This window comes from Leuconostoc mesenteroides subsp. mesenteroides, assembly GCA_009676745.1.
GTDB lineage: Bacteria > Bacillota > Bacilli > Lactobacillales > Lactobacillaceae > Leuconostoc > Leuconostoc koreense.
In genome coordinates, this window is the sequence record CP046062.1 from 1,473,478 (window position 1) to 1,530,667 (window position 57,190).

69 protein-coding genes and 1 pseudogene (2 of these 70 running past the window's edge) are annotated in these 57,190 nt (G+C 36.4%); 57 read left to right on the forward strand and 13 right to left on the reverse strand.

Going from position 1 to position 57,190, the window contains the following annotated elements:
- The 49 genes and pseudogenes from GJV51_07300 to GJV51_07540 all read left to right on the forward strand — a co-directional run.
- On the forward strand, positions 1-334 hold the final stretch of the coding sequence (locus GJV51_07300; GenBank protein ID QGM25787.1) for an aggregation substance precursor. 1,811 nt of this gene lie to the left of the window's left edge; the window shows 334 of its 2,145 coding nt (coding positions 1,812-2,145); the start codon falls outside the window, past its left edge; its stop codon occupies positions 332-334.
- Between the two features lie 88 nt (positions 335-422).
- Positions 423-1,379 (forward strand): serine-rich aggregation substance UasX, encoded by a 957-nt coding sequence (gene uasX / locus GJV51_07305; GenBank protein QGM25788.1) that lies wholly within the window; start codon positions 423-425, stop codon positions 1,377-1,379.
- A gap of 30 nt (positions 1,380-1,409) precedes the next feature.
- Positions 1,410-2,357 carry a conjugal transfer protein gene (locus GJV51_07310; GenBank protein QGM25789.1) on the forward strand — a complete coding sequence of 316 codons (948 nt, stop codon included), beginning with the start codon at positions 1,410-1,412 and terminating at the stop codon, positions 2,355-2,357.
- Between the two features lie 11 nt (positions 2,358-2,368).
- Positions 2,369-2,596 carry a hypothetical protein gene (locus GJV51_07315; GenBank protein ID QGM25790.1) on the forward strand — a complete coding sequence of 76 codons (228 nt, stop codon included), beginning with the start codon at positions 2,369-2,371 and terminating at the stop codon, positions 2,594-2,596.
- A gap of 5 nt (positions 2,597-2,601) precedes the next feature.
- Positions 2,602-2,976 carry an MFS transporter permease gene (locus GJV51_07320; protein ID QGM25791.1) on the forward strand — a complete coding sequence of 125 codons (375 nt, stop codon included), beginning with the start codon at positions 2,602-2,604 and terminating at the stop codon, positions 2,974-2,976.
- A 127-nt stretch (positions 2,977-3,103) separates the two neighbouring features.
- Positions 3,104-3,673: an alanyl-tRNA synthetase gene (locus tag GJV51_07325; GenBank protein QGM25792.1), complete on the forward strand. Its 570-nt coding sequence runs from the start codon at positions 3,104-3,106 to the stop codon at positions 3,671-3,673.
- A gap of 54 nt (positions 3,674-3,727) precedes the next feature.
- Positions 3,728-5,770: a hypothetical protein gene (locus tag GJV51_07330; GenBank protein ID QGM25793.1), complete on the forward strand. Its 2,043-nt coding sequence runs from the start codon at positions 3,728-3,730 to the stop codon at positions 5,768-5,770.
- The gene (locus GJV51_07335) at positions 5,767-6,909 is read left to right on the forward strand and encodes a CHAP domain-containing protein (protein QGM25794.1); all 1,143 of its coding nucleotides are present in this window, start codon (positions 5,767-5,769) and stop codon (positions 6,907-6,909) included. The genes GJV51_07330 and GJV51_07335 overlap by 4 nt, the downstream gene beginning before the upstream one ends.
- 15 nt (positions 6,910-6,924) lie before the next feature.
- Entirely contained in the window at positions 6,925-7,449 is a 525-nt protein-coding gene (locus GJV51_07340; protein QGM25795.1) for a hypothetical protein, read from the forward strand.
- Entirely contained in the window at positions 7,439-8,005 is a 567-nt protein-coding gene (locus GJV51_07345) for a hypothetical protein (protein ID QGM25796.1), read from the forward strand. Before GJV51_07340 ends, GJV51_07345 begins: the two co-directional genes overlap by 11 nt.
- Before the next feature lie 12 nt (positions 8,006-8,017).
- Entirely contained in the window at positions 8,018-8,476 is a 459-nt protein-coding gene (locus tag GJV51_07350) for a thiol-disulfide isomerase (protein QGM26118.1), read from the forward strand.
- Between the two features lie 31 nt (positions 8,477-8,507).
- On the forward strand, positions 8,508-11,012 hold the full coding sequence (locus GJV51_07355; GenBank protein ID QGM25797.1) for a DUF87 domain-containing protein: 2,505 nt from the start codon (positions 8,508-8,510) through the stop codon (positions 11,010-11,012).
- A 14-nt stretch (positions 11,013-11,026) separates the two neighbouring features.
- The gene (locus GJV51_07360) at positions 11,027-11,356 is read left to right on the forward strand and encodes a hypothetical protein (GenBank protein ID QGM25798.1); all 330 of its coding nucleotides are present in this window, start codon (positions 11,027-11,029) and stop codon (positions 11,354-11,356) included.
- A complete protein-coding gene (locus GJV51_07365; GenBank protein QGM25799.1) occupies positions 11,349-11,711 on the forward strand; it encodes a hypothetical protein in 363 nt (120 codons plus the stop codon). Before GJV51_07360 ends, GJV51_07365 begins: the two co-directional genes overlap by 8 nt.
- Complete coding sequence (locus GJV51_07370; GenBank protein ID QGM25800.1) at positions 11,711-11,968, forward strand: hypothetical protein; 258 nt, start codon at positions 11,711-11,713, stop codon at positions 11,966-11,968. Before GJV51_07365 ends, GJV51_07370 begins: the two co-directional genes overlap by 1 nt.
- Complete coding sequence (locus GJV51_07375) at positions 11,968-12,279, forward strand: hypothetical protein (GenBank protein ID QGM25801.1); 312 nt, start codon at positions 11,968-11,970, stop codon at positions 12,277-12,279. The genes GJV51_07370 and GJV51_07375 overlap by 1 nt, the downstream gene beginning before the upstream one ends.
- 208 nt (positions 12,280-12,487) lie before the next feature.
- Positions 12,488-13,864 carry a cell division protein FtsK gene (locus GJV51_07380; protein QGM25802.1) on the forward strand — a complete coding sequence of 459 codons (1,377 nt, stop codon included), beginning with the start codon at positions 12,488-12,490 and terminating at the stop codon, positions 13,862-13,864.
- Positions 13,864-14,175 carry a hypothetical protein gene (locus GJV51_07385; GenBank protein QGM25803.1) on the forward strand — a complete coding sequence of 104 codons (312 nt, stop codon included), beginning with the start codon at positions 13,864-13,866 and terminating at the stop codon, positions 14,173-14,175. The genes GJV51_07380 and GJV51_07385 overlap by 1 nt, the downstream gene beginning before the upstream one ends.
- A gap of 279 nt (positions 14,176-14,454) precedes the next feature.
- Positions 14,455-14,751, forward strand: coding sequence for a hypothetical protein (locus GJV51_07390; GenBank protein ID QGM25804.1), 297 nt, complete (start codon positions 14,455-14,457; stop codon positions 14,749-14,751).
- Between the two features lie 386 nt (positions 14,752-15,137).
- A complete protein-coding gene (locus GJV51_07395) occupies positions 15,138-16,766 on the forward strand; it encodes a helix-turn-helix domain-containing protein (protein ID QGM25805.1) in 1,629 nt (542 codons plus the stop codon).
- Between the two features lie 2 nt (positions 16,767-16,768).
- On the forward strand, positions 16,769-16,954 hold the full coding sequence (locus GJV51_07400) for a hypothetical protein (GenBank protein QGM26119.1): 186 nt from the start codon (positions 16,769-16,771) through the stop codon (positions 16,952-16,954).
- A gap of 87 nt (positions 16,955-17,041) precedes the next feature.
- Entirely contained in the window at positions 17,042-17,302 is a 261-nt protein-coding gene (locus GJV51_07405) for a hypothetical protein (protein QGM25806.1), read from the forward strand.
- 72 nt (positions 17,303-17,374) lie between these two features.
- Complete coding sequence (locus tag GJV51_07410; GenBank protein QGM25807.1) at positions 17,375-17,785, forward strand: hypothetical protein; 411 nt, start codon at positions 17,375-17,377, stop codon at positions 17,783-17,785.
- On the forward strand, positions 17,785-18,156 hold the full coding sequence (locus tag GJV51_07415) for a hypothetical protein (GenBank protein QGM25808.1): 372 nt from the start codon (positions 17,785-17,787) through the stop codon (positions 18,154-18,156). The genes GJV51_07410 and GJV51_07415 overlap by 1 nt, the downstream gene beginning before the upstream one ends.
- Before the next feature lie 135 nt (positions 18,157-18,291).
- Entirely contained in the window at positions 18,292-19,470 is a 1,179-nt protein-coding gene (locus GJV51_07420) for an IS30 family transposase (protein QGM25809.1), read from the forward strand.
- A 146-nt stretch (positions 19,471-19,616) separates the two neighbouring features.
- A complete protein-coding gene (locus tag GJV51_07425) occupies positions 19,617-19,925 on the forward strand; it encodes a hypothetical protein (GenBank protein ID QGM25810.1) in 309 nt (102 codons plus the stop codon).
- A 44-nt stretch (positions 19,926-19,969) separates the two neighbouring features.
- Entirely contained in the window at positions 19,970-20,533 is a 564-nt protein-coding gene (locus GJV51_07430) for a TIGR00730 family Rossman fold protein (protein QGM25811.1), read from the forward strand.
- A gap of 668 nt (positions 20,534-21,201) precedes the next feature.
- Complete coding sequence (locus GJV51_07435) at positions 21,202-21,435, forward strand: helix-turn-helix domain-containing protein (GenBank protein QGM25812.1); 234 nt, start codon at positions 21,202-21,204, stop codon at positions 21,433-21,435.
- On the forward strand, positions 21,425-22,396 hold the full coding sequence (locus GJV51_07440) for a Replication initiator protein A (GenBank protein QGM25813.1): 972 nt from the start codon (positions 21,425-21,427) through the stop codon (positions 22,394-22,396). Before GJV51_07435 ends, GJV51_07440 begins: the two co-directional genes overlap by 11 nt.
- Before the next feature lie 26 nt (positions 22,397-22,422).
- Positions 22,423-22,698 carry a hypothetical protein gene (locus GJV51_07445; GenBank protein QGM25814.1) on the forward strand — a complete coding sequence of 92 codons (276 nt, stop codon included), beginning with the start codon at positions 22,423-22,425 and terminating at the stop codon, positions 22,696-22,698.
- Entirely contained in the window at positions 22,667-23,023 is a 357-nt protein-coding gene (locus tag GJV51_07450) for a hypothetical protein (GenBank protein ID QGM25815.1), read from the forward strand. The genes GJV51_07445 and GJV51_07450 overlap by 32 nt, the downstream gene beginning before the upstream one ends.
- Positions 23,013-23,447, forward strand: a complete 435-nt coding sequence (locus tag GJV51_07455) for a single-stranded DNA-binding protein (protein QGM25816.1) — start codon at positions 23,013-23,015, stop codon at positions 23,445-23,447. The genes GJV51_07450 and GJV51_07455 overlap by 11 nt, the downstream gene beginning before the upstream one ends.
- A gap of 4 nt (positions 23,448-23,451) precedes the next feature.
- A complete protein-coding gene (locus tag GJV51_07460; protein QGM25817.1) occupies positions 23,452-24,420 on the forward strand; it encodes a hypothetical protein in 969 nt (322 codons plus the stop codon).
- A gap of 206 nt (positions 24,421-24,626) precedes the next feature.
- Positions 24,627-25,004 carry a hypothetical protein gene (locus tag GJV51_07465; GenBank protein QGM25818.1) on the forward strand — a complete coding sequence of 126 codons (378 nt, stop codon included), beginning with the start codon at positions 24,627-24,629 and terminating at the stop codon, positions 25,002-25,004.
- A gap of 15 nt (positions 25,005-25,019) precedes the next feature.
- Positions 25,020-25,805, forward strand: a complete 786-nt coding sequence (locus GJV51_07470) for a DNA-entry nuclease (protein QGM25819.1) — start codon at positions 25,020-25,022, stop codon at positions 25,803-25,805.
- On the forward strand, positions 25,806-26,519 hold the full coding sequence (locus GJV51_07475) for a hypothetical protein (GenBank protein QGM25820.1): 714 nt from the start codon (positions 25,806-25,808) through the stop codon (positions 26,517-26,519).
- A complete protein-coding gene (locus GJV51_07480) occupies positions 26,509-26,823 on the forward strand; it encodes a hypothetical protein (GenBank protein QGM25821.1) in 315 nt (104 codons plus the stop codon). Before GJV51_07475 ends, GJV51_07480 begins: the two co-directional genes overlap by 11 nt.
- The gene (locus GJV51_07485) at positions 26,807-28,288 is read left to right on the forward strand and encodes an IS110 family transposase (GenBank protein QGM25822.1); all 1,482 of its coding nucleotides are present in this window, start codon (positions 26,807-26,809) and stop codon (positions 28,286-28,288) included. The genes GJV51_07480 and GJV51_07485 overlap by 17 nt, the downstream gene beginning before the upstream one ends.
- 517 nt (positions 28,289-28,805) lie before the next feature.
- Complete coding sequence (locus tag GJV51_07490) at positions 28,806-29,660, forward strand: hypothetical protein (protein ID QGM25823.1); 855 nt, start codon at positions 28,806-28,808, stop codon at positions 29,658-29,660.
- Between the two features lie 586 nt (positions 29,661-30,246).
- Entirely contained in the window at positions 30,247-31,560 is a 1,314-nt protein-coding gene (locus GJV51_07495; protein QGM25824.1) for a hypothetical protein, read from the forward strand.
- 139 nt (positions 31,561-31,699) lie between these two features.
- The gene (locus GJV51_07500; GenBank protein ID QGM25825.1) at positions 31,700-32,962 is read left to right on the forward strand and encodes an SIR2 family protein; all 1,263 of its coding nucleotides are present in this window, start codon (positions 31,700-31,702) and stop codon (positions 32,960-32,962) included.
- The gene (locus GJV51_07505; GenBank protein QGM25826.1) at positions 32,952-34,616 is read left to right on the forward strand and encodes a DUF853 family protein; all 1,665 of its coding nucleotides are present in this window, start codon (positions 32,952-32,954) and stop codon (positions 34,614-34,616) included. Before GJV51_07500 ends, GJV51_07505 begins: the two co-directional genes overlap by 11 nt.
- 435 nt (positions 34,617-35,051) lie before the next feature.
- The gene (locus GJV51_07510) at positions 35,052-36,836 is read left to right on the forward strand and encodes a DUF4365 domain-containing protein (GenBank protein ID QGM25827.1); all 1,785 of its coding nucleotides are present in this window, start codon (positions 35,052-35,054) and stop codon (positions 36,834-36,836) included.
- 58 nt (positions 36,837-36,894) lie between these two features.
- Complete coding sequence (locus GJV51_07515; GenBank protein ID QGM25828.1) at positions 36,895-37,167, forward strand: hypothetical protein; 273 nt, start codon at positions 36,895-36,897, stop codon at positions 37,165-37,167.
- A gap of 233 nt (positions 37,168-37,400) precedes the next feature.
- Positions 37,401-38,489, forward strand: a complete 1,089-nt coding sequence (locus GJV51_07520) for an FRG domain-containing protein (protein QGM25829.1) — start codon at positions 37,401-37,403, stop codon at positions 38,487-38,489.
- A 428-nt stretch (positions 38,490-38,917) separates the two neighbouring features.
- Positions 38,918-39,099, forward strand: a pseudogene (locus GJV51_07525) (putative holin-like toxin).
- Positions 39,100-39,317: 218 nt separating this feature from the next.
- Positions 39,318-40,640, forward strand: a complete 1,323-nt coding sequence (locus GJV51_07530; GenBank protein QGM25830.1) for an excinuclease ABC subunit A — start codon at positions 39,318-39,320, stop codon at positions 40,638-40,640.
- Positions 40,633-41,001 carry a hypothetical protein gene (locus GJV51_07535; GenBank protein QGM25831.1) on the forward strand — a complete coding sequence of 123 codons (369 nt, stop codon included), beginning with the start codon at positions 40,633-40,635 and terminating at the stop codon, positions 40,999-41,001. The genes GJV51_07530 and GJV51_07535 overlap by 8 nt, the downstream gene beginning before the upstream one ends.
- 255 nt (positions 41,002-41,256) lie before the next feature.
- Positions 41,257-41,688, forward strand: coding sequence for a GNAT family N-acetyltransferase (locus tag GJV51_07540; protein ID QGM25832.1), 432 nt, complete (start codon positions 41,257-41,259; stop codon positions 41,686-41,688).
- A gap of 33 nt (positions 41,689-41,721) precedes the next feature.
- Here the strand turns inward: GJV51_07540 and GJV51_07545 are convergent, their stop codons facing one another.
- The 3 genes from GJV51_07545 to GJV51_07555 are packed head-to-tail and all read right to left on the reverse strand — an operon-like array spanning position 41,722 to position 42,514.
- Positions 41,722-41,967: a hypothetical protein gene (locus GJV51_07545; protein ID QGM25833.1), complete on the reverse strand. Its 246-nt coding sequence runs from the start codon at positions 41,965-41,967 to the stop codon at positions 41,722-41,724.
- A 12-nt stretch (positions 41,968-41,979) separates the two neighbouring features.
- The gene (locus GJV51_07550) at positions 41,980-42,303 is read right to left on the reverse strand and encodes a hypothetical protein (protein QGM25834.1); all 324 of its coding nucleotides are present in this window, start codon (positions 42,301-42,303) and stop codon (positions 41,980-41,982) included.
- Positions 42,284-42,514: a hypothetical protein gene (locus GJV51_07555; GenBank protein ID QGM25835.1), complete on the reverse strand. Its 231-nt coding sequence runs from the start codon at positions 42,512-42,514 to the stop codon at positions 42,284-42,286. The genes GJV51_07550 and GJV51_07555 overlap by 20 nt, the downstream gene beginning before the upstream one ends.
- Before the next feature lie 17 nt (positions 42,515-42,531).
- On the opposite strand from GJV51_07555, the gene GJV51_07560 reads away from it, so the two are divergent.
- Positions 42,532-42,741, forward strand: a complete 210-nt coding sequence (locus tag GJV51_07560; GenBank protein ID QGM25836.1) for a hypothetical protein — start codon at positions 42,532-42,534, stop codon at positions 42,739-42,741.
- 220 nt (positions 42,742-42,961) lie between these two features.
- Here GJV51_07560 and GJV51_07565 read toward each other — a convergent pair whose 3' ends face one another.
- The 8 genes from GJV51_07565 to GJV51_07600 form a co-directional block, all read right to left on the reverse strand.
- The gene (locus tag GJV51_07565) at positions 42,962-43,180 is read right to left on the reverse strand and encodes a hypothetical protein (protein QGM25837.1); all 219 of its coding nucleotides are present in this window, start codon (positions 43,178-43,180) and stop codon (positions 42,962-42,964) included.
- A gap of 10 nt (positions 43,181-43,190) precedes the next feature.
- Positions 43,191-43,403 (reverse strand): hypothetical protein, encoded by a 213-nt coding sequence (locus GJV51_07570; protein QGM26120.1) that lies wholly within the window; start codon positions 43,401-43,403, stop codon positions 43,191-43,193.
- A complete protein-coding gene (locus GJV51_07575) occupies positions 43,396-43,839 on the reverse strand; it encodes a hypothetical protein (GenBank protein QGM25838.1) in 444 nt (147 codons plus the stop codon). The genes GJV51_07570 and GJV51_07575 overlap by 8 nt, the downstream gene beginning before the upstream one ends.
- The gene (locus GJV51_07580) at positions 43,839-44,060 is read right to left on the reverse strand and encodes a hypothetical protein (protein QGM26121.1); all 222 of its coding nucleotides are present in this window, start codon (positions 44,058-44,060) and stop codon (positions 43,839-43,841) included. The genes GJV51_07575 and GJV51_07580 overlap by 1 nt, the downstream gene beginning before the upstream one ends.
- 355 nt (positions 44,061-44,415) lie before the next feature.
- Positions 44,416-44,628, reverse strand: coding sequence for a hypothetical protein (locus GJV51_07585; protein QGM25839.1), 213 nt, complete (start codon positions 44,626-44,628; stop codon positions 44,416-44,418).
- Positions 44,615-44,986 carry a hypothetical protein gene (locus GJV51_07590; GenBank protein ID QGM25840.1) on the reverse strand — a complete coding sequence of 124 codons (372 nt, stop codon included), beginning with the start codon at positions 44,984-44,986 and terminating at the stop codon, positions 44,615-44,617. Before GJV51_07590 ends, GJV51_07585 begins: the two co-directional genes overlap by 14 nt.
- 10 nt (positions 44,987-44,996) lie before the next feature.
- Positions 44,997-45,341 carry a hypothetical protein gene (locus GJV51_07595; GenBank protein ID QGM25841.1) on the reverse strand — a complete coding sequence of 115 codons (345 nt, stop codon included), beginning with the start codon at positions 45,339-45,341 and terminating at the stop codon, positions 44,997-44,999.
- Positions 45,342-45,358: 17 nt separating this feature from the next.
- Entirely contained in the window at positions 45,359-45,790 is a 432-nt protein-coding gene (locus GJV51_07600) for a hypothetical protein (GenBank protein ID QGM25842.1), read from the reverse strand.
- Positions 45,791-46,243: 453 nt separating this feature from the next.
- Between GJV51_07600 and GJV51_07605 the strand changes: the two genes are divergently transcribed.
- The 7 genes from GJV51_07605 to GJV51_07635 all read left to right on the forward strand — a co-directional run bounded on the left by GJV51_07605 (position 46,244) and on the right by GJV51_07635 (position 56,833).
- Positions 46,244-46,510: a hypothetical protein gene (locus GJV51_07605; protein ID QGM25843.1), complete on the forward strand. Its 267-nt coding sequence runs from the start codon at positions 46,244-46,246 to the stop codon at positions 46,508-46,510.
- Positions 46,497-48,758, forward strand: a complete 2,262-nt coding sequence (locus GJV51_07610) for a toprim domain-containing protein (GenBank protein QGM25844.1) — start codon at positions 46,497-46,499, stop codon at positions 48,756-48,758. The genes GJV51_07605 and GJV51_07610 overlap by 14 nt, the downstream gene beginning before the upstream one ends.
- A gap of 13 nt (positions 48,759-48,771) precedes the next feature.
- Positions 48,772-49,254, forward strand: coding sequence for a hypothetical protein (locus tag GJV51_07615; protein ID QGM25845.1), 483 nt, complete (start codon positions 48,772-48,774; stop codon positions 49,252-49,254).
- Positions 49,251-51,149 carry an AAA domain-containing protein gene (locus GJV51_07620; GenBank protein QGM25846.1) on the forward strand — a complete coding sequence of 633 codons (1,899 nt, stop codon included), beginning with the start codon at positions 49,251-49,253 and terminating at the stop codon, positions 51,147-51,149. The genes GJV51_07615 and GJV51_07620 overlap by 4 nt, the downstream gene beginning before the upstream one ends.
- On the forward strand, positions 51,136-54,156 hold the full coding sequence (locus GJV51_07625) for a TraM recognition domain-containing protein (protein QGM25847.1): 3,021 nt from the start codon (positions 51,136-51,138) through the stop codon (positions 54,154-54,156). The genes GJV51_07620 and GJV51_07625 overlap by 14 nt, the downstream gene beginning before the upstream one ends.
- A complete protein-coding gene (locus tag GJV51_07630; GenBank protein ID QGM25848.1) occupies positions 54,153-56,255 on the forward strand; it encodes a hypothetical protein in 2,103 nt (700 codons plus the stop codon). Before GJV51_07625 ends, GJV51_07630 begins: the two co-directional genes overlap by 4 nt.
- Before the next feature lie 62 nt (positions 56,256-56,317).
- Entirely contained in the window at positions 56,318-56,833 is a 516-nt protein-coding gene (locus GJV51_07635) for a hypothetical protein (protein QGM25849.1), read from the forward strand.
- 47 nt (positions 56,834-56,880) lie between these two features.
- Here the strand turns inward: GJV51_07635 and GJV51_07640 are convergent, their stop codons facing one another.
- Both GJV51_07640 and GJV51_07645 read right to left on the reverse strand, forming a co-directional pair.
- Positions 56,881-57,162 (reverse strand): hypothetical protein, encoded by a 282-nt coding sequence (locus GJV51_07640; protein QGM25850.1) that lies wholly within the window; start codon positions 57,160-57,162, stop codon positions 56,881-56,883.
- Positions 57,162-57,190: the 3' portion of an AAA family ATPase gene (locus GJV51_07645; GenBank protein ID QGM25851.1), read on the reverse strand. It continues 751 nt past the right edge of the window; 29 of the gene's 780 nt are visible here — the last part of the coding sequence; the start codon falls outside the window, past its right edge; it ends in the stop codon at positions 57,162-57,164. Before GJV51_07645 ends, GJV51_07640 begins: the two co-directional genes overlap by 1 nt.

Genomic DNA, 57,190 nt, shown 5'->3' on the forward strand with positions numbered 1-57,190 from the left:
AACAGTACATCATGTACAAGTTGTCGCACCTGCTAAAGGTCAAGAGCTTGCTGTACCAGTTGCTAGTGTTAAAAAGGTAACGGTTGCGGATATGCCAAATGCTGATAAGCCACAACCACAAAAGGTTGCAGTGCATTATTACAACATTAAGAAAACACCAAAGGTTGAAAAGACAGCCACACCCGAAACGCCAAAGGCAGTTGAAACGGCAAGTATTTTGCCAACAACGCATGCTAATGAAAATCAGGGTGGCGTTTTGTTAAGTGCATTGGCAGGGTTAGCTAGTCTTGGTTTGGCTTTTGGTATCTCAAAAAAAGGTAAAAAGCAAAACTAATTTAAAAATTGATCTCGTGACGTTATCACAGAATATAACCAAATGGGGTGTGAAGCCCAATCAATAAAATTGTTAGGAGACAATAAACATGTTGCAAAAACAACTTTTAATCGCTGGGTCTGTTTTAGGGGCTTTAGCATTAGGTCATCAAGCAGTTAGTGCTGATACTGTACCAACAACTGATACTAGTACAGCACAATCAGTACAAGCAACTGCTAAGGTGTTGCCACAAGTTAAGGCGGTTGTCTTAAGTGCTACAACTGATGTTGTGAGTGATGCCAATTCTAACGTAGATGACGGTACGACAGTGGGTGATGGTGGTACATCAACAGATGACGGTACCAGTGTTGATAACGGTGGTTCTGGTTCTTCAACTGATGACGGCGGTGGTTCTTCATCTACTGATAACGGTTCCGATGTTGATAATGGTGGTTCCGGTTCTTCAACTGATGACGGTAGTGGTTCTTCATCTACTGATGATGGTACCAGTGTTGATAATGGTGGTTCTGGTTCCTCAACAGAAGACGGTAATAGTTCGTCAACTGATAATGGTGGTTCAAGTTCATCAGAGGACAATGATAGTTCAAGTTCTTCATCAGATAACAATGGTTCTTCATCAAATGGTGGCGGTACGGATAGTTCAACGACTGGTGACAATGGGGCATCAAGCGAAGATAATACCGTGCCACTGACACCAACTACACCTGATACAAACAATCAAGGCGAAGTCAATCATGTCAAGCCAGTTGAAGTAACACCTGATAATTCTGGTAATGTTGTTGATGTGCCAACACAAGTTGCTAGTGTACCTAGCGTTGCTCGTGCAGTTGAAGCCTATAATCAAGCGCTAACTGCTAATGACAAAGATGCGACAAAGGCACCAGTTGTTGAAGCTAAGCAAAAACTTGATGATGCCGTAGCTAAGGCATTGCCATTAACACATGCCACAGAAAAGTCATCTATGGGTGGTAATGGCATCTTAGCATTGGCAGTGTCTGGTTTAGTTGCTTTGGGTGGTTTGATTTACAAGCGTAAGCATCTATAATGGTTTAAAAATAGCGAAAGGGGGTGTGAAATGCGTGGTCTCCCAAAACTCAAAGTGAATTTTGAGTATGAAAAAAAGCAAAAGGAAAAAGCAGTAAAAATACCTAAAGCTCACACAATGAATTTAGGTAAGGTACGTAAGATAGTTCTATTATTTCTAATAGGGCTTTTTATTTACTTTAGTTATGTATTGGTACTTGCTAATGCGATCGCTCAAAAGAATAAAACGTTGCGTGCAACGGTCACAACTTTAAGCAAAAAATTGGATAAAGCAAGTGCTGGTACAACCAGTTACAACCCTGTTGTCGGACAATATCTTGCCAACTTTTTGACACTTTATTATGCTTCATCAGATAGTAACGCTGATAGTCGTTCGCAACAATTAAGTAAATATTTGGCGAGTAATATCACACTACCTAACAACGTTGGCAATTCCAAAATGAAGTTAGATAGTGCTAAATTAAATGGCATCTTCACTGTGGATAGTGTCAAAACAGCACAGTATAGCTTGGTGGTTGAAGCGGACGGCAAACAAAGTGATATGACGGTTAATGTACCGTATGCGCAGGAAAATGAAAAACTAACCGTGATTGGTTTGCCTTATGTTGCCAACACAATTGATAGTGTCGGACACATAGGGACTGCAAGATTTGATAAAACTGGTAAGACAATCAACGATAGTGAAGTCACGGCAAAAGTCGTTAAGTTTACCAAACAATTTGCACAAAAATATGTATCATCTTCAACTAAAGATATGTCAATGTTAATGTCCGACCCTGTGGGGTTAAATGGTGCTGTTGACCTTGTGACGTTAGATGATAGTAGTATCAAAGTAACAGGCACAAGTGAAAAGCCAGTTGTGACAGCGACAATGACGGTTCAAGTTCATGGTACAAACATTATGCAAGTACAGACAATTAGGTTAGATTTGAAGAAACAATCATCAACCTATTTTGTCACTAAATTTGTACAAGCATAGAAAGGAGTATTATGGATATTTATAACGCTTTGAAACCTGTGTTGCTTTTTGGTGTTGTTGTTATCGCTGGTGGCCGTTCAATCGGTCATTATGGTAAGAATGAAACAAAAGCCATGTGGGTAACAATTTTAATTGGCGCTTTGGTTTATTTCTTCGTCAATGGACCAGCCAATACATTAAATGCCTTTTCTGGTTTGATGAATACAATTTTGAATTATATTCAAGGGCTAGGGGGTTAAGGTCTATGTACAATTACAGGCGAGTTTACACGAATTCGGCAAAGTTCAAAACGATTTATGGCGATTTCAAGTTACCAGTTTTTATTGATACTCGAATTGCTGGCGTTTTGTCAATTACAACGGTGATCGATGCCGTGATTATCTTTGTATTCAAACTTTATACTGTGAGTAATGGGGGTTTAACATTGGGGTTTGCTCTATTGGTTAGCACATTAGTTGGTGTTTATCAATTAGACAAACTACTCAAAGTTGATGATTTACCATTTGAGACAACGCTTAAATATGCTTTAACACATTATTGGCGTTATTGGTTTCAAAAGAAACAGTTGTATCAGGATAAACATTTGAATAGTAATCATAAGCGGTATCAAATTTTATAGTCTTTAAAAAGCATGTGAAAGCATGTTTTTATCATGTTATCGTCAATTGAAAGATAGGGCAGTGCTGGGGCAGTTCCAGCAGGTAACATTTTAATTTACAAAAAAATGGAAAGGTTGGTGTGATAGAATGGATATATTAACAACACGATATGAGAGAATGAATATGTCTGAAAAACCAAAAAAATTTGAGAAAAAGAATTTATTGTATCTAGTGATTGCAGGACTAGCTTTAGTCATTATCATTTTATTAGCATCATGGGTCATAATTTCCAATAATTCGGGTGCGACTACTGAAGAAACTGGTGCAACGGCTAAAGTAAGTAGTAGTGCATCGAGTATATCAAGCTCATCAACTAGTAAATACGTTGAGGGTAAAGACTACACTGTTAAATATTCAAATGACGGTATTATTGATAAAGCTAGTGTTGATGAAGCTATGACAGCTACTGGTGTTAATAATTATGAAAATGATATGAATACTGACGGTGGTAACTATGCAAAAATTGAACTCTATTATAATAAAGCAAAGAACGTAGTTGTTCAAAAACTATTTCAGAATGGTTATAAAAACAATGAGCCAACGGTGATAATAGCTTACGATTTATCAAAAAAAGAAATGGTAACAGGTCACATTGGACGGTTGTATTATGATAATCAGCCATTAGTATATACTTGGACGAATAATACAGTTCAATAAATATGTTAGTGTTTGCAATGTTTGCAGGCGCTTTTTATTTTGAAAGGAAAGCACATGTTAATAAAATTATGTCGGAAGCTAATTATTTTGGCTTCTTTTTTGTTTGTTTTGGGTTTTGCACAAACACAAGTATCTGCCAATGATAGTAGTAATTCGAACAGTTCCGTAATTTCTGATGATACTACTAAGGCAATCGATGATGCTTCAAAGCAAGCTGAACAAGCAGTCGGAGAAGTAACCAGTGATGCGGAAAAAAAGTCAGGGGATACTTCTTCCACTAGTGATTATACGGAGACAGAAATTAAATTAAATCTAACTCAACATAATATGAACTGGGTAAACAGTCATATTTTGCAAAATTACAAGTTCTATCATCAAGATAGTTCATTGACAGATTTTTCTTCTGGTGCGGCACATATTATGACTGATCTGTTTACAGCTGTTAATTTAAATATTGTTTATCCGTTGTTTGATAAGTCACTATCAACGATGTTTGATTTGACGAATATTACTGATGGTATCAATAAAGTTTTAGGTAGCGTGGGAAAATATTCTCAAAAAGCATGGCAAAGTGATGCCTTAAAAGGACTACTTTATGTAGCATTTGGCATTGGGCTTATTTGGACGTTTGCAAAAAGTATTAAAAATGGAGGTGGTTTAAAATCAATTCTTACGATACTTGTTATTGCAGTTGTCGGTTCGGCTTGGGTTAGTGGTGGTAGTACAGTATTAAAAACAATCAATACGTTAACTTCTAATGCGCAAACAGCCGTCTTTGTGGCGACAAGTGATATTGATGATAGTGGTTATACTTCAACTGGCGATGATTTCCAAGGTACTTTACGATACGCATACTTTACAAAAGCGGTTGAGCGACCTTTTTTGTTAGGTAATTATGGTGTTGCCACAATGGCAGATGCCGAAAAAGGTAATGATAAAATGGGTAACCCTTATCGTTTAATTGGTGGTAACGTCACTGATGATGTGTTGACAGAATTTGCGAAGAATAATAGTTATATTAAAAAGAAAGGCGGACAAGAATGGTATCAAGTCGCAATCGCCTTTATGTCGCCAGTGATGTCGGTTGCCTATGGTATACCTTTACTAATGGTTGGTTTAGCTAATCTATTAGTTCAATTAGGGGCTATTTTACTGTATTATTTAGCGCCTTTTACAATTATGATTTCACTTCTTCCAAAATTTGCGAATAGTGCTTTAAAAACTGCAATGGGTGCGCTGGGGTTGCTTTTTGCTAAGGTTGGTTTGTTATTTGGCATCATGTTTATTAGTTGGGTTGGCAATGTGACCGATACTGTTATTCCACCAACAAATAGTGCAAGTTCAATGTTAAACTCAATTGTTTATATTGTTTTGATGATTCTACTTTGGAAAAACAAAAGTTGGTTAGTGCAAACGATTACTGGTTCAAGTGTAGCTAATAATGCTATGAACAAAATCAGTATGACTCGGGCAGGACGTGAAGCACTAGGTACGGCAAATGAAATGCGTAATAGTGCTAATCGTATGTATCAAGGCGCACGTAACGGTATCAAACGTGGCAAAGACATGAAAGACAATTACAAAGACAAGCATAGTGATGATTTTGATGATGATGAACTTCGTGATGAAATTGAACAGGAAGAACAAGCAAAGCGTAAGCAAGCTCGCAAAGACTACCTTTCAAAAGATATGGCAAAGCATCAAGCACAAGTGAAAAAAGACCGTGCTAGTCGTTTAAAGAATGCAATGCCAAATCAAGATACACCACATGACATGCCACAGTCAAAGGGCAATGATTTGCCTGATAATAACGGTACACATAGTAGAGCAATTGCTGATGAAGTGAAATTGCCACGCTATCAACGTTCTAAAGAATTAAAGAAAGTCCCTGAAACGTCTGATAGCGCCACAGAGCCAACAGGACGTAAATCAAGTAAAAGTTATGAAACCGGTTCTAAAGAGGCACAGACAAGACGTGAGGCACGTTCAAAGGTATTGAAGTCAAAAGATGATACCACACATTTTAATCAACGTTTACAAGCTGATACTGAACAGCGTAAACAAAACAAGCAAGATTTAGATAAGGAGTTGCGATGAAAAAACTTCTGAAAGGCTATTTAATAGCTATTTTATCCCTTGTTTTTTTAATTATTGTCATTATTGGTATGTTTTCTAGCAATAGTGATCAGTGTCAATCTACCAGTACAGACGTTAGTGTCACAACCAGTGCTGATAAAGAAGCGGTTGCTAAGTCATTGCATGACAACCTTAAAAAAATATCAAGTGTGACCGAAGCTGGTATTGCTGGTTATCTGGGTAATACACAACATGAAAGTGGTTTTAATGCTAGTGTTGTGCAATCAAATGCAACTTACAATGAGACAACGGCAATGAACGCTAGTATCAGTGGTTACGCTTTTGGGCTTAATCAATGGGACAATTCAAGGCGTGTTGAGTTGCTGAATTATGCGAAATCTCAAAATAAAAAGTGGACTGATGCCAGCTTGCAATTAGATTTTGCCCTTAATCATGACGGCACGAACTCTGATTTATTAAAGCAAGGTCTGAAAATGACTAACGTTGATGATGCCACTGAATTTTTAAGAGCTAGTTGGGAACGTGGTGGTGTTGGGACAACAGCTACAAGACAAAGCTATGCTCGTTCTTGGTATGCTAAGTTTTCCAATGGGTCATCAGATACAGCCGTTGACACCGCCACAACTGGTACTGAAACAACTCAAAATACTGATAACACAACTAATAATTCCAGTGGTTGCTCAACCAATGTTGCGCAAGGTATGGGAACTAGTGGTGCGCCAGTTAAAGAAATTCCTAGTGCCTATAAAAGCAAAATTAAAGATACGAATTTCACAGCCACGTCATCATCAAATACTTATCCATTCGGACAATGTACTTGGTATACCTATAATCGTATGCAAGAATTAGGCACACCAGTAGAAAATGGCTTAGGTAATGGTGCTGATTGGGGTAAGAATGCTAAAGCCAAAGGGTATAAAACTGATAGTCAACCACATGTGGGTTGGGCAGTTAGTTTCTCACAAGGTGCAGACGGTGCCGACCCGACTTACGGACACGTAGCCGTAGTTGAAGCGATCAGTGATGACGGTAAGCATTTCTTAGTTAGTGAATGTAATGTTGTGGCATCTGGGACTGGAACGGTTAGTTTTAGAGAATTAACAGCAGGTCAAGGCGTAACCTTTATTCAAGGTAAATAATCGAAAGGAGATAGTATGAAAAATAGCCGTTTAATCATTGTTGCGTGTTTAGTTTTGGCTGGTATTCTTGTAACACAATTTAATCAGATGCCTAATTTAGATAAACAATTAGTTCAAGCTAAAGCTGATTTAAAGCAAGCTAAATTAAGTCAAAAAAAGTCAAAGACAATCGTATCTAGTCCTCAATCACAACAATCGACAGTTAGTGATAGCACTAATCAAGTCACTAATTTTGTAAAAACATTTAGTAATCAGCCTACTTCAACTTATCCTGATAGTTTGAAAGGGTTGGCATCACAAAAAGTGATTAACGAATTAACACAGACTTTTGCGCCTACTGTGACGTTTAGTGACAAGGCACATTATGATGTACCACTTGTCGGGCTTAAAAATGCTTGGGGGTCTGATTTAGAATATTTAGTTATTGCTAAGAGTGATGTACAAAGTGTGGCTTACACAATCACTTATGATACTGATGAAAAGCAAGTGACTGATATGTCACGACTAAACTTGAAAGGGGCATTCGATAATGAAAAATAAGGTTTTACTTAGCATTATGAGTTTGCTTTTAGTTAGTCTTGGCATCACAATGTCAATCACAAATCATAAACGGTCACAGATAGCAGAAGTTAGAAAGGAAGTGTCGCAAGTGGCTAAAACACAAAAGCATGTCACGACACAAATTGATAACTTGCAAACGACTTACAATGCAAATGATGCGACAGCTAAACGAAAGTTATTAGAATTTGCAAAGGCTTATTATACTTTTAGTAGTCAGTCAGATTATGATAAGCGATTTAGTAAGGTGTCTGGTATTGTGTCACTATCTAAAGACCAGCAAAACAGTTTATTTGATAGTGGACTAGATGCCACTGGTGGGTCACGAATTGATAATCTTGGTTTAACTAGTGAGTATCAAACAGCCACAGGTTATACAAGTGATTTAGATAATCAAACAATCGAAAGCCTAGCGAATGTGGTTGTACAAACTAGTGGTACAGGTCAAAAAGCAATCAATCAAACCGTTCTTTTACATGGCTGGTTTGATATAAAAACGCAGAAACTAACATCAATTAAAATCAATCAAATACAGTAAGGAGAATGAATGATGAAACATTATATTAAAGGGGGTAATGAAACTAAGAAAGGGAATAAAAAACAGTTACCCAAACCCATTACAATTATTATCAATAGCGTATTACCAGTCATTTTGTTATTAGTGGCTGGTTTTTATTTTATCCCGAAAGCATCAATGTATTTTCAAAATAATGATGTGAAAGGGTTAGATACAAATGTACAAGCTGTGATGTTTTACAATGCCGATTGCGCACATTGTCAAAAGGTCTATCCCAAAATCTTTTGGCACAATGTTTTGAATTTCAATCATGAGGACAAACAAATTCAAACAATCAATGTGCAAAACGTCAATAACAAACATTATGTGTCTGACTTTGCGATACAAGAAACACCAACGTTTATGAAACCTAATAACCCAAACATGAAGCTTGTCTCAACTGATGTGAAACAAATTAACAATTTTGCAGAAACTGGGGCAAGTGATCAATGACAAATTTTAAAAGAAAGGTAGGTCATTAAGTATGGCAAAGAATGTCAATGTAAAGTACGAAAACCCAGTTGTGCAATATCAAGATAATTTACTCCTGACAATAATCGGTGATGTGTGGGCTTACTATCAGTTAAAACCATTTCAAATCAATGTCGCTAATGCACAAGATAAAAGCAATTTTAAAGAAACATTTGTTGATGTGTTTGAGCGTTTACAAAAATATGATGATGTTGATTTGAAGTTGATTCCAGTTGATATGGACTTGGCGGGGCGTATTCAAGGCACTAGTCCTGATTGGGCAAAAGATATAGCTGATGTGGCGCAATACTATATGGGTCAAGAAGAAGTCGATATTTTGGAAAGTGAATTTAAGCCAGCAATTCGTGATGAATTCTATATTGGTGTTAAGTTGAAAAATACCAGTGTTGGGGACGACTTAAAAGACAAGTTCCAGTTTGCCACAGATTTAATCTTGCGTAGATTGGCAGAAACCATGCGTTATCAGGTCAAGTTTGATGACAAATTCTTTGAACGTTATCAAACTATGAATGATGATGTACTTGGTATTTTGCGACCGCTAGATGCCGTTAAAATGTCCGAAGAAAAGTTAATCAATATGTTAGGCTCAACTTATCATCATCAAGGAATGAAAGATTTTTCTAACATGCGTGATACGGCTTTTGATTTAGCAAAATTGGGTATTGTCAAACGTGAAACGCAGGAAGAAACAGACTATATTAGTCACTTGGTTTTGAATTTGCCTGATAGACTAGACAATTTAGCGCTTATTCCTGAATTACAATCGTTTAAATTTCCTGTTGAAGTTCATTTTAAAATCAATTTTCCACAACGTGACGGTTTTAAAGGAATGAAACAAGAGACTAGAAGTTCAAAAGGAAAGTACAAAGATGAATTAGAAGATGCCTTGTCAAGTGATGATGATAGTTCAAAGCGTTCTCGAACAAATTATGCTTTAGCACAAGACTTGGCTGATGTTATGGATAGTAAAGATGCTTTTATGCAATGGCTGTTAGTTCTAGTAGTGCGTGATGATGATGTTAAGCAATTAAAAACTAAGATTAGAGAAATTAAAACACGATTATCTACCTTTAGTCGTGAAATAGAAGTTTTTCAACCTAGTTTTAATCAAGAATTATTGTTGTATCAAAATCTGCCAGCGACTAATTTGGGCGTTTTTAAACGTTGGCGACAATTTACCAATGCGCCAGCCCTAGCCCAGTTGATGTTTGGTACTAGTCACGAATTAGGGTCTCGAACTGGCTTTTATATTGGACGTGTGTTAGATACAAACCGTTACTTTAGTGTCGATAGCGCCGTGGCATCTTCAAGAACATTGCTTTTAATCAACCCAGTGATTGCCAACAAAGGAATTGTTGGGGCGAAAACAGATAGTCCACACATAGCGATCACTGGCGATACCGGACAAGGAAAGTCATTCTTAGTTAAAATTCTGTTGAATTATCTTGCTATGTTCGATGTCAAGCTGTTGTACGTTGACCCTAAGCAAGAAGTGAGACGTTGGTTTAAAGCATCATTGGAAGATAATGAAAACCCGTTTTTCACTAAGCTGATGAATTCATTTCATTATGTGACTTTGAATGCCAATGATAGTGCTAACCGTGGTGTTCTTGACCCAATGCTTACTTTGAACAGTAAAAGTACAGTTGATGAAATACCTAGTGTCTTGACGTTGGTTAAGGAAATGTTGGTACAAGTTCGGTCAATCTCACAAGATATGGAACTTGATACGGCTTTGACGAATGCAATTAAGCAAGTTTGTAATCAACGATTAGCAGGCGAACAAGTTGGTACAATGGCGATTATCGAAATTCTAAAAGCTGGCAATGAGAAGTCACAACAGTTAGCGAATTATTATGAGAGTGTCATTCCTGATAGTATGTTAAAACTTGCTTTTAGTAACGGACAAACGGATAGTATCGAATTTAATAATCAACGGACAATTTTAGAAGTGACGGGTTTGGACTTGCCACACGCTGAACAAGAAGTACGTAGTTACACTGAAACACAAAAATATTCGGTATCGATTATGTTGGCATTAGGTAAGTACCTTGAAAAATTTGGACGTGAAGACACGAAACGATTTAGTGCTGAAATTATTGATGAAGCGTGGATATTTAACGCTTCGCCTGCTGGACGTAAAGTCTTGGACGGCATCAAGCGTTTGGGTCGTTCTGAAAACAATATGCTGATATATTCCACTCAAAGAGTTGGTGATGTCAATGATGAAAAGAGTAACGGTCAATATGGACAAATATTTGCCTTTGATAGCGCTGATGATAGTGAGCGTGAAAATATCTTGCGACATTTTGGTTTGCCAGTGAATAAATCAAATATGGATATGTTAAAAGACCTGAAAAAGGGTCAATGTTTGTTTAGGGATATTTATGGTCGTGTCGGTAAGGTGGTTATCCATTCGTTATTTGAAGAATGGACGAAAGCCTTTAAGACAGTTGATAAGAACGCTGGTGCGGAGCTTGAAGCAAAGTACGGATAAGAAAGTAGGAACTAATAATGAATGTTGTATTTTTAGTGATTGTTGGGGTTGGCATTTGGTATGTGTATTTTAGACATGATGCCGAATTGAAAAAATTAGATCAGTTGGCACAAGATATTTATAAGACAAAAGACTTGGCAATTACTATGCCACAGGCTAGTGATTTGTCAAAAGATATTCAAGAGACAACTGGTGTGATTACTGGTAAGACAGTGACTGCTTTTGATAAAAAGCAACTTACTTTAAAGATTGAAGCCAGTGGTTATACAATTACGGTTATTTTGGATAAAAAGCGAGATGTGGTTCGCTTTGATGTAACGAACAGAGGTAAGGTTGATGACTAAAGTTGATTTTACAATGGCAGATTTACAAAGTACAATGCTTGGTTATTCCGAGGGTATGCTTGTGAATGAAGATGTTTCACGGAAAGCTAAACGTGCTTATAAGTTATTTCATGATAAGTATTTAGCAATCAAAGACCAAATCAAAGATTTTGATGAAGCAAGATATGCTTTTATTTATCATGATATGTCGTTAGAGTATTTTGCAAAACAAGCAAAGTTAATGGTTAGAGCAGGTAATTATAATAGCTTAGATATTTTTGGTAATTATCTTGAATATATTGATAGCTACAATGAATTATCGGCATTGATTAGAAATGATTATGTGCCTGTTAAAAGTGATGAAAAAGAGGTTTAATCATGAGTGAATTTAAAAAGTATCGTATGACACGTAAAAATGTGTTGTTGTTAGCTCAAGCAATTATCAATGTTCATGGAAAGATTGCTTGGCAAGATTATGCTAGTGATAGTCCTTATCCCGACCAACATAGTCTTACTTTGAATGAGATTAAGGGCAGTCCTCAAAAATTTGAACGATTTAGAAATGAATTCACACATCAAATGTATGATTATGTCATCAATGATGAGATGCAGAGATTGGAGAGTGAACGTTAATGTTTGGCTTAACAGTTGATGAATTTAAACAATCTTATTTTCCGAAGTATAGAGAGAGCGGTGTTATTACTATTGCTGATGTAAAAGATGCTAAGCGTTGTTCTGATAAATTTCATGATTTTTTAGTGAATAGTGTTTTTTATTCTAGTGTGGCTTGCTTTAGGGTTTATGATAATGAATTATTTGGTTTTTACAAACAAGCTGAAAGATGTTTGAAGTCAGGTAAGACAGATGCTTCAAACATTGAAGTTGAGTGGCGTTTATTGGCTGGTAGTGGCTTGACGTGTCGTCGTTTTCTATCGGGTAATTGATAAGGGGTACATTTATGAATTGGATAGACTTATTAAAATATTTTTTGATTAGTTTCTTTATCTGGTTTAATTACATTATATTTGTTGAGAAAGGGGAAGATTGGAAATTAAGTTTGGTAGCGTTTATTTGGGGTTTTGGTTTTTTTTCAAGTTTGATTTATTTTTTTTCTTTGAATTTGTAATGTTTAATATGTTGGAGGAATAGTTAGTGTTTAAGAAAATTAAATACAGCGATCAGTATTTAGCAAAGACTTTATTTAAAAGGACTTTGCTTTTTGTTTGGTTTGTAGTAACAGTTTGTTTTGGTTTTTGGTATTTAAACATTTTTCAAGCCTTGATGCAAGGACAATATAGTTGGTGGTATTTGTTGCCTATTGTGTTAAGCATCTTGTTGACTGGTTTGTTTGGTTGGGGTTTTTTTTGGTTTTACAAGAATTATGCCCCAGAACATTCCGACTTTATTTCAAAGTACCTGAAAACAGTTGAATTACGCCAGATGATAAGCCTGTTGATTGTTTCCAAAGGGTTCTTTGATACTGCTAGTGATGATAATGGGACATTTATAGCTTATTTCCCAAAATTAAAATTAAAGGTATTACACAAAACAGGTCAACTGATTTTACAAGAGCCAGTAGACGGCCAGAAATACATGGAAAGTTTTTCTAAAAATGAGTTTGATAATGTTGTTGAAACAGCATTACTCGCTGATAGACAAACAAGTGAATTTAGTAAAAATAAAATGATTAGTACCTTTGCTTTTGACCCGATTAAGTTTAGAAGACAGTTAGAAGAATTGAAACCTAAAAAAGGGTTATTGCAAATTTCAAAGGGTATTGATTGGAAGTATGATACTTTCTACAATGCTTTACTATCAGGTAACGTTGGTACTGGTAAATCTTATACTATGTTTGCGATTATTGGGCAGTTATTACAGGTTACTAAATTTGTTTATATCATTGACCCAAAACGGTCTGATTTAGCTGGTTTAAAACATGTACCTGAATTAAAAAATAATGTTTTTAGTGTGGCATCTGAAATCAATCAAGCTGTGATAGATTTTTATACTAAAATGATGGCTCGTGCTGAAAAAATTGAAGCAATTAAAGCATCGGGTAAAGTTGGGACTTATAAAGATTTTGGGTTTACACCTTATTTTTTAGTGTTTGATGAATTTGGTGCTTATTATGAAATGAATGATAGATTGGCTTATGATGACCCAACTAAAGCTAGTTATGAGACAGCAATGTCAAATCTTAGAGAGATTGCTATGTTGGGACGTGAACTAGGTTTTTATATTTTAATTGGTATGCAAAGACCTGATGCAGGCACGTTACCTATGGCAATACGTAACCAATTGAATATGCGTATTAACATTGGTGTGCCAACACCTGAAATTGAAAAAATGGTATTCCCTGATAATGAAAAGCAGTTGCGCCCTTTGTCATCTAGTTTGAAAGGTTGGGGCTTTATTAAGATTGGGGACAGTCAAGTCAGGTCATTCTTTGCACCAGAAGTACCAAAAGATTTTAATTTACATGAATACATGCGTGAAAATATCGCAATAAGAGAAAGACAGGGAAAATAATGGCAGATGATATTATGGCAATTGAGCGAACTAGGTTAAGTCTAGTGAATGGTTCAAGAAATATGTCGTTGATGTTGGATAAGTTACGTTCGATTGATGCCAATGAAATGGCTAACATTAGAAATATTGTTAAGAATATTGATGTTGAAAGTGGCGCAATTGAAAATGAAAAAGCGTTACGATTTATTACAGAAATAAGAGATGTTGATGTTTTTAATTTTACACAGGATATTGTCGATTTGATGAAGCATATTGAAAGTTCGCAAGAACAGTTAGATGCGTACATCAAAGAGTTTAGAAAATTGGTCTAAAACAAGTTTACTTGTGAAATTTTAAAAATGACGTGATGAAATAGGCGTTTTAAGGACTTTGTGAAAGGTTTTGAAAATGTTCTATTTTTTAGTGCTTTAAAACGTTGATATAGCGTTACTTTTTATAGCGTACCTTATGTAAACCTTGATTGGTCTAGTAGAAAATAGGAGTTAGAAATGATGAAATACCACGCAAGAAGTCCAACACTTAGCATCTGTGTTTGGCTTTGCTGTTAATTAAATATTTGTAGTTTAAAAAGAAAAAGTAGGTAAAAAATTATGGCTTTAGAAGTTAAAAAAATTCAATCTTTGTCCGCTCAATCAATTGAAGATTTGAAGGCAATTGAAAAGATAGGTGGACTTGAACACCTTGCTCAACTAAGTGATGAACTTAAAAAAGCAATGGCAGATGAGGAACAGTTACGTGCTGTTAGCCCAATGCTTCCACCTTACTTTGCAGAACTACGTAAAAATTTAGGTTTTTTGCTTGGTACGGCTAAGTCTTTGCAGACACACGGTGTCAATCGTACAAAGGATATTGAGGGTCTTTTGGATCAACTGTCACATATTAAGTAAGTAACTATTGTTAAAGCTCTAGTCTTTTACAGCAAATGTCCTGTGAGAGACCGGGGCTTTATGTACATAGTGACTTTATTTTAGGCGTGGCTCGACCAAAGGAAGAGACAGTGCCACGCCCAGCCCTAGCGTAGCGTTGGGGCTGGGTGCGTGGTCGCTGTTAAGCAAATGCAAAGCATTTGTAAGCGACTGGCACATGCGCCAAAAATAAAGTCACCAAAAAGGCTTTAACCCCCAGTTACTAACAGGGGGGTTAAACCGGTAAAAACGCTGAAAGCGTCAACCCAATATGGGGAACAAACGCCGGTATGAAGCCATTTAGAACAAAAAACAAAAATGTCCCTTTGAAAGTACCAAATGGGACATTTTAAAAAAGGAAAGCCGACATGATAACGATTAACAATGAGCCAACAGCTTATACACCTATATTTCTAGGCACAACACAACATAGTTTACGGTTATCGTTGGAAATACTTATCATGGTTGGTATGAAATTGAATGATGAAATTGTTGAGACTTATAACGTAACTGTACCAGCCATTGAATTGGGACAATTACCTAATATCGGTAGTCAGATTGCGATTGATGAAATTACTGGTAGTGAATTATCAGGCTTTAAGGCAAAACTTAAACAGTCTGATGCAAAAATACAAAATACGGCTTCAACTGAATTAGAAAAATTAGTCGATTTAAAAAACGTTGGTCGATACCAACTATTGAAAGGGAAAAATATTATGACACAAGATTTAAATGCACCAGAACTAACAAATGATAATTTAATATTGATGCGACAACTGCTTGGGATAACACAACAAGAATTAGCTACTGCACTGGATATTAGTAGAAAAACAGTTACTCGTTTTGAAAATGGAGAACAAAAAATATCAGATAAGTTTGTTGATAAATTGTTAGTAGCCTATCCAGATTTAGCAGAAAGCATTGAAGTACAATTCGATTGGGTTTCATTAACGTTCCCAGATTTAACTTCAAAGCAAGTGATTGCTGATGTGTTACGTTTGCAGGAAAATTTGTTTTTAGAACGTCCTACGTCTCAAAACTTTTATACTCGTGAAATGGCATTTGCTGGCGAAAAAAATATTTACATACAAGACTTTGCGCCAGTGAAAAACCCAGAAACACAGGCTATGGATCAAAAATTTGGGACAACGCTTTATTTAACTGGTAAAGGCACACGGCTGTTTGAAAAAGCTTTGTTAGAGCAGAGTATGAATTGGCATGACTTTTTTGCAAAAGCACGATTATATCGGGGGCATCTAACACGATTAGATATTGCAATCAATGATAAATGGGGTCTGCTGAACATGAATGACCTTGTTAAGGCTGTACAGGAAAAGCGTTTTTGGAGTAAATCAAAGTCTTATGCAGTGCATGGCAACGTTGATGACGGCTGGACGGTTGATTTTGGTAAGTCGCCTTTTGTTATCCGTGCCTATGATAAGCACAAAGAACAAGCTAATAAAGGCTATGACACTGATGTAAAAACTCGTGTGGAATTAGAATTGCATCAAGATAAAGCAGAGTATGTCCTTGATGAGTGGCTTAATCAAGATAAGAAATTGGTGGATATAACCTTTGATATTTTGTATACCTATTTGTGGTTTACTAATGGCAAAATTGATGACCAACAATTGAAATCAGATACAGTGCGTGATGAGATTGAAGCAACGGTTGAGCCGATGCCTGCTTGGTCGTTACTAACAGCTTTAGGCAAGAAAATGAAATTTGTTAGAGAGCCAAAAAAGCAAAGTGTTGAGCGTATTGAAAAATGGGTTTTACAGTCGGTTGTGCCTAGTCTAGCGGTATTGAAGAAAACAGGACATTGGCATGAAATCATTGAAGCAATCAATGCAGTGGAATTATCGGCTGAACACGAAAAACTGGTTATGGCAACTACTAAAAATGCGATTACACAGGCAAGTAAGCAGTTAAATATCAACTTTGAAAAGCCGACTAAAAAATACAACGAAGATGATGAACAAGGAAAGGGGGCATGATAATGTATAAAGCAGTTGGTTGGCATTCAAAGAATGAGTACATGATAGGCACTACGCTAGCAGATGTGATGCGTAAGTTACAAAAGGAATATCCAGCACCTAGACGTACTATGAGTACTCAACAAATTTATAGTGAACCATTACGAATTATTGATGAAACTGGTAAAGATAAACAGTATTTACCCTAAATAATTTAGAGTGTTTAACTGTTGACTAAGGGAACAACTGTTCGTATAATAGTTATAGTAAATAAAACGACTGGAGCTGTTTGAGCTATGAACCAAATTGATGCGGTAATTGGGGATATTAAAGAAATGTTTGCTAAGCAACCTAATACGATATATGAAGTGAGAGTTGTAGACCAAATCTACTCAAAAAAGGTCAATATATTTTTTGAATGGTATAAGATTGGTCGTGCAACACATTCACAACAAATAGCACGATTGGATAGTTCATATACAGAACAAATACCGGAAATTATTAAGAAAATTCGTAAAGAAACAGGTTTGACGGTTCGTACAAATATATATGATTAGTCACAAAGTGAGTTAGTGCTTGATAGGTACTAGCTTTTTTGTTTGCAATTAAAACTGAAAGGATAAAGTAAGATGCCAACAAAAATATGGTTAAAGCCGGAACAATTAGAGCTGTATATTAAGCAGTTAGAACGATTTAGAGACTTATATAGTCAATTAGACCAAACGTTAGAAAGCGATAGACAAGGCTTTCAATTCAAGGCTGGTGCGCCTAACTTTCAAACAACGTTAAGCGTATCAATGCAATTACAAGCTAAAATCAGACAAGCACAATCTCAAACATACGGAGATGTGCTTTTTTTTAACAAAGAATTAGCATCAAGGGTACAAGATTTGGTCTCAAAATCAATTGAGCTAACCTTTGCTTATCGTGATTTAGACTTGCTGATTAAGGGAACTGATCGCAACACTGAAAGTGGTTTGAATAAGATTGAAGAACAGTTGTATCAAGCTAAAAAGCAACTAAGAGAAAGGGCAATGTGATGATAAACAAAGCAATTGACAATTTAAGGTATCGCATCATCAATCGTTATGTTGATTGTTTACGTGATATTGAGGTTGATAGTCATTTGCGTGAACAATTAAAATGGTCTGATAATAACAAAATTATAGGGCAGATAGCTTATAGCATTCACAATATTGTTGATTTTACTGATGAAGTCTTTAGACCATTTGATGATGTAAACAATTATGAAGCCTTTATTTTGAGGGAATTGTCAGAACATGCAAAAAATTTGGAAAACAATTTACTACCTGAACTTGAACGTATGCGTTTAGATACTCGTTGGCTATCTGAATATTATGAAGAACTAGCTGATGTAAAAAAGGTTCTTGATGAATTCAATGTTGTGTGAACAGTTGATATGCTTATAATTTTGTTTTTCGATAAGTTAAAAAATAAAATAATAGACAACATTGTGAAATGGTAAACTTGTTATAAGGGAATATTCCCAACTTCAATAATCATAATAAAGGAGTATATACGTTTTATGAGTGATGAAACACCAAAAAAACGAAAGCGCCAACCACATATAAATGAAAATCAACGTCACATGATTGAATACTTGTGGAATATTGAGAAAATGACACAAGCGGATATAGCTAGGCGTTTAGGCTATACACCGTCATCAATACTACGTGAATTACACCGTGGCAACACACTTGATTTTTCGCATTTAGATAGACGAACGCTTTTGAATATGGATATACACGCACGTATCAAGTATTCGGCACAACGTGGTCAATATCTAGCCTTAAAGAAACGTAGTAAAATGGGTACCGGTTCAAGATTGACACCTGAATTAAAAGAAATCATTGAAACTTGGGTTAATGTTGAACATTGGACACCTGAACAAATAGCTGGCAACGTTCAAGATGTTGATGTCTCCGCATCAGTCATTAGATTATGGGCTAGAAAAGGTTTAATTGATATTCGCAAACACAAGTATCATCGACAAAATGGGACACCAAAAGAAAGAGCTGTTGCGCAAACAAGACGTGCTAAAGAACGTGAAATTGCTAGACTTCGTGAGCAACTAAAAAATGACGGAGAATTAGTCCGCCACTCAATATTTGATCGCTCACAGGTTGTTGAAAGTCGTAAACAGTTCGGTCATTGGGAAATTGATTTAGTTCTGCCTGCTAAAATGAATAATCTACGGTATCAAGATACGACTGCGATTATGACATTTACTGAACGAAAAACTCGGTTTACTGCTTTGGTATTAGTTCGTAGTAAAAAATCTAGTGATATGGTTGATGCGTTTAAGCTATTTTATGAACGATATGGCAAAGCAGTAAGAACGATTACCGCTGATAATGGTTCTGAATTTATCTCATGGGACTTTTTAGAATATGTTCAAAAAGAGCTTAAAATCAAGCTATACTATGCTACACCGTCATCACCACAACAACGTGGTTCAAATGAAAACAGAAACCGTAAGCTACGTGATTGGTACCCTAAAGGTACGTCATTTAAAGATGTGAAGCAACGACAACTAGATGAAGTAGCTTCAAAAATGAATGCCATGCCACTTAGACAAGCATTGGACGGCAAAAGACCAATGGTAGTGTTTGAACAAGAATATAAAGCCATGCAACGTTACCGTAGAGCTTATGAAAAGCGTAAACAGCGCATGCTAGAAGAGCGCCAAAATGATGAAGGGTAACCAATTATAGTCAGTAATGTAGTGGCTAAATTAATATTTCTAAATAAAGTGACAGGTCTCATTTTATAAAATATATATGTATAGTATAATCAATTAGTACGCATTGATTATACTATACATACTAACACTAAGGAGGAAGATTAGTGATGCAGGAACATAAAATGTGGTTAACAAGCTTCTATAAAAAACGCAATTGGTTTCAATATTCGACATTTATCAGATTAAATTTTTTATTTGAAGAAGTTGGTGAATTAGCCCAATGTATTAGAGCAATAGAACTAGGCAGAGATCATCCTGGTGAAGAAATGCAAAATCAGTCAGAGCTTAATGCACATTTAAAAGAAGAACTAGCTGATGTTTTAGATCAAGTACTGATTTTAAGCGAAAAATATAATATAGATTTAGATGATTTAATAGCACAAAGTCAGACGAAATTGAAACAACGTTTTAATTAATCAGTTTTATTTAAATTTAGAATATGTAAAAGGGTTATATAAAAATGAAAAATTTGGCAGTTTACTGTGGTGCATCACTAGGGAAAGATTCTGCAGTAGTAACTGCTACTAAAGAATTAGGTCAATATTTAGCACAGAATCATATTGAATTGGTTTATGGTGGCGGTAGAGTTGGTTTGATGGGTATACTAGCTAATCAAGTACTAGATTTTGGTGGTAATGTTCATGGTATCATTCCAAATCAATTAGCTGACAGAGGTGCAGCCTTAGAAAGACTAACTGATTTAACGATAGTAGAAAATATGTCTGTTAGAAAGCAAAAAATGCTGGACTTATCAGATGGTTGTCTTGCGTTGCCAGGTGGACCAGGAACACTAGAAGAAATTATCGAAGCTTTTTCTTGGGCACGCTTAGGCAACAATAATAATCCGTGTGTTTTTTATAATATTAATGGCTATTATGATGAGTTAAAAAAAATGTTTGATACTATGACAGCGCATGGTTTCTTAACTGTGGAAGATCGTCAAAAATTACTTTTTTCTGATTCTCTAGAAATAATATTCGATTTTATGAATAATTACATCCCACCAAAGATTCGAAAGTATTAGTATTATAATGGCCATTAACAAAAGGCTCAGGTCGTAATTTTATTATTTTTCAATATTTTTTGCGAATTTAAGCACAACAATAAAATAATGAACTTTAGACACTAGAAGTGTCTTTTTTTGTTGTGCTTAAAATATAAAGATTTGAAAATGGTTTAATTGATTGAAATATTTGATATAATAGTGAGTAATTAGATTGCTAAAAGCCTTTGTATCGACGTTCTAAAAGCGTGGACATGCAGTTTACTTTTAGACAAAATCATGATATTCTTAAAAAAGTTGTGCTCTGATATAAAAATAATCTTCGTTAGTTTTACATACGTGTTACCAGAAGTTTACTAAAATATTAAACATGTGGTTTTCAGGTTGACATCCGCCATACCAATTAAAGTGTACCGTGCATAATCTAACGTAACAGAGGCTTGTTGATACGTTGGCGCACAAGGGATTACACGTTTTACAAAAAATCCAAAGTCAATAATTTGAAATAAAGTAACGTTTTTGTAACATTCGTTATTTTAAAAGCTCATAAGTCCTGTGTGGGCTTATTTTTTTTGCTTAAAAACAGCCTGAATATTAAGAAATTGTTAAGAAACCGTCGTCATGACGGTTAATTATTGGTAATAAAATCAATGGAAATTGACAACTAAGACAAGGGAGAAAGAGACAAAATGAAACATTCTTTTGGATCAATTGTAAAAGCTTATCGGGAACGAAAAAGACTAACACAATTGGAATTGGCCGTGAAATCAAAAGGGGAATTGTCAACAGCGACGATTTCAAAAGCTGAAACTGATCCGAGTCACAATCCAAAACTAACGACATTCATAAAATTTTACAAAATTATGGATGTACCGTTTGAAGAGATTGTTGCGACATTAGAGGGGACTGCTGATGACAAATGACCAAGACACGCACAGGAAAATGGAACGAGTTAGCAGAGATCAGGTTGAAACTAACGAACGATTCTATAAAATTCCAAAAGCACTATTTGAAAATGAATTCTATGCCGACATGAAGCTTGAAACGAAAATGGCTTATGCCATTCTACGTGATCGTTTTCTGTTATCAATTAAAAATAATTGGATTGATAAAAATGGTGATGTTTACTTGATCTACAAAAACAGTGACCTGCAATCAATCCTCAGTGTTGGTGAGAAAAAAGTCATTAGTTTAAAAAAAGAACTAGCAGATTTTGGACTACTTGAAGAAGAACGGCAGGGGTTAAATAAACCAAACAGATTGTACGTTGGTAACATAAATGCTGATTTTGAAGTTATCCACAGGGCTAACCTCTTGGGGGACAAGGAACTGTCAAAACGACAGTTCCGGAACTGTCAAAATGACAGGTCAAGAACTGCCAAAACGACAGGTCAAGAACTGTCAAAACGACAGTTAAGTGAGACTGAGAGTAGTGAGACTAATTTGAGTGAAACTGAAACCCCTTATTTGGATGAGGACGAAACAAATAATAATAATGGTTCAAATAATTTTCAACAATCGTTCATCGCAATCGGAAAAATAATTGAAAAAAATCCTGAGTTACGAAATGTGGTTCAAGGTTTAATTCCAGACTTACTTCTGAATGAGCCAAAACAGGCACAAATTGTTGTCAGGGCACTTGACCGTGGTTATCACTTTTTGACGGCCGAACTTGAAAAAGGTAATTCTGTTCTGACTTTACAAAGACAATTACAAGGTGACGTCAGCAATGTATTATTTCTATCAAAAATTGGTTCTAAGCAATTGGAATATATGAGCGACCATTTGATTGATATTAACCAGTATGGCAATTACTTCGCGAGTGGCCTGGAAAATCGTTTGAGAATTGCTGTCACAACAAGTCAATCGGCATCAGGCTTTTAACTTTAAATTGAGAGAGGAGAGACAAAATGGCAAACCAATACAACATATTTATTGCAGTAGATTTCTTCAATGCAGATATACTTTTTGTGGCTAATTCATCAGGTGAACTCAGCCGAAAAGTTATCAAAGCAATTGAAAATCATGAATTAGAAAGTGATGGCGCAGTGAGGTTATACCGTACCTCTTATCAATCATTTAAAGCAATTCAAACACTGATGACACGCTATCATTTACCGTTCCATGAAGCTGCAAGACCGAAAGGGAGAGATTATGAAAGTCAGACAATTAACGCTGTTGGATGAGCAAAGTTTACACGAACTGCAACAAACCAAATATGTCGTCATTCTCGTTAAGGAATTAAAACACAATCTCGTTCAACCAACCAAAAAACAAGCCTTTGTTTGCTTAAAACCAAGTGAGATGAAAGTCAAAGGTGAGCTGTTTGATGATTGTCTAGGGAATCATTACATCGGCTGTACAGTCCTAAAGGGCATTCATTATTCTGAATCTGGTGACCAAATTCCTGTATTTAAACTACCAAATAACATTCAAGATTATTTAGTCAACCAATTGACACCAATTATTACTTTACTAGATCAAAAGAGGAGAAATTATTATGCAAATTAATCACCACGTAGGGCGTTTAGTTCGTGACGTAAACTTTACCGTAAGGGGCGAAAATGAAACTAAAATTGCCTATTTCAAATTAGCCATCAACGATCTAAAAGATGGCAAAGCCACTTATATTGATTATGTTGCTTTTAACAAAACGGCAGAATTGATTCGAGATTATGTGACTGATGTTGGTCAAGTAGTGGAGGTTGAATTTGTGATGCGCAATCACAATTACACCGATAAAAATACTGGTCAAAAAATATACGCCATGCAAAATCAAGTGACACAATTCCGCATCTATAAATCAAATCCGTCATCAAAAAAGCCTGCTGTTCAAACACAGGTTCCCGACACTCAGGAGACTGAAATAGCTGATATGGATTTACCACCATACCCTGACTTTAGCAGTAACGCATTTGAATATGTAGAGGGGTAAGAAAATGACTGCAATAATCACAATAGCTGATAAATTCCGAAATATGTTTCAAAGATTTAGTCGCTTTGGTACTTGGTTTTTGGAACATCAACGTCGCAATTTAATTGCCATATTTAGCCTATTTATTCTGATAGCTTTTGGGACAACTGTGATGGTTAACATTACACCTCGACCTTCAAATTTGCCAAGTACGGAATTAAATACACCTGTTTCATTTGGCACTTTGAACAAAACCGCCAGTCTCACAAAAAGTGTTTTTAATAAAAATAACGGTGTGTTGGAACTGCATTATACAATCTCTGACGGAGCTGTTTCTGATCAAGATTTGGTTGATATTAGCAAAATTAAATTTACTGCTATAACTGATCATGGTGGCAGTCAAGTGACAGGCCGTGTCGTACCAACTTCAAATAATACACTCGTGGTCCAATTTAAAAACTTGAGTCATAACTTCAATGCTGTAACACTAACAGCTCATGATAAAAGCATCAACACGTCGACAGTCGAAGCGCCAAGTAGCGTAGTTGCAGATAGTTCAAGTGCAAAGAAAACTAGCGCAAACAGTAATACCGCAAGTGGGAAATTCATCATCAATCGTGACAAAGTTTCTAAGTCAAATACACTAACATTTGCTACTCAAAAGGAACTCGAAGTGAGTGAAAGTGAAGCAAAAATTGCAGCACAGCAAAAACTCATTTCAAAGAATACGAACGCGATTGTTGAATACCAAAAAGCCATTGATCAACAACTGAGTTCAATCAAAAAGTATCAAAAATTACTCGCCCAGTCTGATGACTCAGACACACAAACTAGCATTGATAATGCGCGTGATGCTATTACTCAAATAAGGACACAAATCAGTGATGCACAAAAAAATATTCAACGTGCTAAGACAAATATTAATCAATATCAAAAGACGAAAAAGCAAGTTGAAGATGGCAAATCATTGTTGCCAAAAGCAACAGATTTGTAATGACAAATAGTTCAAGAAATTCCCTAATGGGCTATTTTTTTCAATCAAATAAAGGTTTAAAAAGGGTTAAACGCAGGTTAAAAAATGGTTTAACTGTAATTCATTGAGGTAATCCCTTGAAAGGCCCGCACGGCGGGATTAAAACCACAAGGTTTTCCTTTCCCCTTAACCTGTTCCCAATTCATTAAGTATTTTATGGAGGTTGTATGAAAGGTATAACAAAAACAATTAAAAACATTGATGAACATGCTTTGAAAATCATTGAAGCACAAGCATCAAAAGAAAATGTATCGTCAAGTCAATTAATTCGAGAACAAATTGAAGACTATGCTAAGCGACTTGAAGAAGATAGCGCAGCAAAAATATTGCATACTTATCTCGATGATTTGATCATGGCTAACAATAATGTTGTGCACGGATTAAATGACAATACAATTGCTATTGGTGAAATGTTTAAAACAATTCTGGCACGAATTGAAATGTATTTTCCAGACTTAAATGATGAGGTAGAACGAATTAAAAAAAACGCTCGCCCTCAGGAAAAAAATTTGCCAAAGTCGATTGACTTTGATGAGTTTGAATAATTGGAAGGAGTACAAATGAAAAATTATAAACGTGGTCGTTTTGCGAGAAGGATTTTATTAAGTACTTTCATATTGATAGGTGTTGTGTATTTAAACCGTATCTCGATTTTGCAAAAAATTGTAGCAATAGGTTCCCAATCACAACTGATTAATATTGAAAAACAAAGTAATTCACCGACACAAAATGATGAGCTAGCCAACTTAAAATATAATGGTCAAACAGTTGTTGAAGTCAATCATAACCAACCAACTTTTAGTCAGGATGATTTACAAATAAAAGAGGGTGGCTGGCAAAAACTTTCGTCATTAGATTGGTTAGGCAGACCACAAGTTGCTAATGCATCGCTTAACCAAAAATTGATGCCACCCTCTCAAAAGTATAAAGCGCGTGAACGATTAACAATTAAAACGCCAGGATACCATGCCATTAAAACTGGAACGAATACTACAGACTGGTTATACAACCGTAGTCATCTGATTGGGTATCAATTTACTGGCCTAAACAATGAAGCCAAAAATTTGATCACAGGGACACGACAATTCAATGCAGATAGTCGAGTGAATGCAAAAAGTATGGTGACTTATGAAACAGAAATTGCTGATTATTTGCATCAGTCAAAAAATAATTATGTGCGTTATCAAGTCAAACCAATTTACAAAAATGTTGAGTTAGTACCCCGTGGTGTCCATATGATGGCACAGTCAAATGACAATACTTTGAAATTTAATATCTATGTTTTTAACGTTCAAGATGGCTGGACAATCAACTACTTAAACGGTAATGCAGAAAGGAGTGAATAAGTGAAAGATGCAATAGAATTCAAAACAAGTCAAATGAAGGCACTCATCAAAAGAAGAAATGTTTTGAATAAAAAATATGATACAACTTTACCCGAAGATATTCCTTTAGAGGTTAAATCAGAACTAGAGCTTATTGAAAATTTGTTAAATGAATTTGACATCAATCAATCAACTTTTGATGAAAGACCAACAATGATTGGAATAAAAAATTCACGAGATGAAGAATGGTATTTTCAACAAATGAAGCATTGGATAGAAAGACACCCAAATGCTCTTAATGCGAAGTTTAGTCGAAGTAGTGTCTATAAGTTTGCTTTGCACTTCTTCGTAGAAAATATTGCCATCAATGCTAACAATGCACGTCTCAATTACTCGGAACTAGCCCAGAAGGTAAATGATGCCAACTCCATAAAAAGTGATTCAAAATTGACTGCGCAATTGGCAAATGTAGAGAATTTATTAGGCTTTCTTTTAACCATGCAGCAACGTCAACTTGAATACATTCCAGAAGGCATTAATTTAGAAAATGGTTTTGTTAAATACGCCATCAACCCAATTAATCCCACAGAGTTCCAACAATTTGGTACACCAACAGAACTCAATCCAAACAATGAATTGGCACAATCTTATGAAGTATATAAAAAAATTCGGAGTCGCGATAAGCAGCTAATCAAAAAATACCATCAGACAGGAGGCCAATTAGATGATGACTAAAAAGCATAGTGAAAGAAAAGCACAATTGACAAAGTATTTAGAACAACTTGATGAATTCAATTGGCACCATCCTACTCAAGTTAGTGAGATGGCTGACAGTCAACATGAACGCGATAATCGTACGTACTATTTGGCTCAGATAAGTTTAATTCTGTTTAATAACTATCAACAATCCTACATGCAAATTGCTCAAATGCTGAACATGTCCTCCAGAACAGCCCGCCGTTTGACAATTGACTATGAACAAGACTTTGGTAGTTTAGAAGAGATTATGGAGGAATTGCAAAATGGCGAAGACTGGTGAAATTGCTGCATTTGCCCTGGGTGAAAAAAAGACGGCAATGGTCAATTTACCAGTGCAGTTTGTCACGTCTAGCACAGCAGATATGAAGGGACAAAAATACTCAGACCTAGTTGATTATGCTGATAATTCTGAGAAGACAAGTGATCTCAATAATGAATCCATGAACGATTTAATTGACTTAAAGAAACAATTTAGCAAGCCTGGCTATGCTAACCGCAATTCTTCGGTAACAGAAACGCATCCAATATTTGGTCGCGATAAACTAAATTATGATAATCACGATATTTCTGTATTGAGAAAAGACTTGAATGAGGCTCAAAAAAATGGCAATAATATCCATGAACTCGCTTTTTCAATCAGAGGCGATTGGTTAGTTCAAAACAATCTCTATGATCCCGAAACTCGTATGATAGACCAAAATAAATTGAAGCATGCAGAACAAGAGGTTGCTAAGACGCTAATCAACAAAGGATTTAATTTACCTTTGGGAGAAGATGAAAATGATGTTGTTTGGTTTGGTGTGATTCATCAGGATACTGACCACCTAAACATGCATCTGTGGTTTGCAAAAAAAAGCCAAGAAACGCGTCCAGAGATGATCAAGCAAGAAGGTAAGTATAAAGGGCAGCCAATAGGTGTTATACCTTTGGAACTGATTGAACAAGCCAAACGACAGTTTAGAAAACAATTAATGTCATCACAGGAATTAAGGCGGCATCAGGAAATATTAAAAGGTGTTGGTGGGTTTAAACAAGAAATTGTTGAGGCAGCGCCAGAGAACCTTTTAAATGACCGACATGCCAAAGCCATCAAGCAAATTTATGATGCTTTACCTCAAGACATGAAAGGGCGATGGCAGGTAGGCAATACAAAATTATCGTCTGGCAAAGGCAAGATGGCTAAGGCAAATATATTAACTGATCAACTGTTGGATGATTTGTTTTCAAAGGAGCTAAAACCCGAATATCAAGGTTTTAAGTCACTGGCACAAGAATATGACGCCATTAATATTGAAGACCAGGGTGTAATGCATAAGGGGCAACGTAAATGGTCTGAGAATAAGGAAGATGAATTGAAAAAACGCTTAGCGAATCAACTCTATAAACATTTAGCAAAAATTGAAGACACCTCAATAAATGATATTGACCAACAAATGTCTGAACTACTAAGTCATGTTAAAAAACGCAATAAGCGTATTAACACAGATAAAACTAAAATTGCATTTAGCCCTCAGGGAAAAAAAATGTCCTCCGAACCGTTGATCAACAATGTAAACCCAAATTCAAAGTACATAGGTGATCATATACCAGTGCGGGGTGGCTCGTTTAATAAAATTAGTCGCTTGTGGCGGCAGGACATCCGTGCTGAGACAAAAGCAGAACGTCAATTCTTAAGAAATCAAAAGAAAGTTGAACAAGAAAAGGCTCAAGAAGAATATGAGTCACAAATATCAAGAGGAATGTAAAAGATTATTATGTTATTAATTTTTTTATATATTCACCTATGCCAATGTCAAAATAGAATTGTATTATTACAAACTCGTAATGTAAATGTCAATCAAGGTATCTCATATTTTTTAAAATAATTATTGGCACATTCAGCAGTATCAATTATGCTTTGAAACAGTTATTTGTAGAAACAGACTATCAAGAATCTTCCGAAATAGTTAATCGTAATATTTTGATTAACTTACCTAGGACAATATTGGAAGGACGTTGTGCTTTTTAAAAATTAATATATTAATTTTTCAAATTATAATTTAAAATTTGGTATTATTTTGGCAGCAAGACTTTTTGCACTTCAAAATTGAATGGACAATTACTATCCTATGTCTATGATTGAAAGTATAGCGTTTTATTTAACTCTTGAATTACATAGAATTCCCAAAATGAAACTTATTGAGCATATTCAAAAATTCACGTTTGCAGTACAATATTAATCAGAACATTTAAATTTTGAATTGATATGGAATAAATTAAAATATGACTTTTAGCAAAGAAACTACAGATGAGATTACCCAATATATGACGCATATTGAAAATGAACAATGGTTTGAAAAAAAACAGTTTTATAATGTTGTAACTGACAATCCAACTAGAAAACGAATAATTGAAGAATTCCAATCTGCAAGATACATATATAAATTTTTTGAGGGGACTCGAGTAACTCAAAATTTTTTACGCGCACAAATTAGAGTTCAAGTATTGATGTATGCCTCAATTATTGAAGCCGCAACCGATTTTGTCTTAAAAGAGTATTTAAGTAACACAAAAGAATATAAAAAAATGTTACAAAAAGATGGATGGCTCAAGGTTATAGAAATCCCTGAAAGTGAAGAAGCTTTAGAATTACTTGATAAGATGGCAAAAAGTTATGGTGTTACAAGAGATGATATCAAAATATTTACAACTAGAGATGAAACTGAAGTTACCCTAAAAAAAGTAAAAGACAAAAACCCATTTCCTGAATTAGACAGGCTAGCTGAAATTCTAAAACAAGATAGACAAAATATTGTGGTTAAAAAAATTACGAGAAATACAAAAAATGAGGAAGAAAAATTTTTATCGGTAAAATTCAGTGATAAGGTCGATGTTTTAAAAAGCCTAAATATTTTAGATAATACAGAAAGGGAAGACGATAATTCTAAGTTTTATGAAGATCTAAAAGAAATATATTTGGCCAGAAATATGATACATATTGAAGCAGAAATGAAAAAAAACGGTGCCAAAAAAATGAACTTGGATTATGGGAAATTAGCGTATCTAAGAGCTACCGGTTTTTCAACGTTACTTAATCAAAACAAGGACAAGTTAGAAAAGGCGAGGGAAATGAAATAAATTAGTTGAAGCATCAGTGTTTAATAATCCGAACACAACAAATTTTGTAATCATTGCTCTTATACTAAAAAAAGGAGTATTGTTATTTAGTCTGTAGAATTAAAGTATAGTCGTACTTGTATGTAAATTTGTTATTCACAATATATTAAATTATTCACTGTTAAACTTCGCCAGGAAGCAAAACCTGCAGCAGATAAATTTACTGCATCAAAGGATTTCACTGGCATTTGGGTTGAGCAAGCTATCCCTGTCATGATTAATGGTAATACCCAATACATTAAAAGATGTCAAGACATCAAAAAGCGCCTGGCTATTTTGGAAAAAGCCAACAAATTTTGTCACAACAGCCTAATAAGCATTTAGCGAACATTTTACTAGCTAAGAAATAGATTGCCGCCCATTAAACAATTTTTAACGCAAGTTTATGCACTGATGCATAAACCTCTTCAATCAGCGAAATTCCTAGGCCAGGGGTTATGTTATGGTTGATAAAGAGGAAACGTTCAAGGCTTGTCAAGCAACACAATTAAGAAAAGAATTGTGCGTCAACAATAATGTACTTTAATTCTTAAAGAAGGTTAAATTTATGAAAAAAATTAAATTTACTGATTATGACATGAGAAGCGACTATGAGTTTCAAGTTTATGTCTCTCACGAGTTAAGCTTATTTGATGAAATAACCCACCATGATAAAATACAATTTATAAAAGCAGAAAATCAAATAGCCGGCACAATAATAAAAAAAGGTAAAGAAGTTACTTTAAATTTGTCACATGCCTTAGTTAAATCTGAACCGGCAAAAATAATCAACGGTAACAATAAAGTTCTTAATGACGAAGAATTTGGCGTATTGTATGCTACAACTTGGGATGGCAACATACAATTTACAATTAGAAGATACACTAATATTGGGAGTTCTTCTACAAGTAACTTTAATTCAATTTCTTATGGTGATACTGGCAGGTATATTGTGACTGATATGTCAATTTCATCGCAATTTATGTTGTTAAATGAAGTTGAGCAAGCAACTTATGACATTGACATGCTACAAGAATGGTTTTCAATTTACTTTCCATCTATGAATTTTCCTCAACTCAAAAAGGCAGCTTTAATGATTGACATGATCGAATTCAATGGGAGTCAAATTTCACTCTTAGTAAAGGGATCGACTAGAAACAGTAGTAGTAAAAGTGAAGAACACTATTTTGTGAATACAAATTTGCTTGTATTGTTTTCAGACCCCGAAACAAGAAAAAATGCCTTTGATTTAGGCATTCAACTCAGAAATTTTTTTGAATTGATTTTAAATAAAAAACTGGGACTCAGCAAAATTATATTGAATCAAAATAAATCCTTGCTTGACGGTGTTTTGAGAGGACCGTATGATGAACGTGAAAATTGGTATTTAGCACAATCCTTTTTACCATCGCGCGAACCAAAAACATTTGTAAGTTTTGATATTAACTATGATGATATCAAAACGGAATTTAAATCCTTACTGACAAAATTTATTGAATGTAAAAAGTTGCAAGACTTCGTATCAAAATTTTTAACAGTTAGTCAATACAAAATGCCAGTAGTTCCAGTATTATTGACTCTATGTTCAAGCGTAGAAAGTTATCTCAGTGATATCCACTTTAGTGATGGAACAAAAGTAAAAAATCTCAAACATAAACTTAAAATAGTTTTTAATGGTAACTGTAATGAAAAATGTTCTACTAAACTAATTATTAGTCAAATTAAAGCTACCCGAGATTTCTATGTTCATGGCACTGAATCTCAAAGCGTTTTAACTGAAACGGAATTAATGCCTGTGATTGAAAAATTTATAGAGGCTGTCAGAGTATATATACTAAAAGAACTAGGACTAGATATAAATAAGACAATGACTAATAATTAAAATGAAGTACAAAAATAAATCATGACGGCTGTGATTCTACGGTTTAATTGTTTTATGAAAAACCTGCGAGGAAAAGTAATATGTTTGAAGATGGTACATCCTCAATGTTAGATTAACATTAGAAAAAGAAGGTTATTAAATGGATGAAGAAAAAAAAGAAGTGGTGTTCAAGTCAAACAAAATACGGTTATCGCTCACTAATGGTGACAATAATAAGTACTATGAAAACAATGAAGAATTAAAAAAAGAAAATAATCAACCATACGAGGAAGCAGATTTTAGAAATCTAATCCATGAGGAAACTCAGAGATTTGTACAACAGAATTTTTCAAATATAGTTGTTTTGTTTGGAGCAGGAGCTTCGGTTACCAACAATAAATACACCCCAGATGAAAGGGGATTCGCCAAAACAGGATTAACGGTATTAAACATTGCCAAACAAATCTTCGAACAACTAAAAAATGGCACCTATACATTAGGCGAAAATGTTGTGGAAGTTTATAGCCTAGATAAAATTGCGGAGATCAGTAGTTATAGTGATAATATTATAGATGAAAATGGTAACTTAAATCATGAATTCAATTTAGAAGACTTTCTTTCAAATTTATTTGCATTTGAAAAGTTTATGCCAGATAGGTTGAAAGAAAAATTATTGAGTACTAAAGATGCTATTTTAGATATTATTGTCAAATCTACGTCTTACGACTACAATAGTGAAACATTTAAACATGTCAGACTATTGAATATTTTGTCTGATCTTATTAAATCGGATAATAAGTTAAACCTAGTATCAACAAATTACGATACATTGATTGAAGATGCCGCAGAGACTATGAAATGGACTGTTTTTGATGGCTTTTCGTTCTCACAAAGTCCTCAATTTGACAGTACTATGTTTGATTGGAATTTAGTCAAAGACGTCCCAAATGTAAAAACAAACGAGAATATTTATAAACGTAATGTTGTGAATTTATTAAAAATTCACGGATCCCTTACCTGGGAACTGTCCCCATCAGAAACAAACATTGTTCGTAAGTCAAAAGAACATGTGACAAAACCTATTCTTATTTTCCCGAGTTCAGACAAGTTTGCCAAAAGTTACCAAGAACCCTATTTTGACTTATTTAATAAGTTTCAGAATTTGCTGCAAAAGCCGAATACCTTGCTAATAACAATTGGATTTAGCTTTGCTGACGATCATATTGCTAGAATGATTTTGAATGCTATACTCACCAATAATAGCTTGGCTAGCTTAATTACTGACTACAATATAGAATCAGAAAACAAAAATTGGAAAGAGTTAGAAACAGTAATGAATGAGTACTATAACGTAGCTTTTCTAAAAGCTACGCTACATGATAAACTCACGATTTATTTGGGAGACAGCAAACATGACAATTGATAGTTTTTATCAAGAAATTAACAAGTCAAATTTTTACTTAGGTATGATTTCCCAAGTATATCGCGAGAATGCCTATATTCAAGTGGAAAATCTGTCATTATTAAATCACAGGAACATTCAGTTGGAAGCACTAATTCCAAATACTATAAACTATTTTGTCGTAATTGACAGTATACAAGGATTGTTCGTAGGTGAAGTATATCAGTCTAGGGTTAATTCTTCTGATTCTGTTCACACTGCAATGCAGTCTGGGAAAAAAGAGAGTGTTTTTCCTGAAATTGGAATCGAGATTCTTGGAATTTTAAATGGGAACAAATTAACTTCTGCTGGATTCAAAACAGTAGGAATTATGGATAAAGTTTATGTGGCCAATCAATTTCTGATAAAAACCTTTGTAAATTCGATTGAATTAAACGAATATCCTGTTAAGAACTCAAAAGGTGAAAATAAAATTGATGAATCTGGAAAAATAGTGTATCAAAAAAAATTAACTAATATTGCTAAACTCAATGAGGCTGATAGTAGTTACTTGTCTCTGAAACCTAATACCCTTTTTGACAGACATTTATTGGTCATTGGCACAACAAATTCTGGAAAATCAACATCCGCACTTTCTGTTCTAGATAAGTTGGTCTTATCAGGGAAAAAAGTTCTAGTTATTGACCCAACTGGGGAATATCGTGACTCCTTTTCGGATGATGAAGCCGAAAAATTACTTTTAGGCGAAAATGCATTTATTTCGACAGAAGATATAGACGATTTGTTTTGGGTTAATTTTTTTAATCTATCAGATAGTGAAGACTCAGGAAAAGCCGCCGTACTTGCAAACGCAATTTCTTCGTTACGATTTCAAAATAGCATAGGCGAGACGGGTGTATTAATCAAGGAACACCAAAGTGTCTCTTCTTTGCAACCAAAAATTAACAGTGTGACTTCCAGGCAATTTGACTTTAATTTGCTAACGGAGCAAATTAAACATGAAGCTGTTAAACAAAAGTTAAATAAAGACAAAGGCGGTTACTGTTTTGAAAGAGATGGAAATTTGTATAACGCTAGTATTTGGTTAATAAAAAAAGTCGGTTATTTTTTAAAATCCTCATTGGTGAATGATTTTTTTGTTACAAACACTTCTGATGATAACCTTTTTGATAAGATTGATTATTTTATGAGTGATGAAAATAAAAAATCTCTATATATTAATACTTCTAAGGTATCAAAATCAGGATCAGCTGGAGCCAGTATTATTAATTTGATTACCAATCATGTTCTCGAATCCAAAGTTTCAGCAAGTCCATTTGTTCTATTTATTGATGAAGTTCACAGATATACCCGTGTTTATGAAGAGGATGGTGGGCTGGTGTCAATTGCAAGAGAAGGAAGGAAAAAAGGTATATTTTTATTCTTAACTACTCAAAGCCCAAAAGATGTTCCTAAAATTATTTTGGGACAAGTTGGGACATTCATTATTCATAGGATAACTCACTATGAAGAGCTGCGAGCAATTGAAAATTTGCTACAACCTAGCACATTGTCCCAAATTCGAAAACTGGCACAAGGGGAATCCATTATAACGAGTATAAACTTGTTAAAAGATCTTCACGTATATTTCGAAAAGACCAATCGGATACATTATAATGAGACGCCTCTTTTGTGATAAATGAAGTTTCTTACTTTATCTTTTTTTTAAGAGTAATTTCATGGTATGCATGTCATATATGCGTTCAAATTGTATATTAAAGTTCAATCCATACTTTTCATAAGTTATCAAAAGTATTTAATTGTTCGCATAAATTGATGTTAATCAAATTATTTTAATCCAAACTGACTAAAATCCACTTTTTTTCTTTTTGTTTTATGAAATTACTTGGATTTTTTGAGTTAAGGTTATTAACCAACTCTACTCAACTCTCTGATTACGTTATAATAAATTAATCAATGATAAATATTGTGAAATTTAAAAGGTATTGTAACCTTTTTATTCCGAGAGTAAAAATACAACTCAATATGCCTAGTTTTTTTTACTGTTTATTATTAGTCAGCAAATAATAACTATTCACCTCAAAAAATATGGAATGTATGGATAAATCTAATGACCGATCAACAAATAATAGAGCAAAGAGCCGTGTCTGAAGTAGCAAGAATTGTATCATCAGACATTAGATTAAGGCCAGAAATTAATATAAGTGACAAAATTCCTTATGTTGATGGTGGAATTTTTGTTTACAAGTCAGGAAAAAGAAACAATGAATGTTTGGATTTTCAGGTTCCTGTACAGGTTAAAGGAACTGAAAAAAAAGCATTTGATAGCCACCCTAAATTTTCCTTCAAAAAAGACATGCTAGAGTATTATGAACGAAACTCTGGAATTCTTTTCTTTGTTGTAAGTGAAACAACTCCATACACCACTTACTATAGAAATTTTTCACCGACACAAGCTAAACAAATTTTAAAAAGCCTTAAGAAACAAAATAAAAATCAAAAAAGTATTACACTCAATCTAACCCGGGTAGATCAAAAGGATATATGGAAAATTGTGACCTCATCTCACTACCTTTCTGAAGTCTTCAACAGTCAAGCCCGAATAGTTAATGTAAATGCTGTGGATAATCTCAAAAATGTATCGGTCACAATACCTGTAGGTGAAACAATTCAGACAGCGCTGAAAAAGGAGCAATATATTATTTCTGGATTACTTCAAGACCAAAGAGTGATAGTAGATACAGTAGATATCATAAATATTAATATTCATCAAGTCATAAATGTAAGTACCATATTTCCAAATGACCACATTGAACCAAGTTCCCTGGAATGGACAAGTGAAACAAGTTTTAGAATAGTGATTGGGAAGTTTATTACTGTAATTTTCAGTATTGACACGAAAAGATTTGATATTAATTGGGACTTCAACTCTTCTAGTGACCGAGACTGGCAGCTATATTATGATAAATTAAACGCTTTTAAAGCTATGCTAGAAAAACGACAATTGAATTTTAAATCTGATGTTTTTAATGATGGTTCAACGACATTGCATTTTTCTTTTTCAAAAAAAATTAATGAAACTTTAAAAGATGTTTACAGTAAACTCGAAAATATTAAAAGAATAATTTGGCTTGAAAATATTTTAGGTAAATCATACGCTACTCAAGCTTTGGACATAACGTCCCAAAATGTATTAAATAAATTATTAGAATTGTACCCAAGTGTTGATTTTAATCAGGATGTTCCTTTCTTACTTCATGAGACTATCATGGGCGATAATTATTATCTAACATACGAAAACCACGAATTGAAGAATGTGTTTTCTAATGATTCACCTTTTCGCACAAACCACGTAACAATTAGTAATACAGAAGATAAAACTATGTTCACAAAAGGGAATCCATTGGCTTTGATTAAAGACAAATTATGGACAATACCAAACTATTCAACATCCATGGTGCTTGAGAATTTTATACATCCACTAAAAAGCATTCCATCTTGGTATGAAGGAGAAGTGAATAATTTAGTTCTTAGCTACATTGAAGCATTTGACCATACCCAAAATAATGATTGGTTACAATCTGCTCTGAAAATTTTAAAGTTTGATATTCTTACAAATCAGGAATTAGTGCAAATTAATACTGCACAAATTTGTATACGTCAGTTGGACGGTGATATACGGCCAGTCTCAAATTCTTTATATAATATAATGCAAAATAGTACGGAGGCGCAATACCGTGCTGCTGCTGCATTAATGCTGAACATAATTGGTGTTTTTTCGGTAAACTGGAGACAGATGACTGTTGATGAAAAAAAAGGCATTTCCGAATATCCATTAATGAAATTGGCATATGGAAAAATTAAAGAAATTATTGATTCTGACAAGTACGATTAGTTAACTTTTCAGAAACAACCATAACAGTAAAGGGTAGATTGCAAGAATTAAGCAGAACATGGTTGCCAATGAAAAGTTAAAAACTGGCCTCAAGGAAAATTCTAAACCTTCAAAGAACTCTTGTAATACACAAATTAACAAGGGTCGTGAGAAAGAGCAAACACCTCATTTTCCTAAAGGTCCGCGTACCATGAACAGAATTAGTCGGTTGTGGCGACAAGATGCCAGAGCAGAAATGACTGCGCAGCTTCGCTTTATGCAAAATCGAAAAAATATCGAACGTGAACAAAAAATTCAAGAATTAGAAAGCGAACAGCACAGAACTATTTAAAAAGTTAAAACTTGTTGTCATCCAGGGCAGGACTCTGTTGTAATCTTAAAGTATTACTTTTAAAAAGGCTATTGAAACTAAACTCATGGCAGACTGCGAGAATCATCCAAACACCTTGCACACGCTTCTTCGACTAGGATATTTTGTGATAAGGAAAATTCAATATTTACCTTTTTTTGCTATAATTAGAGATAGTTTATTGAGAGCGAGCTTGGTGATTGGAGGACTGATATATGATGGACATAACTTCATTGCAAGATTATATATCACTACTAGATGAAAAATTTAATGGTCAGTATTTCTTTCGTGGTGAATCAACTGATTTTGGAGATACAAAGAATATGGCCAGTGGCTACCGGTGGATAAGAGACAATAACAGACGTTTTTTAGATTTAATCCATATGCGACATGAATATTTTCGTGAAGTAGGTGCACATATAAATGCGCAGGAGAAGTCAAACTTCATAGCCTACGCTCAACATCATGGATTGCCAACAGAATTACTCGACATCACGGCAAACCCTCTTGTAGCACTTTATTTCGCGGTGTCAAAAAATCCTGATGAAAATGGCTTTGTCTATTTGTTTGATAACAACCTTTACTCATTAAAGGAGCGTGATAAAAGCCAATTTATCCTTGATTTATATAATCCCAATTTAGCGAGACTTGATCATTTGCCCGTGGAGCAACAATTCCATAAATTTTTTTGGACGGACGAAATTGATGAAGGTATGATTCAAAAATCCCTATTCGAAGAAGTCAATAGTTTTGTCTATCGTATTTTTCAAAAATCAAAAATACTGAATTTGCACGCTGAAAACAAACTTCAATTGGAAAAACTTACTAAGAGTGACAAGCTCAAAGCAACATTATATTCATCCAATTTTCAAAGGGGCTCTGAGTTAAGAAAAACAGCTTTAACTAGAGAAACACCAATAGACCCAATTTTGTTGATGCGTATTGATATAAGTGAGACGTTTGACTTAATTGACGTCACCGATGGCAAATACTTCCCACCACTTAAATACTTGTTAATCCAACCGTCTATCGTATTTGATCGCATGAAAAATCAGCAGGGTGCATTCATCTACCAATTGAATACGTCGCATGGTAGTGCTTCAAAGGGATACATGCAGCCAATCATTGCTGCGGACACACTGTCTATTCCGAGTGAGCATAAGCAAAAAATATTGAGGCAACTTGATAACGTAGGAGTTAATCAAATGTTTATCTATTCTGACGATGACAACATTGCAGGATATTATAAGCAAAATTATAATCGTTCGATACAGCAGGAACTTTATCCGTTCCACCGTTCCTGACATAGTTTTAAACAATAAGATTGGCAATGTGGACACTGAACTTTTTCATTTTTGGAGGACTAATTTGTTGATTAACAATTTTTCGTACACAATAAGGTAGTTTATGAGTTGCAGAAACCTCCAACGAAAAAATTAAGCTGCAATTATTACGAAAAGTTTGTCAACCTAAATTGGAATCTTCTGTCAATTATTGTATTTCACACTAAACTCAGCTATACCAATTTAGGTTAACATAACAGTTGCTATACAAAGTAACGCTATATCAACGTTTCAAAGGTGTCAAAAATAAGGTTTCCAAAAAAACTTTCACAAAGTCTTTGGAAGCCTTATTTTAATACCTGTTTTTTAAAATTTCACAAGTGTTCGAGTTTTAGACCAATTGCTATTTTAGGGTGTGTTATACTAGTTAAAGCAATCAAGTTAAGACGGTGGCTATCCTGAATGGAGGTGATGCTTATGGTGTAAACACTATAAACTCACATTCTAGGAAAGGAGAGGCCTTGTGTCCGTATCGGACGCGCTACTTGTCATGTTTGCCTTTGGTGGATTCATCATAAGCATTCTGACTTTTGTAGTTTTGTTAATCGAAAAAATTAGCAAAAAAAAATGACTGTCTTAACTTTGAGCGGTTAACAGTCATCAATTGATTGTAGCATGGTCACCGTCGAAACGGGATTGCTAGGAGTCGTAGTTAGCGCTACGGCTCTTTTCTATGTCTTTATTATAGCATAGCTTTTGCTTTTGTCACAAATTTAATGTTTTGTTCGCTTGCTTAATCGAACGCTTGTTCGTATAATAAATTATACACAAATGTTTTGGAGGTTGCTGATGGAAAACGCAATCACAACTGAATATGATTATAGCAAAGAAAAGCGTGGCGTGTTTTTTTTAATTGATTCAAAAAGTTTCTACGCCAGTGTTGAAAATGTTGAGCGGGGCTTTAATCCATTAAAGGGCGATTTAGTCGTGATGTCTGAACAAGCGAACACAAATGGCGGTTTAGTCCTAGCGGCCTCGCCAACAGCTAAGAATGACTTAGGCATTAGTAATGTGATGCGTCAGCGTGATTTACCTGATGTGCATGGCTTGTTTATCGCACACCCCAGGATGAATAATTATATTGCTGAAAACCTAAAAATCAATAATATTTATCGTCAATATACCGATGACATTAACCTACTACCGTACTCGATTGATGAGTCTATTTTAGACGTGACCCATTCCTGGCGGTTGTTTGGTAAAACCCCTGAGGAAGTCGCTTTTAAAATTCAAAAGCAAGTTAGAGCGGAAACGGGTGTCTATTTAACGGTCGGTATTGGTGACACGCCTGTGCTCGCTAAAATAGCCTTAGACATTGAAGCGAAACACACTAAAAACCTGACAGGTATTTGGCACTATGAGGATGTGCCGACAAAATTGTGGCCAATTACGAAACTGGATGATGTCTGGAGTATTGGTTCCCGCACAGCACATAAACTTGAAGTGATGGGTATCCATTCAATGTACGATTTGGCGCATCAGGACCCTTATCAATTTAGAGCCAAAATGGGATTGGTTGGCGAGCAATTGTTTGCCTTATCTTGGGGCATTGATCGTACAGATATGGCTGAGGTGGTCGTGCCTAAAAGCAAATCATATAGTAATTCCCAGGTATTACCGCGTGATTATAAACGAAAAGAAGAGATTGAGATTGTTGTTCGTGAAATGGCTGATCAAGTGGCGACCAGGATTAGATCACATAAGAAACAAACTTGTTTGGTAAGCTTGTTTATCGGGTATTCTTTTGCCGAAAGTGAACGCCAGGGAAGTCATGGTTTTAGAAAGCAACAAAGGATTGATCCAACTAATGATACCCGCAAACTAATGGCAATTATGGTGGCTTTGTTTGAAAAGCATTGGCATGGCGAAGTGATTCGTAATATTGGGATTGATTATGGCGGCTTAATTGAGGACACTGGGGTGCAGCTTGACCTCTTTGAGCAACCAGAAAAATTAATTAAATCCAACAAGATTGATCAAGTTGTTGATGAAATTCGAAAACGGTTTGGCACCACAGCCCTGATGCGGGCAATGTCCAAAGAAAAAGGCGGTACGGCGATTAACCGTGCCAGCCTGGTTGGTGGTCATAACGGAGGTAACAGCTATGAGTGATGCAGAATTTAATAAGATGATTAACAATTACTTTCAAAACGACTATCGCGAGCGTGGCAAGGTGAAGTGGAATGGCTATTTCCTGTCGGACCATACCTCAGCTTTAAAGCGTGAAGCACAGAACAAAAATGCAGTACCTGTTAAATTACCAATGATGTCCTTAACGGCATGTCAAAATATCTTGCGTCATGCCTCAGCGAATTATGAATTTGTGACTGTACAACAAAATATTGAGGACACGGATGGCAATTTAGTGCCTAACGCAACTGGTTTGGTCGATGGTTTTTCTGATTTAGGGGTGTATATTAATGAGTCCTATATTGCATTTGAAAATATTAGAGCGGTGGTGAAAGAAGAATGAATCAAATTGATGCGGTCATTGTAGATATAAAAAAGATGTTTGCTAAGCAACACACTCACAACAAATAGCTCGCTTAGATAGTGAGTACAGAGAACAGATACCTGAAATCATTGCTAAAATACGCAAAGAAACGGGCTTAACAGTTAATACTAACATTTAAAGAAATTATGATTAATTAGTATTATTTCCTAGTTTTAGATACTTGACTCCTCTCCTATTTTTTATTAAACTTGTTTTAGGAAAAAGGGGGCTACAATGATTACAAAATTAAACAGTTTTTCAGACAGGGATTTAGAACAATTGGCACAGATTTGGTTGAATGGCAATTTACAAGCACATTCATTTATTCCCGCTCAGTATTGGAAAAATCAATTTGTGAACATTAAAAAAATGTTGCCTGAAGCAAATGTTTTTGTGTATAGGAATAATGAAACAATTGTCGGTTTTTTAGGCGAATTAGATGGTTACATAGCTGGATTATTTGTTGACATGAACTACAGAAACCAAGGTGTTGGTAGCCAATTAATTAATTACCTAAAACAAATAAACGACAAATTAACACTTTCAGTCTATGTAGATAATATTAATGCCGTTAATTTTTATGAGAATAAAGATTTTATCATAGACAGTGTAGGTATGGATACTGAGACTGATTCAAAAGAGTATCATATGATTTGGGAAAAATAAAAGGTAAAGACTTTTTTATAAAGGCTTTGCTTTTTATTTTGCTATAAATAATGCCAATGCAAGTGACAGAATGAGAATAATTAGCACCAGCATCGCTAAGACACTTTTGATGCCAAAAGCAATAGCTAGACTTATCAAAATAATAAGTGGTAAATAAAAGTACCAATACGAAATCAAATGACCAACAAATAGGATACTCAAATACAGGATGGTGCCAATGATGTGGCCGAACAGCCAAAATAGAAACATTGCCAATAAACATAAACAAAAGATTAACATGATTTTATCCTCCTATTCGGATAGTTTTGTCAGACAGAGAGAAAAAAGTTCCTTTGTTACTGAGGGATAATTCAATAGATTCTTAATACCAAAATGCGTTTGGGTATAAGCACAGACCAGATAACCAAAATACCAGTCATGGCCTGATTCACTCAGACCATCTGGGTGGTCAACAAAAAGACGTTGCAGTCGCTTTAAAATACGCGGACCAAAAATAGCATCGTCAAAGATTGCTTGTGCTAAACCTGGGTAGATATATTGGCCATTGCTTTTTAAAATGACTAATCCGTTGGCATCAATAGTGGTAGACAATGTTTTAGTTGTGAGTTTTGACATGAGTTTTCTCCTTATGTGGCAGGTGACCAGTATTGATCCAGGAACGCATCGCTTTATAAGCGGACTGCTTAAAAGCCAAGCTAGCTAAGACATAAAAGCCAGCCAGGGTGAGTAAGACATACAACATTGTGCCATTGATGACCATTAATAAAATATCCAAACTGATAATTGTTGCGGCAATAGTAGTGATAACTTTGGTGATTCGATTCATAGTAGTTCTCCTTGAGTATGTACGCACCAGGCAGAAACCATTTCCTGTCGGCCCTGCCTGTGATTGGTGTGTTATTTCGTTTTGACGAAGAACATGGGGACACAAGCAGCGCAGAATACAAGGGTGAGCGTAGCGAATTTACGAAGCCCTTGTATTCTGTGCTAGTGCTTGTTGCTGTGGTATCACCACCACGGCTTACAAGTCACTGGTTGTGGCACAATGTTTGACTCAAAGCGAAGTGGCACCCAAGAGCTTGGCAGGACAAGCGTAGCGTGTTTGATCCCGCTTGCGGGTCTGGGGAACACGGCAAAAAATTTTTACCGCTCATCATCTTCACGCGCAATCATAATCACACCGACTAGGTAATATAAAATATAGACCAGCATGGCAATTAGCATGAGAAGTTTAAAAACGAATACACCCATAAGCACACACTCCTATCTGTGATTAAAATTCCTCGTAGTCCGTTGTCTCTTGTTTGTACTCCGCACTGATTTCACGTAAATCTAAATCATCTGCTCCTAAAATCACTTTTTCATCAAAATAGTGACGTTTACCAATTGCAACAGCTTGTGTCAGTTTCTGTTCATCTGTGAGTGTATCAGGGACATTAACTGCCACTGTTCTAACCAATGTTTCCATATATTTAACGTTGACGATTGCCATATTATTCTCCTTAAATGGTGGTTCTTAGGGTAACGTGTTTACCCTCAGCTAATTCTTGCATGATAAATGCACTTAATAGCAGTGCTTCATCATCTGATAAATCTATTTCACCCGAGTCATTGCTAGTGGACTCACTGACGTGAATTTCACTCCCGCCCATAGGGAATTCATCAGACCATGAAAAGTAACGTATGGCTATATTTTCAATAACTTCATCATTCATTGTCATTAGTCTCCTGTTGGTTTTGTGTGTAATAGGTTAGTCCGTTTTCTTCAACTTGATTGAATATTTGGATAAAGTCCTTATCAAGGATATTTTTCTTTTTGTCCAATTCAAATTGTGACCAAGTAAATTCCATTGCTTGATATTGACTAGGGGTAATACTGCTAGGCTTTACTTTGGTATCAAGACACAACATAGCTTGATAAAACAACTTGGGACTTTCTTTTTGCAAAGCTTGCAAAGTGTTGAAAATGGTGTTGACTAATGAAACACTAACGCTAGCTTCAACCATTTCTTCAAAGCCTTTACTTAATTGCGCTTTATAGTGACTAGTTGGCACTTTGGTCTCATTGAACAAATAAGTCATATCAGCGATTGATTGTGCCATTTTGGCGATTGGTAATTTGCTAAAATCATCATAGAATTGCTTTGTCATTATTTTTTCTCCAGTTCATCAACATTGACTAATTTAATATTGTTGCCGTATTGGGTGGCTAAAAAGGCAAACGTGTCTTTCAAGATGTAATCTGTTGAACGATTAGCGCCATAGATTTGTAAATAAATCGGGTAGCCATGCGTGAGAACAACTTGCTTATCGGTTGAGGCATAACGAACGGTATGACCGCTATTGCGAATAAGTTGATAATAAACTTCCATAAGAAATAAACCTTTCCAAAACTTTTTCCTGTTGGCAATCGCTCCAATTGAGCTGGTTGCGTCGTGACGGGTAACAATTGGCATGATAACCAAAGAAACACAAGGATTGCGCAGCAACTTGCCACGTCCTTGTGTTTCTTTGTAGAGACTGTTTGGCGCTTGCGCCTTACAGACTCTTTATCATGCGATTGTGAAAACGGCACAGAGCAAACAGAACAATTTGGTGCGATGCGAACGGAAGTGAGCCTTTTGAACCCCCAATTAACTTTACTGGTGTGGTATCAACCACGCCTGTCAAGTTAATGATCAGGGGGACTGGGGGAAGGGCTATGACTAAAAAATAGTCATGGCTTTTTTATTGAGATATTGACTGAACAATAGCGTCAAGAATTGTATCAATTGAAACACTCGCTAGAATGTCTCCATAATCTTTGAAGTAAGTCCCGTTATGTCTGGCTAGACCATTACTAGCCACGGTTATTTCATCACCATTTTTGAGAGTTGCAATCATCACACCATTGCTAGTGATTAGCTTATTTACAATTTCAAATGGGTTAGTTTCTGTCATTTTGTTGCTCCTTGTCTGATTTTGGTGAATGATAGTCTGGGTTGTGTAGCCACCAGTCGTTCATAATTTTAAATAACTTTTTACGAATGGTTGCTGCACTGGCTTTTGGGTTGCCACATACTAGTTCCGTAACATCTTTATTAAAAACAAGATTGGATAATGGATATTTTGCAAAACGCAGTGAGAAAAAATAGTCATAATCACCGTCCTTGTAGTCATTACGGTACGCTTGCATGTGAATTGGTTTGAAGGTTGACTCACAATCACGCCAACTTAATAATTCTTCTGGTCTGGCAATATTTTGTTCAATCATCATATAGTCGGTTGTCAAACCTTGATGAGGGCTATACCATGCCATAATGTCTCCTTTACATCCAATCGGGTCTTTCGTCACCATCAATACTACCGTGAATATGATTTACTAGGCTTTCGTTTGTGACCGTGATGTTGTTGTCTGCGACGTAGCCAATTGCTAATCTATCGTATTTATCATTTAGATGTTGATGATGTACCCAATTGTTGTTGAAGGGATAATAAAGTCCTAGCTCGGATAGCTCATCTTCCAGCCCTGACCAAACATTAGCCGTCAAGTCATCTTCATCATAGCTTTTAGCTTCATAAACAAGTTCTACGGCTTGAATAGCACCGCTAGGAATGAGTACCATTGCAGGATTTTGTAAGTAGGTTTCCATTCTAATAATTTTGATATTCATTTTTATATCCTTCCTGATTATTTAAACTGATTTTCTGCAAATGAGTAATAATCATCTGTGCTAACAATAAAATGGTCATTAACTGGTACTTGTAATAATTGCCCAACTTCTCTTAGCTTTTGTGTTAAGGCAATATCTTCTTGTGAGGGAACTAAATGACCACTGGGGTGATTATGCGCAAGAATGATACTACTGGCGTTATTTAAGAGCGCTATTTGAAACACTTCCCTAGGAGATACAACAATACTGGAAATTTGTCCTATGGCAATCGTGTCTGAGGCGATAACGTCCAATTGAGAATTTAAGCTCATGACAATCAACCGTTCTTGCAATTGACGCCCAATTTGATGTTTGAGGTAATTACCGACTTCAACCGCTGATTTAGCAGTAAAGTCTACACTGACATCTCTCAGTTGAAAACCTGAATTTGTGACTGTGATATTAGACATTATTTTGTCCTCCTGTTGGCCTGTTTTGTGACCAATTTATTCTTATTGCGTTGTGAACGGACAAACTAAAACAAGCCAGGGCGGGTTTGCAAAGCTCGCGTAGCGACACGTAGTGCTTGGCCTTGCAAATTTAGCCCAAATCTTTGGACTTTAGTCCTTAGATTTGTTTGGCTTGTTAAAGTTTTGGTAGTCACAAAAGCAAGAATAGATGGTGCATAACAGCCAGCAGGAAGGAAAGCCATCACATTTAAACGGTTTGAAAATCGTTTGAATGTGATGGCTTTTTTGAACCCCCAATTAACTTTACTGGTGTGGTATTAACCACGCCTGTCAAGTTAATGATTAGGGGGACTGGGGGTGGTTTGTTTAGCCTCAGGAAAAACCATTTACTTTTATGAGCTTATTTAAAAGGTTGGTATATTGACCTTATATTAAACAAAAGGGAGCTACAAAATGGCTAAAAAAACAATCGACCAACAAATTAAAGAAAAGCAAACACGTTTGGATGAACTTGATTTACAAGCAAAGGCAATCCAAGACGAAAAGCGTGCCATCAAAAAAGACATCAAACAACTTAATGATGCCCTTGTCGCTGAATTAGGACGGTCATTGCTGGCGAAAATGAATTTAGAAACAGATGAGATTGACCAGGCATTTGCCGAATTGAATCACTTACCAATTGACAAACAAGTTGGAGGACAAGCCCATGGCGATCAGTAAGGAAGAGCGTGCGCAACTCAAACTACTACCAATTCGTGGCTATTGTGATTGGAAAGGTATTCCATACACAACGGATACCCCAACTGAGTTGCGTATGGTTGATCACGACAGTTTAGTCGTTAGAACAAAATTAAACCGCTTTGTATGGAACTCGACTGGCGTTAAAGGTGATTTGGTTGATTTCATTCACTACTATGAATTAGGCAAATCAGATGTTGACAGTAAAGGTACCGCGATTAAAAATCAACTCGCTTACGCACGCTTTGTTAAAGGTGAAAACATTGATGTCTCTAAACTTTATGAGGACAACACCCCGCGTTACAAGTTTGATTATGACAAGGTCTTCAAAACCCAAGAAACAAATGTCGCCAAAGATTACTTAGTTAATCAACGAAAACTCAATCCGCTGTTTGTTGACAATTTATTGAAAAGTGGCGCAGTGGTACAAGGTAGTCGCTACCGTGAAGGTGACAAGCTGCATCAAAACCCCGTCATCTTTCCCTGGAAGGATGTGAATGGCAAAATTGTTGGCGCTGATCGTCAGGGTACTGAACAAGACTTTGAACATTACAAAAAACGTGGCACTTCCAAAAAAATATTTGCTGGCAGTGATACCTCAACGGGTTATAACCTCTCATTTGGATCAGGCGACAAAACATTGATTTTATTTGAAAGTCCAATTGACCTGTTAAGTTACGCCCAACAAAATCACCAAGACATGGTGAAAAATAACGCCACACTGTTGTCAGTGTCTGGCACTGATGCTAAGCGTGGTTTGCAATATTTGAATGATGCGGTTGCTGCTAAGCAAGCTAAATTCAATAGAATCATTGTGGCCTTTGATAACGATGTCGCAGGGTTTAAAGCCGCTGATTACTTTGATCGTTTTAGTTTTAAAAATCCAATTACTGGTGAAGCGATTGAAGCAGAGCGTCATATTCCCTTACAAGGCAAAGATTGGAACGAACAATTAAAAGCAGGTGTTACAGGCCGTCGTGTCATGAGTATGACGGATAATGCTAATCGCTTAGATGCCTTAGAAAAGTTAGCCGTACAAGAGACACAAACGCCTGATTATGTGGATGTCAAAATGAGCACCATTCAACCTGTTAAGGAAGTCTCAGACATAAAGTTAAATAAGCAAACAGATAAACGTCGTTCTAAAGCTGATCGTCGTAAGGAAAATGCTTTAAAAAATAAGCAAATTATTCAAGAGGCAATGGGGAAGGTAGCAAAGTACCAACAAGATCCTGCTGAGCTTAAAAAGCTCCTTGATTTTACCGCTACTGGCTTAAATTATTCGGCTCGTAATTCAATGTTGATTCAACTACAAAACCCAAAAGCCACCTTGTTAAAAGGCTATAAACAATGGTCAGCGGATGGTATCCAAGTCAATAAAGGTGAGAAGGGTATCAAGATATTTGGTGCCCCAACCAACTTAAAAACAATCATTGCTGAAAATGGCGAAAAAATACGTTGGTCTGATGCGACACCTGAACAAAAGCAATTAGCCAATAACAACCAATTGGAAGTCCGCAGTGTGAAACATTATCCAGTCGAAACCGTGTTTGATGTTCGCCAAACAAACGCCACTGCTGCGCAATTGCCAAGCATGTTACCCAATCGTCCAATTGACTTAGCCACTGATAAAAGTCCAAAACATTTGGATGCGGCCTATAAAACATTATTGAAGTTCGCCGACAAGCTTAAAGTGCCCGTCATTGACCAAGGTGTAGACGAACAAATTGCCAAGCGGCCAATGACCTGGCAAGGACAAGCAAAAGGCGCCTTTGTTCAATCAAAAACCAATAAGGATGAAAAATATATCCTGTTGCGCAGTGATCTAACCCCAACTGATAAAATTCACACCTTAGCACACGAAATAGCGCATGCACAGCTTCATTCACTGCAAAGCCAAAACAATTGGCCCACAGCGATTAAAGAGACACAAGCAGAGTTATCAAGCTATGTGATTACTAAAAACTTAGGCATTGAGCCAGGTGAGAAAAGTGTTGATTATATTGCGGGTTGGTCAAAGAATTTAAAAGCGCTAGAGGGTCAAAACACTGGCAAAATCATTAGTCAGGCACTCAAAGCAAGTACCGATGTGACGCAGTATCTCTCGGATAACTTGAGCAACGGTGAAGTACGCCAACCAAAAACAACAAAATTGCTTAAGCCTGATAAGTTAGCGGTTGTCGAACAAAACTATCAGGCCATTAATCAAACAAGTACACGACACATGTAAAAGGAGCAAACACATGTCACAAGAAAACATTCAAGAAGTTACAGGTTTTATCACAAGCATTACAAAGTCTGCTGAAGTTAATATTTTATCCTTCCAGGAAAAGGGGCAACCAGGTGCAATTGCTTTGACAATTGAAACCAGGCGCTACCATGAATTATTCCCAGCAGGCGATCCAATTCTAGGTATTGAAATGGTGGCGGTATTACAACAAGTTGGCAAGAAATTACAAGTGATGTCAATCTATGATCCCGAAGGTGATTTTATTGCCGCTGATGAAGTGCCAGAACTTGGCCAATTGAATCATCAATTAGATGATGCCAAAAGCACAGATGTCTACACAAGTTTACTCGCTGATCGTCAAAAAGCAGTTGATCACATTGAGGCGAGTACAAGCGAATTAGAAGAATTAGCCAGAGAACATGATGCTGCAAAGCAAGTTCCAGAAAGCAAGACGAATTATGGTGATCCCGTTACTGACCAGGGAGGAAATGAATGATTGAATTAAAACAAAATAATCCCACACCTTACCTTGACCGCTATACAACAGACATCAGTGCTAAAGTCATGCTTGAACCAGACAAATATCATGCTTATGAACGGGAAAGTATTACGCGTCGTATCATGGTCTCACTGATGAAACAAATTCAAAATGCGCCTTTATTAGTTGGGTTACCAGGTGTTGGTAAAACAGCCATTGTAGAAGACCTAGCCAGACAATTAATTGATACAAAGGTGGCTAGTTTACAGGGAAAACATCTGATTCAAATAAGTTTGGCCAACTTGATGAAAAGCAGTGATGGTGAGTCATTTGCGCATAAATTTCAAGCCATCATTGATGAATTGATTGCCAATAAAGACAATGTGATTGCCTTTATTGATGAAATTCATCAAATTGTTGGGACTGGTGCTGAAACGTCAGGCAGTTCATTGGATGCGGGTAATATTATTAAGCCAGCCCTGAGTCGTGATGATCTCCAAATTATTGGGGCAACGACTACGAAAGAATTTCACGAATATGTGGCGCGTGATGGCGCACTGATGCGGCGATTTGATTTGATTGAAGTGCCAGAACTAAGCTTTGAACAAACGAAACATGTTTTATCTAAAGTTGCCTTACAACTAAATAACGGTATTGAAGTGCCAGAAATGGTACAAGACAGAATTATGGCACTATCACAACGCTATATCACTGACCGTTACTTTCCTGAAAAGGCAATTATGTTGCTAGATGGTGCGTTAAGTGTCGCACGCCTAGATAATCGACCAACACTGTCAAATCAAGACGTAGCTACGATTATCCATGATGACTATCATGTCCCTGAATATGTCATTAATCAGACGACTGATGAACGATTATTGAACTTGTTACCAAGACTAAAAAGCCAGGTGATTGGTCAAGACACAGCTTTGGAAAAAGTTGCGATGAAGCTGACTAACCGTGAGGCAGGACTGGCTGACACCTCAAAACCTGAGTCATTTCTCTTTATGGGGCCAACTGGTGTTGGTAAGACTGAGACTGCTAAACAACTAGCGCTAAATCTATTTGGTAACGCTCAAAACTTTATTCGCTTTGATATGTCTGAGTTTAAGTTTGCAGGGACTAGCCTAGAACGGTTTAAAGATCAACTCACAACTAGAGTCAGGCACACACCTTATGCCGTATTGTTGTTGGATGAAATTGAAAAGGCTGATCCAGAAGTGATGGACTTACTTTTGCAGGTCTTAGATGATGGTCGTTTGAGTGATGAATATGGTCTTGTCATTAATTTTAAAGACTTAATCATTGTCATGACAACTAACTCAGGGGCCACAGCAGTGATGAATCGTGATGCCAAATCAGATTCTGTTAAAGAAGACAAAAAGCGTCAAGCCAACTTTGAAGAACAACTCGAAATTGCCTTGCAAAGCGATGGTTACCGTCCTGAGTTTATCGCTAGAATTGGTGCCATTATTGTCTTTGATGTCTTAAAGATGGCGGATATGGTGCGAATTGTTGAATTGAAGTTGTCACGTCTCAATCAAAAAGCACAAGAGAGCGGCTTCAATATTGTTTTTGACACACAAGAGGTGGCGCGCTATATCCCATCGTTTGACCTGGGCTTTGAATATCTGAATGACACACAGGAGGTCAGCTCACCAATTGCCAACTACATCGCAGACGTTGGTTATAAACCATCGCGTGGTGTCAGACCAATTGATGACACGATTGCTACGTATGTGAGTGATCCAGTGTCTGCCGCAATTATTCAAAAGCGACAAGGATTAGGGCAGGACTTTGATACTTTCATCTTTAGAGCCATTGGTAATCCACCATCCTTAACAAGCCCTTATGGTGAATGGCAAGTTGTGGTTTCCACAGTTAAGGAGGCAACAGACAATGAAGCTATTTAAAAAAGATTACCGCGCTGAAAGACAATTTATGCGCGAGAGTTACATTCGTTGGCGTGGTCGTCCCTGGTTCTTGTGGTTGTATGGCATTATAGCAACTATTGGAGTGATATTCATATCGCTTTACGTCACGATTATTGTTGACTTGTTGATAAGGGTAGTTGGCCCATATATTCAAGCCTTCAAGTTCTATATGCAAAGTGGTGTTGCTCAATGGCCTGAATTCAACGATGTCATGAACATGACAGCCACTGTGCTCAATCCACTCAATATCTTCACTATTCTGTCGCGATTAACTTTAGTGACAAGCGTGGTACTAATCCTTTGCTTGTTACTCCTACTCAAAAAATATGTCTTCCAGCGCATCTATGACTGGTATCAATTGTTTAGAGACCAAACGCGTAATACTAACCGTTTTGCGGAAGTACGTGAGGTGGATAAGGTTTATAAATTGATTCCTGATCGCAATAAGAATTTTAAGGGTCGCCCAGGACAACCAGTGTTGCACACACAAGGATACACCTTCGAATTCTTTATGATTCATCCGTTCCTGTGGGCGTGGCAATGGTTTAAGCGGCCACTAGGTATGAATTCACTAGAATTTAGCGGGGTGTACAAAAAAATACGTCCCGTTTTACTGGAACGTTTGCCAAAGCTATTTGAAAAGCAGCTTAACGTTCAAGGTGGGTTTGATGGGTTTTACTGGGTGGATACCAGTAACACTCATTCAAAGACCACTGGGATGACACGTTCTTCAAAAGACCAAATGCGTGGTTATACGTTGATTGACATTATCCGTCGCGCTGAAATCAAATGGAACATTATTGACACTGATGCCAAAAACGAAGATGCCAAAATGAGTTACAAGTCGTTACGCACAGCGGGCTATGACGTCAAACTACTCAACATCATGGAGCCAAGTGAGTCTGAGTCCTGGAATCCACTTGAAATAGCGATTGATTATGCCTTTGATGGTGATTGGGACAGTGCCAATACGGAATTACGTAAGGTCGTACAGGTTATTGGTGGCTCAAGTGGTGAAGAAAGTAGCCACAAAGATATTTGGGATAGTGCCGCTGAAAGCACCATCCAAGCAGTGATGCTCACGGTGCTAGATATTGCAGTCCGTCACCAGGACAAATCAATGGTGACCATCTCAAACGTCCTGCAATTCATCAATGATATGAACAAGTTTACGGATAAGGAAGGTGATGGCTTAACTAAGTACATTACTAATATTGGTAAACTGCCGCGAACACCAGCACGCAATATGATTATTCTAAACGCGGCTGAGTATCTATCCGCAACAGGCGATACCAAATCGTCAATTTCTTTCTCAGTGATGAATCGTTTAAATTTGTTTGCCTCAGAGTCAATTACACGTCTGACAACCTTTAACACTATCAATTTGACCGACTTAGGGTTTCCAAGAATGCTAAAGATTAAGTTCTCTGACCGCTATAAAGGCGTTCATGTGAGCATTCATGTTTATGAATCAGGTAAAAAGCATGCAATAGAAAAGGACAAGCTAACTGTGTCCCAATCAGGCACGCTAACTTATCCGATTCATAACCATTTACCCGTCTCATGGCAAATTGAGTTGTCACTCGATAATGACGGCAATTCAATTGCGATGCGTAAACAAAAGTTTACGTTGACTGGTAAGATTGTACAACGAAAATTGCTCAATGGCAAGATTAAGCGTGACTTGTTCTCTAAGCAGCCTGTCATCCAATGCCTGGTCGATCAGATTAAACCGCAAGGCACAACTGAGACACCAGGGGTCACCTTGCGTTACTCAGAAAATCCAATGGCAGTCTTCATCATCACACCACAATCTAACGACGATTTTTCTGCTTTGGCCAGCTTGTTTATCTCACAAGTCTTCTCAGTCAACACGGATATTGCATCAACGATTACCCGCAGGAAAATGGACAGTTGGATACTTTATAAGCTCAATGAGTTTTCTATGTTCCCACGTATTCCAGGTTTCGCCAATATTCTAACGCGTGGCTTGACCTACGGGCATTTGGTTGATTTATATATTCAAACCTTGACACAGCCACGGTTGCATTATTCTGAAATGGAAACCAATGACATTAATGGTAACACAGGTAACTGGTTCCACATCTTAACAAATGATGAGCAAACAAATGAAGCACTATCTAAGCAATTAGGTGAGGTGGAAGTGCAAACAGAATCAGTCAATTCACAGATTGGGTTAGATCGTCAAGATCGTGGTAACCGTCATGCACAAGTTAGCAAGGTTCGGCTGTTGGATGCCAAAGAAATTAGCGAATTGAGTCCGCGTGAGATGATTACCATCCGTACGATCAAACGTGCGGATAAGAAGGGAAGATCAGTTAGACCTTTGCCAATTTTCTCTACGGGTGCTTACCGAATGCCGTTTGCTTATGAGTTACTAGGTAAGCAATACTCACTTGATTACTATACGGCTGATTTGAATATCAAAGCGCAGCATAACGATTTGAAATATGATGACCTCTATCATGACTTTGTGCCTTACTTTGATGAGCTAGATCAACAAGTTCAACTAGAAATTGAGGAAGAGGGCGCAGGTGGCAAACAAATTGATAATCGTCAACTCAATACGTTAGCTGATGATGAAATCAACACCATTTTGGCCAAAGCGCATCAAGGTATCGAAACAACCACAGTGCAAACACAACAAGAACTCTCTGATGAGGAACGCTACTTGCAGTGGAAACATGACTTTAACCCTGATGAGCCGTTTATGACCGAAGAACAACTAGATAATGTTGTGCTACGTCAAATTGTGGAGAAATCCATCAAAATGAGGATACCGCGCTCAAATAAAACAGAAGAACAAAACAGTGCCGTTGCTTACTTAAATCGTGGCAAATATTTGACACTTTCTGGCAACAACAACAACGGTAAAGTTCTAAGATTACTAAACAACGAACCCGCATACATGTGGGAAATTTATAAGCAGCTCAACGCTGCGACAATTCAAGGAGATGTCGAATGATAAATCTATTTTCGGGAATCAATACGTTAGCAGATACGTTCCCAACATTACCTAATAATGGCCCAACAGCCGATTTTTACAACCAATGGTCGCAATACCTATCACCATTGCCACATATATTCTTAACGTTGATCATGTTATTCATGCACAGCATTGCATTGATTTTCTATTACATTGCTAACGCGGTCTTCACAGCCTATCAATCATCATTCAAGTTATTGGACTTTATGAATATCTTTTTCCAGCCTAATAGTGATGTTTATCAAAATTGGAATTTAGGTAATATTCTCAAAGACTTCCTGTACCTGGGCTTTGTCATATTTGGCATCATGATGATGGTACAATGGATTCAATACACCGCCACATCTGGGCGCAAAGGGAGAGAATGGCCTAAAGGTATTACAATTACAGTCGCCGTTATTACCGCTCTACCCTGGATGATTGGTTTGATGAGCGGCATTGGAACAGCCACGGTCAGTGATACATCCGGCACAAAAGACAAGAACATTGTTACACAATTATGGCAGGGTAATTCTACAAATCTAAAGGAATTAGCAAAAAATAATTTTGACTTATCAAAATATAAGAACCAACATGTTTTAACTAATGATCAAATTGAAGGCCCAGATTTCCACTCAGTCATGAGTGATGCTGGTTACACCGATGGTCTAAGTGATGCACAAAAGTCTGTGTTCACCAAGAAAATTGGTGGAAATGGCAATATGGTCGATATTACTGGTGATTCGCTTGTCCTGGGTAAAACATTTGCGGATGATTATCCTGTGATGAAAACAAACTGGTTAGGCATTATTGCCGGCGAAATTGTTTTCATCATTGTCGTTGCTGGGGCCATTGTTCGACTTTTGTCCTCAGTCTATAAAATGGCATTCATGGCAGGCTCAATTGTGTACTTTGGCTTAAGAGATGGCACACAAGGTAAACGTGTCCAACAAGTGGTAGGCATGATTGAGGGACAAATCACAGGTATCGTCATGATGCCAATCTCACTAATTTTCTTCTTTGCCTGGGTAGAATTTGCCTTTAACACCATTAATGGGTTAGGTCTAGATATGTGGCCATTTACAATTTTGTCGATTGCCGCTCTGTTAGCTGGTGGTAAAGGGGTCGCAGGTGGCTTTGAAATGATTGAACAATGGACTGGTGTTCGCTCAGGTCATAATCCTGTTGCTTCGATGATGATGGCTAACCAAGCTGCTCACATGTTGGGTGGGGCTACTCGTGTGGCCAAGAAAAACATTGGCAAGGGTCTCAATGCGATTTCCCCAGAACAAAAAAAGAAGAATCGTGAACTAGGTAAGAAGATTGCCAACTCGGGTGGCAATCAAGGCTTAGATAATAATAAAGCACTGACTGATCATAGCTTAAATGATACTGGTGTTGATCCCACTGCTCAAGCCACAGGGAAGGCGGCAAAGGCGGCTGAGGTAGCAGGACGTACAGTCGGAGCAATGAAACATCCAGGTAGTTTATTGAAAAACACTGGTCGTGCGGCTGGTGATAAAGTTAAAGGTGGCGTGAATAAAGCCGTTGGCAATGTCAAAGATTATGCTGGTGGTGTCGCCGACAACTTTGCAGGAGGACAACAAGCCGTTGAAGCCTTTAACAAACGTCATTCACCTGTGACACCAAAATCAAACAATGGTAATACACCATCTTCTTCTCAACCACGTAATGTGCATGAAGCACTTTCAAAGGCAGCCACAGATTCACCTAATGCTCATCCAAAGGATACAGGTGGCCAGTCTCAATCTAACATGAGTCACGCTATGTCAGATGCACACCGTGGCTTACCTACTGGAACTCATTCAAACAAAACTAGCGCTAACACTACCACTAAGCCAATTGTTAGTGGTGGGACAGTTGTTCAACCTAAGGGTATCGGTGCAACCCCAGCAACTATGTCACGTCCAAACACACCACGTTTGAGCGGTACATTGCCTGGTCAAAAAAAGGCAACGCAACCACTGACACCAGCGCAACAAAAGGAAAAGGATCGTGCTTGGGCTGAGAGTGTTATTGCAAAACAAAAAGCGAAAATACAGAATCAACAAAAGGTATCAAGTAAAGATGACAAGTGAAACTTTTAATTTGTAGGCTAATACGGTAAAATTAACAGTAGTTGATTTTAGGGAGTATACCGATGGAGAAAATAAAGCAAAATAAAATCTGGATCACCATTGTGGTTATTGGGATCATTGTCATTGCTATTTTGTTGGCCATGTTGCACCAGCAAAAACAAAACAGTCCTGAGGCACAATCATCGAGTTACGTGTCAAGTGCCAAGGCATCATCTGCCTCAACCTCCGTTCAAGATAAGAACAATGAAAAAGCTTACGCTAAAAAGGCTGCTCAAACGAGTGGTCACGTCCTAGAAGTAAACGGCAAAGAGTATTTTACAACATGGACAAAAGGAGATTTTCAAAAATGGGCTAATTCCTATATGTCAATGACTTTGAGTGATCGCCATAAGGATGGTGTAAAAGAAAGTTTTGGTACATCTACAACCATTGAAAATAGTGATACTCAAATGATGTATCCTTTGGATAATTGGGCTAAAGAAATACAAGATAAAGGTATCCCATCAAATTACTTTAATACTGTGAAAGAGTTCAATAAACAATATCCAGGTGTTAATCCTGACGATATAAAGAAATAGCTAAAAAGCCATGATTTAAGTAATCATGGCTTTTAGTTTGTCCTAAATTATTTTGATTGGTTTAATACTTGCTCAAGCACTAAATCTACAAAGGCACTTGATGAGCGGAGTCCTTGTTTGGTGGCTAACTTCTCAATGCCTTGTTTTATCTCAGGGCGAATGGTGTAAGTCGTTTGTACTTTACGACTACTATGATTGGAGGAAGGGAGCTTGAATCCATCACCTAACGATACTTCTGATTGTGGTTCGTCTCGACTAAAGGCATCTGCCATTTGTTTTTGAGCGCTGGCTTCATCAAACATACGTGGGTCTTTTTTATCGTAATCCATTATTTCACACTTTCTAATAGCTTTTGAT

What these genes read in the sequence shown, in the direction of transcription:
- uasX (QGM25788.1), top strand. Translation starts at nt 423, where the DNA reads ATGTTGCAAAAACAACTTTTAATCGCTGGGTCTGTTTTAGGGGCTTTA.
- GJV51_07310 (QGM25789.1), top strand. Translation starts at nt 1,410, where the DNA reads ATGCGTGGTCTCCCAAAACTCAAAGTGAATTTTGAGTATGAAAAAAAG.
- GJV51_07315 (QGM25790.1), top strand. Translation starts at nt 2,369, where the DNA reads ATGGATATTTATAACGCTTTGAAACCTGTGTTGCTTTTTGGTGTTGTT.
- GJV51_07320 (QGM25791.1), top strand. Translation starts at nt 2,602, where the DNA reads ATGTACAATTACAGGCGAGTTTACACGAATTCGGCAAAGTTCAAAACG.
- GJV51_07325 (QGM25792.1), top strand. Translation starts at nt 3,104, where the DNA reads ATGGATATATTAACAACACGATATGAGAGAATGAATATGTCTGAAAAA.
- GJV51_07330 (QGM25793.1), top strand. Translation starts at nt 3,728, where the DNA reads ATGTTAATAAAATTATGTCGGAAGCTAATTATTTTGGCTTCTTTTTTG.
- GJV51_07335 (QGM25794.1), top strand. Translation starts at nt 5,767, where the DNA reads ATGAAAAAACTTCTGAAAGGCTATTTAATAGCTATTTTATCCCTTGTT.
- GJV51_07340 (QGM25795.1), top strand. Translation starts at nt 6,925, where the DNA reads ATGAAAAATAGCCGTTTAATCATTGTTGCGTGTTTAGTTTTGGCTGGT.
- GJV51_07345 (QGM25796.1), top strand. Translation starts at nt 7,439, where the DNA reads ATGAAAAATAAGGTTTTACTTAGCATTATGAGTTTGCTTTTAGTTAGT.
- GJV51_07350 (QGM26118.1), top strand. Translation starts at nt 8,018, where the DNA reads ATGAAACATTATATTAAAGGGGGTAATGAAACTAAGAAAGGGAATAAA.
- GJV51_07355 (QGM25797.1), top strand. Translation starts at nt 8,508, where the DNA reads ATGGCAAAGAATGTCAATGTAAAGTACGAAAACCCAGTTGTGCAATAT.
- GJV51_07365 (QGM25799.1), top strand. Translation starts at nt 11,349, where the DNA reads ATGACTAAAGTTGATTTTACAATGGCAGATTTACAAAGTACAATGCTT.
- GJV51_07375 (QGM25801.1), top strand. Translation starts at nt 11,968, where the DNA reads ATGTTTGGCTTAACAGTTGATGAATTTAAACAATCTTATTTTCCGAAG.
- GJV51_07385 (QGM25803.1), top strand. Translation starts at nt 13,864, where the DNA reads ATGGCAGATGATATTATGGCAATTGAGCGAACTAGGTTAAGTCTAGTG.
- GJV51_07390 (QGM25804.1), top strand. Translation starts at nt 14,455, where the DNA reads ATGGCTTTAGAAGTTAAAAAAATTCAATCTTTGTCCGCTCAATCAATT.
- GJV51_07395 (QGM25805.1), top strand. Translation starts at nt 15,138, where the DNA reads ATGATAACGATTAACAATGAGCCAACAGCTTATACACCTATATTTCTA.
- GJV51_07400 (QGM26119.1), top strand. Translation starts at nt 16,769, where the DNA reads ATGTATAAAGCAGTTGGTTGGCATTCAAAGAATGAGTACATGATAGGC.
- GJV51_07405 (QGM25806.1), top strand. Translation starts at nt 17,042, where the DNA reads ATGAACCAAATTGATGCGGTAATTGGGGATATTAAAGAAATGTTTGCT.
- GJV51_07410 (QGM25807.1), top strand. Translation starts at nt 17,375, where the DNA reads ATGCCAACAAAAATATGGTTAAAGCCGGAACAATTAGAGCTGTATATT.
- GJV51_07415 (QGM25808.1), top strand. Translation starts at nt 17,785, where the DNA reads ATGATAAACAAAGCAATTGACAATTTAAGGTATCGCATCATCAATCGT.
- GJV51_07420 (QGM25809.1), top strand. Translation starts at nt 18,292, where the DNA reads ATGAGTGATGAAACACCAAAAAAACGAAAGCGCCAACCACATATAAAT.
- GJV51_07425 (QGM25810.1), top strand. Translation starts at nt 19,617, where the DNA reads ATGCAGGAACATAAAATGTGGTTAACAAGCTTCTATAAAAAACGCAAT.
- GJV51_07430 (QGM25811.1), top strand. Translation starts at nt 19,970, where the DNA reads ATGAAAAATTTGGCAGTTTACTGTGGTGCATCACTAGGGAAAGATTCT.
- GJV51_07435 (QGM25812.1), top strand. Translation starts at nt 21,202, where the DNA reads ATGAAACATTCTTTTGGATCAATTGTAAAAGCTTATCGGGAACGAAAA.
- GJV51_07440 (QGM25813.1), top strand. Translation starts at nt 21,425, where the DNA reads ATGACAAATGACCAAGACACGCACAGGAAAATGGAACGAGTTAGCAGA.
- GJV51_07445 (QGM25814.1), top strand. Translation starts at nt 22,423, where the DNA reads ATGGCAAACCAATACAACATATTTATTGCAGTAGATTTCTTCAATGCA.
- GJV51_07450 (QGM25815.1), top strand. Translation starts at nt 22,667, where the DNA reads ATGAAAGTCAGACAATTAACGCTGTTGGATGAGCAAAGTTTACACGAA.
- GJV51_07455 (QGM25816.1), top strand. Translation starts at nt 23,013, where the DNA reads ATGCAAATTAATCACCACGTAGGGCGTTTAGTTCGTGACGTAAACTTT.
- GJV51_07460 (QGM25817.1), top strand. Translation starts at nt 23,452, where the DNA reads ATGACTGCAATAATCACAATAGCTGATAAATTCCGAAATATGTTTCAA.
- GJV51_07465 (QGM25818.1), top strand. Translation starts at nt 24,627, where the DNA reads ATGAAAGGTATAACAAAAACAATTAAAAACATTGATGAACATGCTTTG.
- GJV51_07470 (QGM25819.1), top strand. Translation starts at nt 25,020, where the DNA reads ATGAAAAATTATAAACGTGGTCGTTTTGCGAGAAGGATTTTATTAAGT.
- GJV51_07480 (QGM25821.1), top strand. Translation starts at nt 26,509, where the DNA reads ATGATGACTAAAAAGCATAGTGAAAGAAAAGCACAATTGACAAAGTAT.
- GJV51_07485 (QGM25822.1), top strand. Translation starts at nt 26,807, where the DNA reads ATGGCGAAGACTGGTGAAATTGCTGCATTTGCCCTGGGTGAAAAAAAG.
- GJV51_07490 (QGM25823.1), top strand. Translation starts at nt 28,806, where the DNA reads ATGACTTTTAGCAAAGAAACTACAGATGAGATTACCCAATATATGACG.
- GJV51_07495 (QGM25824.1), top strand. Translation starts at nt 30,247, where the DNA reads ATGAAAAAAATTAAATTTACTGATTATGACATGAGAAGCGACTATGAG.
- GJV51_07500 (QGM25825.1), top strand. Translation starts at nt 31,700, where the DNA reads ATGGATGAAGAAAAAAAAGAAGTGGTGTTCAAGTCAAACAAAATACGG.
- GJV51_07505 (QGM25826.1), top strand. Translation starts at nt 32,952, where the DNA reads ATGACAATTGATAGTTTTTATCAAGAAATTAACAAGTCAAATTTTTAC.
- GJV51_07510 (QGM25827.1), top strand. Translation starts at nt 35,052, where the DNA reads ATGACCGATCAACAAATAATAGAGCAAAGAGCCGTGTCTGAAGTAGCA.
- GJV51_07515 (QGM25828.1), top strand. Translation starts at nt 36,895, where the DNA reads ATGGTTGCCAATGAAAAGTTAAAAACTGGCCTCAAGGAAAATTCTAAA.
- GJV51_07520 (QGM25829.1), top strand. Translation starts at nt 37,401, where the DNA reads ATGATGGACATAACTTCATTGCAAGATTATATATCACTACTAGATGAA.
- GJV51_07530 (QGM25830.1), top strand. Translation starts at nt 39,318, where the DNA reads ATGGAAAACGCAATCACAACTGAATATGATTATAGCAAAGAAAAGCGT.
- GJV51_07535 (QGM25831.1), top strand. Translation starts at nt 40,633, where the DNA reads ATGAGTGATGCAGAATTTAATAAGATGATTAACAATTACTTTCAAAAC.
- GJV51_07540 (QGM25832.1), top strand. Translation starts at nt 41,257, where the DNA reads ATGATTACAAAATTAAACAGTTTTTCAGACAGGGATTTAGAACAATTG.
- GJV51_07545 (QGM25833.1), bottom strand. Translation starts at nt 41,967, where the DNA reads ATGTTAATCTTTTGTTTATGTTTATTGGCAATGTTTCTATTTTGGCTG.
- GJV51_07550 (QGM25834.1), bottom strand. Translation starts at nt 42,303, where the DNA reads ATGTCAAAACTCACAACTAAAACATTGTCTACCACTATTGATGCCAAC.
- GJV51_07555 (QGM25835.1), bottom strand. Translation starts at nt 42,514, where the DNA reads ATGAATCGAATCACCAAAGTTATCACTACTATTGCCGCAACAATTATC.
- GJV51_07560 (QGM25836.1), top strand. Translation starts at nt 42,532, where the DNA reads ATGTACGCACCAGGCAGAAACCATTTCCTGTCGGCCCTGCCTGTGATT.
- GJV51_07565 (QGM25837.1), bottom strand. Translation starts at nt 43,180, where the DNA reads ATGGCAATCGTCAACGTTAAATATATGGAAACATTGGTTAGAACAGTG.
- GJV51_07570 (QGM26120.1), bottom strand. Translation starts at nt 43,403, where the DNA reads ATGAATGATGAAGTTATTGAAAATATAGCCATACGTTACTTTTCATGG.
- GJV51_07575 (QGM25838.1), bottom strand. Translation starts at nt 43,839, where the DNA reads ATGACAAAGCAATTCTATGATGATTTTAGCAAATTACCAATCGCCAAA.
- GJV51_07580 (QGM26121.1), bottom strand. Translation starts at nt 44,060, where the DNA reads ATGGAAGTTTATTATCAACTTATTCGCAATAGCGGTCATACCGTTCGT.
- GJV51_07585 (QGM25839.1), bottom strand. Translation starts at nt 44,628, where the DNA reads ATGACAGAAACTAACCCATTTGAAATTGTAAATAAGCTAATCACTAGC.
- GJV51_07590 (QGM25840.1), bottom strand. Translation starts at nt 44,986, where the DNA reads ATGGCATGGTATAGCCCTCATCAAGGTTTGACAACCGACTATATGATG.
- GJV51_07595 (QGM25841.1), bottom strand. Translation starts at nt 45,341, where the DNA reads ATGAATATCAAAATTATTAGAATGGAAACCTACTTACAAAATCCTGCA.
- GJV51_07600 (QGM25842.1), bottom strand. Translation starts at nt 45,790, where the DNA reads ATGTCTAATATCACAGTCACAAATTCAGGTTTTCAACTGAGAGATGTC.
- GJV51_07605 (QGM25843.1), top strand. Translation starts at nt 46,244, where the DNA reads ATGGCTAAAAAAACAATCGACCAACAAATTAAAGAAAAGCAAACACGT.
- GJV51_07610 (QGM25844.1), top strand. Translation starts at nt 46,497, where the DNA reads ATGGCGATCAGTAAGGAAGAGCGTGCGCAACTCAAACTACTACCAATT.
- GJV51_07615 (QGM25845.1), top strand. Translation starts at nt 48,772, where the DNA reads ATGTCACAAGAAAACATTCAAGAAGTTACAGGTTTTATCACAAGCATT.
- GJV51_07620 (QGM25846.1), top strand. Translation starts at nt 49,251, where the DNA reads ATGATTGAATTAAAACAAAATAATCCCACACCTTACCTTGACCGCTAT.
- GJV51_07625 (QGM25847.1), top strand. Translation starts at nt 51,136, where the DNA reads ATGAAGCTATTTAAAAAAGATTACCGCGCTGAAAGACAATTTATGCGC.
- GJV51_07630 (QGM25848.1), top strand. Translation starts at nt 54,153, where the DNA reads ATGATAAATCTATTTTCGGGAATCAATACGTTAGCAGATACGTTCCCA.
- GJV51_07635 (QGM25849.1), top strand. Translation starts at nt 56,318, where the DNA reads ATGGAGAAAATAAAGCAAAATAAAATCTGGATCACCATTGTGGTTATT.
- GJV51_07640 (QGM25850.1), bottom strand. Translation starts at nt 57,162, where the DNA reads ATGGATTACGATAAAAAAGACCCACGTATGTTTGATGAAGCCAGCGCT.